The 51,534-nt window shown below is 66.3% G+C and carries 49 protein-coding genes and 1 pseudogene (1 of these 50 cut by a window edge); 27 read left to right on the forward strand and 23 right to left on the reverse strand.

Features of this window, described 5'->3' with window-relative positions; genetic code table 11:
* A protein-coding gene (gene plsY, locus ACUTAF_RS24030) for a glycerol-3-phosphate 1-O-acyltransferase PlsY (protein WP_445582326.1) crosses the window boundary here: on the reverse strand, positions 1-173 show its start. The gene continues 397 nt to the left of window position 1, outside the view; 173 of the gene's 570 nt are visible here — the first part of the coding sequence; the start codon lies at positions 171-173; the stop codon falls past the left edge of the window.
* A 75-nt stretch (positions 174-248) separates the two neighbouring features.
* Between plsY and folB the strand changes: the two genes are divergently transcribed.
* Positions 249-605 carry a dihydroneopterin aldolase gene (gene folB / locus ACUTAF_RS24035; RefSeq protein ID WP_445582327.1) on the forward strand — a complete coding sequence of 119 codons (357 nt, stop codon included), beginning with the start codon at positions 249-251 and terminating at the stop codon, positions 603-605.
* Complete coding sequence (gene folK, locus ACUTAF_RS24040; protein WP_445582328.1) at positions 596-1,132, forward strand: 2-amino-4-hydroxy-6-hydroxymethyldihydropteridine diphosphokinase; 537 nt, start codon at positions 596-598, stop codon at positions 1,130-1,132. The genes folB and folK overlap by 10 nt, the downstream gene beginning before the upstream one ends.
* A 92-nt stretch (positions 1,133-1,224) precedes the next feature.
* Here folK and ACUTAF_RS24045 read toward each other — a convergent pair whose 3' ends face one another.
* From ACUTAF_RS24045 to ACUTAF_RS24100, 12 genes are all read right to left on the reverse strand, one after another.
* Entirely contained in the window at positions 1,225-2,454 is a 1,230-nt protein-coding gene (locus ACUTAF_RS24045; RefSeq protein ID WP_445582329.1) for a multifunctional CCA addition/repair protein, read from the reverse strand.
* A gap of 97 nt (positions 2,455-2,551) precedes the next feature.
* Complete coding sequence (locus tag ACUTAF_RS24050; RefSeq protein WP_445582330.1) at positions 2,552-3,064, reverse strand: DUF4136 domain-containing protein; 513 nt, start codon at positions 3,062-3,064, stop codon at positions 2,552-2,554.
* Positions 3,065-3,125: 61 nt separating this feature from the next.
* A complete protein-coding gene (locus ACUTAF_RS24055; protein ID WP_445582331.1) occupies positions 3,126-4,691 on the reverse strand; it encodes a SpoVR family protein in 1,566 nt (521 codons plus the stop codon).
* A 10-nt stretch (positions 4,692-4,701) separates the two neighbouring features.
* Complete coding sequence (locus tag ACUTAF_RS24060; protein ID WP_445582332.1) at positions 4,702-5,973, reverse strand: YeaH/YhbH family protein; 1,272 nt, start codon at positions 5,971-5,973, stop codon at positions 4,702-4,704.
* 74 nt (positions 5,974-6,047) lie between these two features.
* Entirely contained in the window at positions 6,048-7,970 is a 1,923-nt protein-coding gene (locus tag ACUTAF_RS24065) for a PrkA family serine protein kinase (RefSeq protein WP_445582333.1), read from the reverse strand.
* Positions 7,971-8,252: 282 nt separating this feature from the next.
* The gene (glpE, locus tag ACUTAF_RS24070; RefSeq protein WP_445582334.1) at positions 8,253-8,582 is read right to left on the reverse strand and encodes a thiosulfate sulfurtransferase GlpE; all 330 of its coding nucleotides are present in this window, start codon (positions 8,580-8,582) and stop codon (positions 8,253-8,255) included.
* A 27-nt stretch (positions 8,583-8,609) separates the two neighbouring features.
* Positions 8,610-9,428, reverse strand: a complete 819-nt coding sequence (locus ACUTAF_RS24075; protein WP_445582335.1) for a symmetrical bis(5'-nucleosyl)-tetraphosphatase — start codon at positions 9,426-9,428, stop codon at positions 8,610-8,612.
* On the reverse strand, positions 9,428-9,808 hold the full coding sequence (gene apaG / locus ACUTAF_RS24080) for a Co2+/Mg2+ efflux protein ApaG (RefSeq protein ID WP_445582336.1): 381 nt from the start codon (positions 9,806-9,808) through the stop codon (positions 9,428-9,430). The genes ACUTAF_RS24075 and apaG overlap by 1 nt, the downstream gene beginning before the upstream one ends.
* Before the next feature lie 28 nt (positions 9,809-9,836).
* Positions 9,837-10,646 carry a 16S rRNA (adenine(1518)-N(6)/adenine(1519)-N(6))-dimethyltransferase RsmA gene (gene rsmA / locus ACUTAF_RS24085; protein WP_445582337.1) on the reverse strand — a complete coding sequence of 270 codons (810 nt, stop codon included), beginning with the start codon at positions 10,644-10,646 and terminating at the stop codon, positions 9,837-9,839.
* A 163-nt stretch (positions 10,647-10,809) separates the two neighbouring features.
* Positions 10,810-11,817, reverse strand: coding sequence for a 4-hydroxythreonine-4-phosphate dehydrogenase PdxA (pdxA, locus tag ACUTAF_RS24090; protein ID WP_445582338.1), 1,008 nt, complete (start codon positions 11,815-11,817; stop codon positions 10,810-10,812).
* 101 nt (positions 11,818-11,918) lie between these two features.
* The gene (locus ACUTAF_RS24095; RefSeq protein WP_445582339.1) at positions 11,919-13,211 is read right to left on the reverse strand and encodes a peptidylprolyl isomerase; all 1,293 of its coding nucleotides are present in this window, start codon (positions 13,209-13,211) and stop codon (positions 11,919-11,921) included.
* Entirely contained in the window at positions 13,192-15,957 is a 2,766-nt protein-coding gene (locus ACUTAF_RS24100; protein WP_445582340.1) for an LPS-assembly protein LptD, read from the reverse strand. The genes ACUTAF_RS24095 and ACUTAF_RS24100 overlap by 20 nt, the downstream gene beginning before the upstream one ends.
* A gap of 124 nt (positions 15,958-16,081) precedes the next feature.
* Between ACUTAF_RS24100 and ACUTAF_RS24105 the strand changes: the two genes are divergently transcribed.
* From ACUTAF_RS24105 to ACUTAF_RS24115, 3 genes are read left to right on the forward strand one after another with little or no spacing between them, the layout of a single operon-like run.
* Positions 16,082-17,107 carry an aminoglycoside phosphotransferase family protein gene (locus ACUTAF_RS24105; RefSeq protein WP_445582341.1) on the forward strand — a complete coding sequence of 342 codons (1,026 nt, stop codon included), beginning with the start codon at positions 16,082-16,084 and terminating at the stop codon, positions 17,105-17,107.
* The gene (murU, locus tag ACUTAF_RS24110; RefSeq protein ID WP_445582342.1) at positions 17,104-17,775 is read left to right on the forward strand and encodes an N-acetylmuramate alpha-1-phosphate uridylyltransferase MurU; all 672 of its coding nucleotides are present in this window, start codon (positions 17,104-17,106) and stop codon (positions 17,773-17,775) included. The genes ACUTAF_RS24105 and murU overlap by 4 nt, the downstream gene beginning before the upstream one ends.
* Before the next feature lies 1 nt (position 17,776).
* Positions 17,777-18,538: a DnaJ domain-containing protein gene (locus tag ACUTAF_RS24115; RefSeq protein ID WP_445582343.1), complete on the forward strand. Its 762-nt coding sequence runs from the start codon at positions 17,777-17,779 to the stop codon at positions 18,536-18,538.
* Positions 18,539-18,644: 106 nt separating this feature from the next.
* On the opposite strand, the gene ACUTAF_RS24120 is transcribed toward ACUTAF_RS24115, so the two are convergent.
* Positions 18,645-19,616: an alpha/beta hydrolase family protein gene (locus tag ACUTAF_RS24120; RefSeq protein WP_445582344.1), complete on the reverse strand. Its 972-nt coding sequence runs from the start codon at positions 19,614-19,616 to the stop codon at positions 18,645-18,647.
* Positions 19,617-19,746: 130 nt separating this feature from the next.
* Here ACUTAF_RS24120 and ACUTAF_RS24125 point away from each other — a divergent pair, with 130 nt between their 5' ends.
* The 15 genes and pseudogenes from ACUTAF_RS24125 (at position 19,747) to trpC (ending at position 37,311) form a co-directional block, all read left to right on the forward strand.
* On the forward strand, positions 19,747-22,146 hold the full coding sequence (locus ACUTAF_RS24125; RefSeq protein WP_445582345.1) for a PAS domain-containing sensor histidine kinase: 2,400 nt from the start codon (positions 19,747-19,749) through the stop codon (positions 22,144-22,146).
* The gene (locus ACUTAF_RS24130) at positions 22,143-22,772 is read left to right on the forward strand and encodes a response regulator (RefSeq protein WP_445582346.1); all 630 of its coding nucleotides are present in this window, start codon (positions 22,143-22,145) and stop codon (positions 22,770-22,772) included. Before ACUTAF_RS24125 ends, ACUTAF_RS24130 begins: the two co-directional genes overlap by 4 nt.
* Positions 22,773-23,048: 276 nt before the next feature.
* A complete protein-coding gene (locus ACUTAF_RS24135; protein ID WP_445582347.1) occupies positions 23,049-24,146 on the forward strand; it encodes an ABC transporter ATP-binding protein in 1,098 nt (365 codons plus the stop codon).
* 53 nt (positions 24,147-24,199) lie between these two features.
* Positions 24,200-25,231, forward strand: a complete 1,032-nt coding sequence (locus tag ACUTAF_RS24140; protein ID WP_445582348.1) for an ABC transporter substrate-binding protein — start codon at positions 24,200-24,202, stop codon at positions 25,229-25,231.
* 153 nt (positions 25,232-25,384) lie between these two features.
* Entirely contained in the window at positions 25,385-26,632 is a 1,248-nt protein-coding gene (locus ACUTAF_RS24145; protein WP_445582349.1) for an ABC transporter permease, read from the forward strand.
* A gap of 136 nt (positions 26,633-26,768) precedes the next feature.
* The gene (locus tag ACUTAF_RS24150) at positions 26,769-27,596 is read left to right on the forward strand and encodes an ABC transporter permease (protein ID WP_445582350.1); all 828 of its coding nucleotides are present in this window, start codon (positions 26,769-26,771) and stop codon (positions 27,594-27,596) included.
* Positions 27,597-27,622: 26 nt separating this feature from the next.
* Entirely contained in the window at positions 27,623-29,074 is a 1,452-nt protein-coding gene (gene gabD / locus ACUTAF_RS24155) for an NADP-dependent succinate-semialdehyde dehydrogenase (RefSeq protein WP_445582502.1), read from the forward strand.
* Positions 29,075-29,176: 102 nt separating this feature from the next.
* The gene (gene gabT, locus ACUTAF_RS24160) at positions 29,177-30,457 is read left to right on the forward strand and encodes a 4-aminobutyrate--2-oxoglutarate transaminase (protein ID WP_445582351.1); all 1,281 of its coding nucleotides are present in this window, start codon (positions 29,177-29,179) and stop codon (positions 30,455-30,457) included.
* Between the two features lie 55 nt (positions 30,458-30,512).
* The gene (locus tag ACUTAF_RS24165) at positions 30,513-31,535 is read left to right on the forward strand and encodes an ABC transporter substrate-binding protein (RefSeq protein ID WP_445582352.1); all 1,023 of its coding nucleotides are present in this window, start codon (positions 30,513-30,515) and stop codon (positions 31,533-31,535) included.
* Positions 31,536-31,709: 174 nt separating this feature from the next.
* The gene (gene rpe / locus ACUTAF_RS24170) at positions 31,710-32,384 is read left to right on the forward strand and encodes a ribulose-phosphate 3-epimerase (RefSeq protein ID WP_445582353.1); all 675 of its coding nucleotides are present in this window, start codon (positions 31,710-31,712) and stop codon (positions 32,382-32,384) included.
* Positions 32,381-33,264 (forward strand): annotated as a pseudogene (locus ACUTAF_RS24175) (phosphoglycolate phosphatase). Before rpe ends, ACUTAF_RS24175 begins: the two are co-directional and overlap by 4 nt.
* A gap of 67 nt (positions 33,265-33,331) precedes the next feature.
* The gene (gene trpE / locus ACUTAF_RS24180; protein ID WP_445582354.1) at positions 33,332-34,822 is read left to right on the forward strand and encodes an anthranilate synthase component I; all 1,491 of its coding nucleotides are present in this window, start codon (positions 33,332-33,334) and stop codon (positions 34,820-34,822) included.
* A gap of 13 nt (positions 34,823-34,835) precedes the next feature.
* Positions 34,836-35,432, forward strand: a complete 597-nt coding sequence (locus ACUTAF_RS24185) for an aminodeoxychorismate/anthranilate synthase component II (protein ID WP_445582355.1) — start codon at positions 34,836-34,838, stop codon at positions 35,430-35,432.
* Positions 35,429-36,475 (forward strand): anthranilate phosphoribosyltransferase, encoded by a 1,047-nt coding sequence (gene trpD / locus ACUTAF_RS24190; protein ID WP_445582356.1) that lies wholly within the window; start codon positions 35,429-35,431, stop codon positions 36,473-36,475. Before ACUTAF_RS24185 ends, trpD begins: the two co-directional genes overlap by 4 nt.
* The gene (gene trpC / locus ACUTAF_RS24195; protein WP_445582357.1) at positions 36,472-37,311 is read left to right on the forward strand and encodes an indole-3-glycerol phosphate synthase TrpC; all 840 of its coding nucleotides are present in this window, start codon (positions 36,472-36,474) and stop codon (positions 37,309-37,311) included. Before trpD ends, trpC begins: the two co-directional genes overlap by 4 nt.
* Positions 37,312-37,434: 123 nt before the next feature.
* On the opposite strand, the gene crp is transcribed toward trpC, so the two are convergent.
* Entirely contained in the window at positions 37,435-38,079 is a 645-nt protein-coding gene (gene crp / locus ACUTAF_RS24200) for a cAMP-activated global transcriptional regulator CRP (RefSeq protein WP_445582358.1), read from the reverse strand.
* Positions 38,080-38,313: 234 nt separating this feature from the next.
* Between crp and ACUTAF_RS24205 the strand changes: the two genes are divergently transcribed.
* On the forward strand, positions 38,314-38,736 hold the full coding sequence (locus ACUTAF_RS24205; protein WP_445582359.1) for an OsmC family protein: 423 nt from the start codon (positions 38,314-38,316) through the stop codon (positions 38,734-38,736).
* Between the two features lie 48 nt (positions 38,737-38,784).
* On the opposite strand, the gene coq7 is transcribed toward ACUTAF_RS24205, so the two are convergent.
* Both coq7 and ACUTAF_RS24215 read right to left on the reverse strand, forming a co-directional pair.
* Positions 38,785-39,432 carry a 2-polyprenyl-3-methyl-6-methoxy-1,4-benzoquinone monooxygenase gene (coq7, locus tag ACUTAF_RS24210; protein WP_445582360.1) on the reverse strand — a complete coding sequence of 216 codons (648 nt, stop codon included), beginning with the start codon at positions 39,430-39,432 and terminating at the stop codon, positions 38,785-38,787.
* A 73-nt stretch (positions 39,433-39,505) separates the two neighbouring features.
* The gene (locus ACUTAF_RS24215) at positions 39,506-39,844 is read right to left on the reverse strand and encodes a histidine triad nucleotide-binding protein (RefSeq protein ID WP_445582361.1); all 339 of its coding nucleotides are present in this window, start codon (positions 39,842-39,844) and stop codon (positions 39,506-39,508) included.
* 90 nt (positions 39,845-39,934) lie between these two features.
* Between ACUTAF_RS24215 and ACUTAF_RS24220 the strand changes: the two genes are divergently transcribed.
* On the forward strand, positions 39,935-41,416 hold the full coding sequence (locus ACUTAF_RS24220) for an AAA family ATPase (protein ID WP_445582362.1): 1,482 nt from the start codon (positions 39,935-39,937) through the stop codon (positions 41,414-41,416).
* 9 nt (positions 41,417-41,425) lie between these two features.
* Here ACUTAF_RS24220 and ACUTAF_RS24225 read toward each other — a convergent pair whose 3' ends face one another.
* The 4 genes from ACUTAF_RS24225 to hemJ all read right to left on the reverse strand — a co-directional run bounded on the left by ACUTAF_RS24225 (position 41,426) and on the right by hemJ (position 44,766).
* Positions 41,426-42,214, reverse strand: a complete 789-nt coding sequence (locus ACUTAF_RS24225) for an SDR family NAD(P)-dependent oxidoreductase (protein ID WP_445582363.1) — start codon at positions 42,212-42,214, stop codon at positions 41,426-41,428.
* Between the two features lie 9 nt (positions 42,215-42,223).
* Positions 42,224-43,201, reverse strand: coding sequence for a DUF805 domain-containing protein (locus tag ACUTAF_RS24230; protein WP_445582364.1), 978 nt, complete (start codon positions 43,199-43,201; stop codon positions 42,224-42,226).
* Between the two features lie 162 nt (positions 43,202-43,363).
* Positions 43,364-44,326, reverse strand: coding sequence for an NAD(P)H-dependent flavin oxidoreductase (locus ACUTAF_RS24235; protein WP_445582365.1), 963 nt, complete (start codon positions 44,324-44,326; stop codon positions 43,364-43,366).
* 11 nt (positions 44,327-44,337) lie between these two features.
* Positions 44,338-44,766 (reverse strand): protoporphyrinogen oxidase HemJ, encoded by a 429-nt coding sequence (hemJ, locus tag ACUTAF_RS24240; RefSeq protein WP_445582366.1) that lies wholly within the window; start codon positions 44,764-44,766, stop codon positions 44,338-44,340.
* Between the two features lie 134 nt (positions 44,767-44,900).
* On the opposite strand from hemJ, the gene argC reads away from it, so the two are divergent.
* The 4 genes from argC (at position 44,901) to erpA (ending at position 47,498) form a co-directional block, all read left to right on the forward strand.
* Positions 44,901-45,935, forward strand: a complete 1,035-nt coding sequence (gene argC / locus ACUTAF_RS24245; RefSeq protein ID WP_445582367.1) for an N-acetyl-gamma-glutamyl-phosphate reductase — start codon at positions 44,901-44,903, stop codon at positions 45,933-45,935.
* Between the two features lie 5 nt (positions 45,936-45,940).
* Positions 45,941-46,654 (forward strand): DUF6776 family protein, encoded by a 714-nt coding sequence (locus tag ACUTAF_RS24250; protein WP_445582368.1) that lies wholly within the window; start codon positions 45,941-45,943, stop codon positions 46,652-46,654.
* Positions 46,655-46,663: 9 nt separating this feature from the next.
* The gene (locus tag ACUTAF_RS24255; protein WP_445582369.1) at positions 46,664-47,074 is read left to right on the forward strand and encodes a bactofilin family protein; all 411 of its coding nucleotides are present in this window, start codon (positions 46,664-46,666) and stop codon (positions 47,072-47,074) included.
* A 73-nt stretch (positions 47,075-47,147) separates the two neighbouring features.
* The gene (erpA, locus tag ACUTAF_RS24260; protein ID WP_004373465.1) at positions 47,148-47,498 is read left to right on the forward strand and encodes an iron-sulfur cluster insertion protein ErpA; all 351 of its coding nucleotides are present in this window, start codon (positions 47,148-47,150) and stop codon (positions 47,496-47,498) included.
* A 95-nt stretch (positions 47,499-47,593) separates the two neighbouring features.
* On the opposite strand, the gene ACUTAF_RS24265 is transcribed toward erpA, so the two are convergent.
* Both ACUTAF_RS24265 and ACUTAF_RS24270 read right to left on the reverse strand, forming a co-directional pair.
* The gene (locus ACUTAF_RS24265) at positions 47,594-48,685 is read right to left on the reverse strand and encodes an anhydro-N-acetylmuramic acid kinase (protein ID WP_445582370.1); all 1,092 of its coding nucleotides are present in this window, start codon (positions 48,683-48,685) and stop codon (positions 47,594-47,596) included.
* Between the two features lie 3 nt (positions 48,686-48,688).
* The gene (locus ACUTAF_RS24270) at positions 48,689-50,116 is read right to left on the reverse strand and encodes a peptidoglycan DD-metalloendopeptidase family protein (RefSeq protein ID WP_445582371.1); all 1,428 of its coding nucleotides are present in this window, start codon (positions 50,114-50,116) and stop codon (positions 48,689-48,691) included.
* Between the two features lie 182 nt (positions 50,117-50,298).
* Here ACUTAF_RS24270 and tyrS point away from each other — a divergent pair, with 182 nt between their 5' ends.
* Positions 50,299-51,498, forward strand: coding sequence for a tyrosine--tRNA ligase (gene tyrS, locus ACUTAF_RS24275; RefSeq protein WP_445582372.1), 1,200 nt, complete (start codon positions 50,299-50,301; stop codon positions 51,496-51,498).
* Positions 51,499-51,534 lie beyond the last annotated feature (36 nt).

Here is a 51,534-nt window from a genome sequence, read left to right on the forward strand (position 1 = left end):
CCGAGCAGGGTCAGCCCGGCGAGCTTCTTGCCGGCCACGCGCAGCATGTTGGTGGCGCCGGGGTTGCCCGAGCCGCTGGCGCGCGGGTCCGGGCCGCCCGCCAGGCGGCTGAGCAGGATGGCGAAGGACAGCGAGCCGAGCAGGTAGGCGAGGATCGCCAGGAGCCAGAACATGATGGCCATTCCAGGGCATGGGGTGGCCCGATTCTAACGAGGCGCGACGCCCTTGTCGTGGCGCGGGGAGTGCAGGTGGACAGAGTATTTATCGAGGGGCTGGAGGTCGACACGGTGATCGGCGCCTACGATTGGGAGCGCGAGATTCGCCAGTGCCTGCGCCTCGACCTGCAGATGGGCTGGGACAACCGTCCGGCCGCGGCCGGCGACGACCTCGCCCAGGCGCTCGACTACGCTAGCGTCGCCGCGCGTATCCAGGCCTTTGCCGAGGAGTCGCGGTTCATCCTGGTGGAAACCTTCGCCGAGCGCCTGGTGCAGACGCTGATGGACGAGTTCCGTATCCCCGGGGTGCGGCTGAAGCTGACCAAGCCGGGCGCGGTGCCGGCGGCGCGTGGCGGGGTCGGCGTGGAGATCGAGCGCGGATGCCTGTGACGCGGGTCTACCTCGGCCTCGGCAGCAATGTTCAGCGCGAGGCGCATCTCACCGCTGGGCTCGATGCCCTGGCCGCTCTGCTTTCGAACATGCGTTGCTCGCCGGTGTTCGAGAGCCACGCCGTGGGCATCAAGAGCGGCAACTTCTTCAACCTGGTGGTGACCGGAGAGACCGAGCTGCCGTTGCTGGAGCTGGATCGCCGGCTCAAGTTCATCGAGGCCGACAACGGTCGCTACGCGCCGGAGCGCAAGGGCCTGCCGCTGGATATCGACGTGCTGCTGTACGGCGAGCAGGTCGGCAACTTCAACGGGCTGGTGCTGCCGCGCGCGGAGATCCTCAAGAACGCCTTCGTGCTCTGGCCGCTGGCGCTGCTGGCGCCGCAGCTAAGCCACCCGGTCGACGGGCGCCCGTTCGCCGAACTATGGCAGGCGGCGCGGATCGATCAGCAACTGTGGCCGGCCGCCTTCCAGTGGCGCGGCGTCGAGCTGACGCCCGCAGAGTTAATGCAGGCCAATCCCGCCCTGTAGGAGCCAGCTTGCTGGCGATGCTTTTGATCCGCTGATCGCCAGCAAGCTGGCTCCTGCCCGATCGGGGCAACACCGCTTGCCTGGGAACGGCCTTACAGGGCCTGCTGTTCTTTGTAGGCCTTGAGCGCCCGCAGTCGTTCGCGAGCCAGCGCCTCGCCCAGTTCCGCACCCTTGAAGCCCTTTTCCAGCAGCGGCTTGACCGCCACCTGGCGAGCCGCCTCGGCGGCGCCGAGCAGGTAGGCGGCCTGCGGGTACTCGCGTTGCTCCAGTCCCTGGCGGCCGCGGGCATCCATCTCGCAGGCGGCGACGAACTCGGTGAAGCGCTGCGGGCGGCGGAACACGTCGAAGCGCTGTAGCAGTTCCAGCAGGGTCGAGGGCTTGAGTTCCAGGGCGCGGTGGCCGTGGGTGTGGAACTCGCCCACCAGCAGCGCCAGCTCGGCGCAGTCGCGCGGCGCCTTGCAGCGTTGGTTGATGGCCTGGATCAGGCGCAGGCCCTTGTCCTCATGGGCGATATGCCGCGGCCACTCGGATTCGGGCGTGAGGCCCTTGCCGACGTCGTGCAGCAGGCAGGCCCAGCGCACCGTCAGCGGCTGCTCGTGTTCGGCGCACTGGCGCAGCACGCTCAGCACATGCACGCCGGTGTCGATCTCCGGGTGATGAGCGGCCGGCTGCGGCACGCCGAACAGCGCGTCGACCTCCGGCAGCAGGGCCGCCAGGGCGCCGCAGTCGCGCAGCACCTGGACGAACACGTCCGGGCGCGGCTCCATCAATGCTCGGGAGATTTCCTTCCAGCTGCGCTCCGCGGTGAGGTGGGCCAGTTCGCCGGACTCGGCCAGTTGGCGCATCAGTGCCTGGGTTTCCGCCGCCACGCTGAAGCCCAGCGGCGCATAGCGGGCAGCGAAGCGGGCGACGCGCAGCACCCGCAGCGGGTCTTCGGCGAAGGCCGGCGAAACGTGGCGCAGCACGCACGCCTGCAGGTCGCGCTGGCCGCCATAGGGGTCGATCAGCCTGCCCTGGTCGTCTTCGGCCATGGCGTTGACGGTCAGGTCGCGGCGGATCAGGTCCTGCTCCAGGGTGACCTCGGGGCTGGCGTGGAACACGAAGCCGCCGTAGCCGCGCCCGCTCTTGCGCTCGGTGCGGGCCAGGGCGTATTCCTCCCCCGTCTGCGGATGGAGGAAGACCGGGAAGTCGGCGCCCACCGGGCGATAGCCCAGTTCGAGCATCTGTTCGGCGCTGGCGCCCACCACCACCCAGTCCACTTCGCTGACGGGGCGGCCGAGCAGGCGATCGCGCACCGCGCCGCCGACTTTGTAGATCTGCATCGTTGTTCCTCCGCTGAGTGCGGAGGATAGCGGCTGGCCGGTGGCGAGGGGTAGCCCGGATGCAATCCGGGAGCGGCGTGCCCGGCCTGCATCCGGGCTACGGCGTGGCTTCAGGTATCTGCTCGGTCAGCGCCTGGGTCGCGCGCTCCAGCAGCTCGGCGCTGTCGCGCGCCGGGCTCAGGCCGGTGCTGACCACGCCCTCCCAGAGCAGCCCGTCGTCCAGATCGGTGAGGCGCAGGCGCAGCGTGCCGGTTTCGTCGCGCAGGCGATGGATCGCCTGGTAGGGGCCAAGGGCATTGGGGGGCGGGACGTCGACTTTGAAGGTCAGCGGGCCGTCCTGCACTGCCAGCCAGTAATAGACGCGCAGCTGCGGCTGCTGGCTCTCGTGGTAGCCGCGCGCCACCAGTCCCTGGCGCAGCAATTGCGGCAACTGGCGGTAACGCTCGGCAAACGGTGGCTCGCCCTGCAGGCTGTGCCGCGGCTCGATCAGCACAAAGCCGTGGCGCCCGACCAGCGAGGTGTCGGCGGAGCCCAGGACCTGCACCCGGGGCGGATGTCTGGCGCAGGCGGCCAGCGCCAGGCACAGCAGCAGGATCAGAAATACACGCATGCATGGCGCCTCGCGGAATCTGCCTGCGATGCTGAGCGCCCGATGCATCGCAGGCAACCGATCAAATGGGTGGGATGACCAGGTCGAGCCGCGGGTAGTCCCCTTCGCCCTCTGCTTCGCCGCGAGGCGGCACGTGCTGGGTGGTGATCAGTTGATCGCCCTGGCAGACCTCCAGGTGGATATCGAACCCCCACAGCCGGTGCAGGTGCTTGAGCACCTCCTCGGTGGATTCGCCCAGCGGCTTGCGGTCGTGCTGCTGGTGGCGCAGGGTCAGCGAGCGGTCGCCGCGGCGGTCGATGCTCCAGATCTGCACGTTGGGTTCGCGGTTGCCCAGGTTGTACTGCGCCGCGAGCAGCTCGCGGATGGTGCGATAGCCGGACTCGTCGTGGATCGCCGGCACCAGCAGATCGTCCTTCTGGTCGTCGTCGAGGATGCCGAACAGCTTGAAGTCGCGGATCACCTTGGGCGAGAGGAACTGCAGGATGAAACTCTCGTCCTTGAAGCTGGCCATGGCGAACTTGAGGGTGGTCAGCCAGTCGCTGCCGGCGATGTCGGGGAACCAGCGTTTGTCTTCTTCGGTGGGCTCCTCGCAGATGCGGCGGATGTCGCGGTACATGGCGAAGCCCAGGGCATAGGGGTTGATGCCGCTGTAGTAGGGGCTGTCGAACGGCGGCTGGTAGACCACGCTGGTGTGCGACTGGAGAAATTCCATCATGAAACCGTCGGTGACCAGGCCTTCGTCGTACAGGTCGTTCATCAGGGTGTAGTGCCAGAAGGTGGCCCAGCCCTCGTTCATCACCTGGGTCTGGCGCTGCGGGTAGAAGTACTGGGCGATCTTGCGCACGATGCGGATCACCTCGCGCTGCCAGGGCTCCAGCAGCGGCGCGTGCTTCTCCAGGAAGTACAGGATGTTTTCCTGGGGTTCGGCGGGAAAGCGCTTGTTGTCCTGATCGCTGTGCTTGCCGGCGATCTTGGGAATGGTTCGCCAGAGGTCGTTGATCTGCTTCTGCAGGTGCTCCTCGCGATCCTTCTGCCGCTTGCGTTCCTCCTCGGCGGAAATCGGGTAGGGGCGCTTGTAGCGATCGACGCCGTAGTTCATCAGCGCATGGCAGGAGTCGAGCAGTTCCTCGACCGCGTCGATGCCGTGGCGTTCCTCGCACTGCATGATGTACTGCTTGGCGAACACCAGGTAGTCGATGATCGAACTGGCGTCGGTCCAGGTGCGGAACAGGTAGTTGCCCTTGAAGAAGCTGTTGTGCCCATAACAGGCGTGCGCGATCACCAGCGCCTGCATGCAGATGGTGTTTTCTTCCATCAGGTAGGCGATGCACGGATCGGAGTTGATCACGATCTCATAGGCCAGGCCCATTTGCCCGCGCTTGTAGCCCTTCTCGGTGGCCAGGAAGTGCTTGCCATACGACCAGTGGTGGTAGCCCAGCGGCATGCCCACCGAGGCGTAGGCGTCCATCATCTGCTCGGCGGTGATCACCTCGATCTGGTTGGGGTAGGTATCCAGCGCGTAGCGCTCGGCCAAACGGGCGATTTCCTTGTCGTACTGGCGGATCAGCTCGAAGGTCCATTCCGAGCCGGTGGAGATGGGCTGGCGTTTCTTGGCGGGGGCATTCATGGGGCGACCCTCAGGTGACCAGGCGGCGCTGGAACAGTTCGCGGAACACCGGGTAGATGTCCGCAGCCGACACCAGTTGCTGCTGGGCGAAGGTTTCGGCGAATGCCTCGGCCACCTGCTCGTACTCGAACCACAGCGCCTGGTGTTCGCGCGGGGTGATCTCGACGTAGGTGAAGTACTGCACGAACGGCATGATCTGGTTGATCAATATATCCCTGCACACCGGCGAATCGTCGTTCCAGTTGTCACCGTCCGACGCCTGGGCGCCATAGATGTTCCATTCGTTGATCGGATAGCGCTCGGCCATGATCTCCTGCATCAACTTGAGCGCGCTGGAGACGATGGTGCCGCCAGTCTCGCGGGAGTAGAAGAACTCCTCCTCGTCCACCTCTTTCGCACTTGTATGGTGGCGGATGAACACCACCTCGATCTTGTCGTAGTTCCGCTTGAGGAACAGGTACAGCAGGATGAAGAAGCGCTTGGCGATGTCCTTGGTGGCCTGGGTCATCGAGCCTGAAACGTCCATCAGGCAGAACATCACCGCCTTGGAGCTGGGGTTGGGCTGCTTGACCAGCAGGTTGTACTTGAGGTCGAAGGTATCGAGGAAGGGCACGCGGTGGATGCGCGCGCTCAAGCGCTCGATCTCCGCCTCGATCTGCTGGATGTCGCCGAAGTTGTCCGGCTCTTCCGCCCTTAAGCGTGCCAGCTCGGCCTTCGCCTCGCGCAGCTTGGCGCGGCTGGAGCCGGACAGGGCGATGCGCCGCGCATGGGCCGAGCGCAGGGTGCGCACGATATTGATGCGTGAGGGGTTGCCTTCGTTGCTGATGCCGGCACGCACGGTCTTGAAGGTGTCGCTGCCGGTCAGGTGGCGCTTGACCAGGTTGGGCAGTTCCAGGTCCTCGAACATGAAGTCGAGAAACTCCTCCTGGGTGATCTGGAAGACGAACTCGTCCATGCCCTCGCCGGAGTTGCTCGCCTTGCCACCGCCGCGTCCGCCGCCACCGCCCTGCGGCCTGGGGATGCGTTCGCCGGCGGTGAACTCCTTATTGCCCGGGTGGACGATGGTCTGCTTGCCGCCGCGGCCGTGGTGCAGCACCGGCTCGTCGATGTCGCGGCCGGGAATGCTGATCTGCTCGCCGTGCTCCATGTCGGTGATGGAGCGTCGGCTGACGGCCTCCTCGACCGCCTTCTTGATGTGTTCGCGGTAACGCCGCAGGAAGCGCTGGCGGTTCACCGTGCTCTTGTTCTTGCCGTTCAGGCGCCGGTCGATCACGTAGCTCATGACGTCTCCCTAGCACACCCGTGGCCACGGGCGTGCGGCGGATAGCCCGGCGCGCGGCGCGCGCCGGAGGCGGATCACTGCGATTTGCGTACCCGCAGGTACCACTCCGACAGCAGGCGCACCTGCTTCTCGGTGTAACCGCGCTCGACCATGCGTTTGACGAAGTCGTTGTGCTTCTGCTGCTCCTCCTTGCTGCCCTTGGCGTTGAAGCTGATGACCGGGAGCAGGTCCTCGGTGTTGGAGAACATCTTCTTCTCGATTACCACGCGCAACTTCTCGTAGCTGAGCCAGGTGGGGTTCTTGCCGTTGTTGTTGGCGCGCGCGCGCAGCACGAAGTTAACGATCTCGTTGCGGAAGTCCTTCGGGTTGCTGATACCAGCCGGCTTCTCGATTTTCTCCAGCTCCTCGTTGAGCGCCACGCGGTTGAGGATCTCGCCGGTTTCCGGGTCGCGGTATTCCTGATCCTGAATCCAGAAGTCCGCGTACAGCACGTAACGGTCGAAGATGTTCTGCCCGTACTCGCTGTAGGACTCGAGGTAGGCGGTCTGGATCTCCTTGCCGATGAACTCGATATAGCGCGGCGCCAGGTATTCCTTGATGTAGCGCAGATAGCGCTCGCGCACTTCGGCAGGGAATTGCTCCTGCTCGATCTGCTGCTCCAGCACGTACAACAAGTGCACCGGATTCGCGGCTATTTCGTGCGGGTCGAAGTTGAACACCTTGGACAGGATCTTGAAGGCGAAGCGGGTCGACAGCCCGGTCATGCCCTCGTCGACGCCGGCGCTGTCGCGATACTCCTGGATCGACTTGGCCTTGGGGTCGGTGTCCTTGAGGTTCTCGCCGTCGTAGACGCGCATCTTCGAGTAGATGTTGGAGTTCTCCGGTTCCTTCAGGCGGCTCAGCACGCTGAACTGGGCGAGCATCTTCAGGGTGTCCGGCGCGCAATGGGCCTTGGCCAGCGAGCTGTTGGTCAGCAGCTTGTCGTAGATCTTCACCTCGTCGGTGACGCGCAGGCAGTAGGGCACCTTGACGATGTAGATGCGGTCGATGAAGGCCTCATTGTTCTTGTTGTTGCGGAAGCTGTGCCACTCCGACTCGTTGGAGTGGGCCAGCAGGATGCCGCTGTAGGGGATGGCGCCGAGCCCTTCGGTACTGTTGTAGTTGCCCTCCTGGGTGGCGGTCAGCAACGGGTGCAGCACCTTGATCGGCGCCTTGAACATCTCGACGAACTCCATCAGGCCCTGGTTGGCCCGGCACAGGGCGCCCGAATAGCTGTAGGCGTCGGCGTCGTTCTGCGGGAATTCCTCGAGCTTGCGGATATCCACCTTGCCCACCAGCGAGGAGATGTCCTGGTTGTTCTCGTCGCCCGGTTCGGTCTTGGCCACGGCGATCTGGTTGAGGATCGAGGGGTACAGTTTGACCACGCGGAACTGGCTGATGTCGCCGCCGAACTCCTGCAGGCGCTTGGTCGCCCAGGGCGACATGATGCTGTTCAGGTAGCGCCGCGGGATGCCGTAGTCCTCTTCGAGGATGGCGCCGTCCTCATCACCGTTGAACAGGCCCAGCGGCGATTCGAACACCGGCGAGCCCTTGATGGCATAGAAGGGCACCTTCTCCATCAGCTGCTTGAGCTTCTCGGCCAGCGACGACTTGCCGCCGCCCACCGGGCCCAGCAGATAGAGGATCTGCTTCTTCTCCTCCAGGCCCTGGGCGGCGTGGCGGAAGTAGGAGACGATCTGGTCGATGCACTCTTCCATGCCGTGGAAGTCGGCGAAGGCCGGGTAGCGGCGGATCACCTTGTTGGAGAAGATGCGCGACAGACGCGAGTTGGTCGAGGTGTCCAGCAGCTCCGGCTCGCCGATGGCCATCAACAGACGCTCGGCGGCCGAGGCATAGGCGCTGCGATCCTGTTTGCACAGTTCGAGGTACTCCTGCAGCGAGTACTCCTCCTGGCGGGTCGCTTCGAAACGTTGTTGGAAGTGGCTGAAAATACTCATGACTTCACCTCGCTCGATGCTGAAAGCCGGTTCGGGTTCGGTCGTGCGGGTGCTTGGTAGCCCCGGCCTGGGACTTGGCCGGGAAGAATCCCCCAGAACACCTAAAGGTCGTTACCGATGGCCCGATGCCGGTTGGCCGGCTCTACCTTGAGTTGGATGGCCTGAGCTACAGGATAGTTCTTTCTGGCGAGGGTCAAGGCGGGGACAAGGATAACTGGATGTTACCGTCCGTCGGGAATCCTCGGCAGGCCAGAGGGGGCGCGGCCTGCCGGCTGAGCAAAATTATTCTTCGGAACTTTGCGCGGTGTCGGCGGGGTAGGTGGCGCGCCACAGCTCGAAGCCGCCATCAAGGCTGTAGACCTGGCTGAAGCCCTGGCCGACCAGGTAGGCGGCGGCGCCCTGGCTGGAATTCCCGTGGTAGCAGGCGACGATCAGCGGCGCGTCGAGGTCGGCGCGGGTGATGAAGTCGTGCAGCGAGTGGTTGTCCAGGTGCCGCGAGCCGCTGATATGGCCGGCGGCGTAGCTCTGCGGGTCGCGAATGTCGACCACCACCGCGCCTTGTTGGCGCAGCGCCTGGGCCTGCTGGGGGGAGATACGCTGAAATTCGCTCATGTTCGAAACCTTTGCATGATGGGGGGGCTATGCCTTGGGGCAGGTGCAGAGATGCCGTTCGCCGCTGTCGACGTTGAGCAGGGTCATCGCCCCGCCCCACACGCAACCGGTGTCCAGGGCATGCAGGCCGGGCTCCTGGCAGTTGCCCTCCAGCGCCGCCCAGTGGCCGAATATGATCGTCTCGCCGCGCATCTTGCGCTGCGGGTGGCTGAACCAGGGCGCATAACCGGGCGGGGCACTGTCCAGGCCCTCCTTGCTCTTCAGGTCCAGGGTACCGTCGGCGGTGCAGAAACGCATGCGGGTGAAGTAGTTGGTGATCACCCGCAGACGAGTGGCGCCGTGCAGGTCCTTGTGCCACTTGGCTGGCTCGTTGCCGTACATGCCGTCGAGAAACAGCGGCAGACGGGCATCGTCGCGCAGGGCCTCTTCGACTTCCGCGGCGCGTTTGAGCGCCTTGGCCAGGCTCCATTGGGGCGGGATGCCGGCGTGCACCAGGGTGACCTTGCGCTCGGCATCGTGGTGCACCAGCTTCTGCAGGCGCAGCCAGTCGAGCAGGTCGTCGCGATCCGGCGCATCGAGGATCTCGCGCAGGGTGTCGCCCTTCTTCAGCCGCTCGATATTGTGCGCCACCGCCAGCAGGTGCAGGTCGTGGTTGCCCAGCACGCAGGTCAGCGCATGGCGGATGGAGAACAGGAAGCGCAGGGTCTCCAGCGACTGAGGGCCACGGTTGACCAGATCGCCGACCAGCCACAGCTGGTCGCGGGCCGGGTCGAACGCCACCCGTTCGAGCAGGCACTGCAACGGTTTCAGGCAGCCCTGCAGATCGCCGACTGCATACAGCGCCATCAGTGCAGCGCCCCGGGCACCGCCAGGCGGAACGGCGCTATCTCGGCATCGAAGCGTTTGCCGTCGTCGGCGAGCATCTGGTAGCTGCCCTGCATGGTGCCGACCGGCGTGGTCATCACCGTGCCGCTGCTGTACGTATGGCTGGCGCCCGGGGCGAGGTGCGGCTGCTGGCCGACCACGCCGGCGCCGCGCACTTGCTGCACGCGGCCGTCGCCGTCGGTGATGATCCAGTGACGCGACAACAGCTTGGCCGGCTGCTGGCCCTGGTTGCGGATGGTCACCGTATAGGAGAAGGCGTAGCGGCCCAGCTCCGGCTGCGACTGCGCGGCCAGGTAGCGGGTGGTGACGCTGACGTCGATCTGATAACGAGGGTCGGACATGCGAGTAACCCGTGTGGCGTGAGGCAGTTTAGCCCTGGCTGGCGGCCAGGTGCGTCGCCAGTTGGTCGGCCAGGCGGACGAAGGCGGCCAGATCCAGTTGCTCGGGGCGCAGGCTGCCGTCCACGCCGGCAGCCTCGATGGCCTCGGCCGGCAGCAGCTGCTTGAGGGTGTTGCGCAGGGTCTTGCGACGCTGGTTGAAGGCTTCGCGCACCACCCGCTCGAGCAGGCGATGGTCCTTGGCCGGGTGCGGCAGCACCTCGTGCGGGACCAGGCGGACGATGGCCGAGTCGACCTTGGGCGGCGGGTTGAAGGCCCCGGGGCCGACATTGAACAGGTGTTCGACCCGGCAGTGGTACTGCACCATGATCGACAACCGCCCCCAATCGCCGCCGCCGGGGCCTGCGGCCAGGCGCTCGACGACCTCTTTCTGCAGCATGAAATGCATGTCGCGGATCAGCGCCGCGTTGTCCAGCAGGTGGAAGATCAGCGGGGTGGAGATGTTGTACGGCAGGTTGCCGACCACCCGCAGGCTGCCGGGGGCGGCTTCGAGACGGGCGAAGTCGAACTTCAGCGCGTCGCCCTGGTTCAGGCAAAAGCGCGGGTTGTCGCCGAACCTGGCCTGCAGGATGGGAATCAGGTCGAGATCCAGTTCGATCACGTCGAGCTGTGCGCCGCTAGCGAGCAGCCCCTCGGTCAGCGCGCCCTGGCCCGGACCGATCTCCAGCAGGCGTTCGCCCTCCCTGGCGCGGATGGCGCGCAGGATGCGGTCGATGACGCCGGCATCGTGCAGGAAGTTCTGGCCGAAGCGCTTGCGCGCGCGGTGTTGGTATTCGGACATGGCAGGGCAGCTCCAGGCTTCAAGCTGCAAGCGTCAAGCAAGAGCGCAAAGCGAAAAAACGAAGTCGGGTAGTTTAAGGTAAAAAGCAGCAACACCCGTAGCCCGGATGCAATCCGGGAACATCATGTTGCCCATGGCCCCGGATGGCATCCGGGCCACGCGCCTATGGCTGTTGCCTGCGGCTTGCCGCTTCTGCCATCTGGTAGGCGGTTTCCAGGGCCACCTGCAGGCTGCCGGTGTCGATATTGCCGCTGCCGGCCAGATCCAGCGCGGTGCCGTGATCCACCGAGGTGCGGATGATCGGCAGGCCCAGGGTGACGTTGAGCGCCGCGCCGAAACCCTTGAACTTGAGTACCGGCAGGCCCTGGTCGTGGTACATGGCCAGTACCGCATCGGCCTGCTCCAGGTACTTGGGGGTGAACAGCGTATCGGCTGGCAGCGGGCCGATCAGGTTCAGGCCCTCGCTGCGCAGGCGCTCCAGCGTCGGCTCGATGATCTCGATTTCCTCGCGGCCGAGGTGGCCGCCTTCGCCGGCATGGGGGTTGAGCCCGCAGACCAGGATCCGCGGCGCGGCAATGCCGAACTTGCTCTGCAGGTCGGCGTGCAGGATGCGCGCGACCCGCTCCAGGCGCTCGGCGGTGATGGCGGCGGCGACGTCCTTGAGCGGCAGGTGGGTGGTGACCAGGGCCACGCGCAGGCCGCGGGTGGCCAGCATCATCACCACTTGCTCGGTACTCGTCAGCTCGGCGAGAAACTCGGTGTGGCCGGAGAAGGCGATGCCGGCTTCGTTGATCACGCCCTTGTGCACCGGTGCTGTGATCATCGCAGCGAAGCTGCCGTCCAGGCAGCCCTGACCGGCACGCGTGAGCGTTTCCAGCACGTAGCCGGCATTGAGCGGATCGAGCCGGCCGGCTTGGCCCGGGGCGGCCAGCGGGGTGTCCCAGACATACAGGCTACCGGCCGGAGCAGGGGCGCTTGGCCAGCGACCCGGGGCGACGTCCAGCAGCGCGATGTGCAGGCCGAGTTGGGCTGCGCGCTCGCTCAGCAGCTGGCGGCTGGCGATGGCCACCAGCGCCTCGGGCTGCGCCTGGCGGGCCAGCAGCAGGCAGAGGTCGGGGCCGATGCCGGCGGGCTCGCCGGGGGTCAGGGCGAAGAGTCGGGATGCACTCATGGAAGGTTCTCGGTTGCGCCGCGGGGACGCCAGTTTACGCTGCCTGCGCCGATAACGAAAAAGCCCGGCACTGGGCCGGGCTCTTGGCGGTGAAACTGCCGTTACAGCTTGGTCTCGACGTAGGCTTCGTCGCGGATCTGGCGCAGCCAGGCCTGCAGTTCCTCGTCGTACTTGCGGTTGCGCAGCAGGTTGGCCGCCTGCTGCTCGCGGAACTGCGCGCTGCTGTCGGTGGCGCGGCGCCCCATGACCTGCAGCACGTGCCAGCCGAACTGGGTCTGGAACGGCTTGGACAGCTCGCCGCTGGCGGTCTCGCTCATCACCTGGCGGAACTCGGGGACCAGGGCGTTGGGGTCGATCCAGTTGAGGTCGCCACCGTTGAGTGCCGAGCCCGGGTCTTCCGAGTAGCTCTTGGCCAGCTCGGCGAAATCCTCGCCGGCGACGATGCGCTGGTGCAGGCGCTCGACCAGGCGACGGGTTTCCTCGGGGCTGCGGATCTCGCTGGGCTTGATCAGGATATGACGCACATGCACTTCGTCACGCACCTGGGTATCGCCGCCGCGCTTTTCGATCAGCTTGAGAATGATGAAGCCGCCCGGCGTGCGCACCGGCTCGGTCACTTCGCCCGGGCTCAGTGCGCTGACCATCGAGTCGAACGGCGGTGGCAGCTGGCCAGCCTTGCGCCAGCCCATCTCGCCGCCTTCCAGTGCGGTTTCGCTAGCCGAGCGGGAAATGGCCAGCTGGGCGAAGTCGGCGCCCTGCTGCAGCTGCTCGTACAGCTCGCGGGCCTGGCGGGCGGCGGCCTGGATCTCGCTGGAGGAGGCGCCTTCGGAGACCGGGATGAGGATATTGGCCAGGCGGAACTCTTCCGACAGCTGCATCTTGCCCAGGTCGGAGGCGAGGAAGTTCTGCACCTCCTGATCGGTGACCTGGATACGCTCGGCCACCCGGCGCTGACGCACGCGGCTGATGATCATCTCGCGACGCACCTGGTCGCGGGCGTCGGCGTAGGACAGGCCGTCGCGGGCCAGCGCCTGGCGGAACTGCTCGAGGCTCAGGCCGTTGCGCTGGGCGATGGTGCCCATGGCCTGATTCAGTTCCTCGTCGGTGATGCGGATGCCGGAGCGCTCGCCGATCTGCAGCTGGATGTTCTCGATGATCAAGCGCTCGAGCACCTGCTGGCTGAGCACGTGTTCGGGCGGCAGGGCGCCGCCGCGTTTGCCGATGGTCTGCTGCACTTCCTGCAGGCGGGCGTCGAGCTGGCTCTGCATGACCACGTCGTTGTCGACGATGGCCACCACGCGGTCCAGCGGACGGACGTCGGCCTGGGCCGTCGCCGCGAGCAGCGCTGCGCCCAACAGCAGGGGGCGCAGGCAATCAGAAAGCTTGGTCTTCACGTTCACGGTAACCTTGAATGCCTTGGTCGAGGAAAGATTCCACCTTGTTGCCCACTACGCCGCCGAGGCCCTTGAGGACGATCTGCAGGAAGATGCCGCGGTCGGCTTCGTCGTTGAGCGACGGGTTGAGGCTGACTTCGTCGTAGTCGATCCAGTAGCGGTTGATCAGGCGCAGCTTCCAGCAGCAGCTGTCGTACTCGAAGCCACCGAAGGCTTCCAGGGTACGGTTGCGGCCGTAGTCGTACTGCCAGCGCGAGATCAGGCTCCACTGTGGAACCAGCGGCCAGATGACGGAGAAGTCGTGCTGGTCGATCTTGTAGTAGTTCTTGATGTAGTTCGGGCTGCCCGGGGTGCCGTAGTCCGGATTGGTGGTCCAGGTGCCGCTGTCGCGGTCGTAGCGTACGCTGTCGTTGCGGTAGCGATAGCCGAGGTTGACCACCTTGTTCGGGTTGTCTTCCGGCTGGTAGTGGAACATCGCGCTGCCCGAACGGGTGCGGTGGCTGTCCGGATCCCAGTTGAAGGTCGAGTTCAGGCGCCAGTCGCGGTTGAAGCGGTACAGGTACTCCAGCGCGTAAGGCGAGACGTCGGCGGTGGCGTCCGGGCGGGTGCGGTAGTCGATGCCGGCCAGCTGCACCTTGCGGTCTTCGAAGTAGAAGGCCTGGCCGATGCTGAAGCGCTGGCGCTCGAAGCCGTTGGGCTCGATCCAGCGGCTGGTCACGCCCAGCGACAGCTTGTTCTCGTCGCCGATGCGGTCCTTGCCGGAGAAGCGGTTCTCACGCCACAGCGAGGCGTAGCTGAAGGCGGGCTCGCCAGTATCGAAAATCGGGATGTCGGTCTGCTCTTCTTCCGGCACGTAGAGGTAGAAGGCGCGAGGCTCCAGGGTCTGGCGGAAGTCCTTGCCGAACAGCTGGGTGTTGCGGTCGAAGTACAGGCCGCTGTCGACGCTGAACAGGCCGACGCCACGATTCTGCGTGCTGTCGAACTCCTGCTCGGGCAGCAGGCTGTTCTTGCCCTGCTGGTCCAGGCTGATGTCGTAGTGGGTCTGGCGGTACTTGACCTGCGGCTTGAGGAAGCCCCAGGTCCAGTCCAGCGGCAGGGCGACGCCCGGCTCCAGGTGCAGGCGCTCGCCATTGGCGCGGGCAAGGCCGCGGATGCGGGTGTCGTACCAGCTCTGCTCGGCGACGCCGTCTTCGTTGATGAAGAAGCCCGAACGCAGATCGCGATCGAAGCGCACGTACTCGCTGCCGTAGGTGAAGTCGAGACCGCCCGGGTTGAACGGCAGCTTGCCGTCCAGGGTGATCTGCGGCAGGCGGTCGTAGGGGGTGACGTCGGTGATATTGGCCAGTTCGTAGGCGTGCAGGTTCAGCCGCGCCCGGTAGCTGTCGCCGCGCCAGGTCAGGCTGCCGCGCTGGTTGACGTAGGTGGTGGTCTCGATACCCAGGTCGGTATCCAGATCCTGGAAGTAGTAGGGGTCGCTGATGTCGGTGTAGTCGACCTCGGCCAGCAGACGCGAATTCAGGCCCTGCTTGTGCTGCCAGCTGTACATCCAGCGCTGGTCCTCGTACTCGGACTGCAGCTCGCGCTCGTCTTCGCTGTCGTCGAGGTAGGCGCCACCGACCTGGCCTTCGCTGCTCTCGGTCAGGTAGCGGAACTCGCCTTCCATCAGCAGGCCGCGGTTGGCCATGTAGGTCGGGTACAGCGTGGCGTCGTAGTTCGGCGCCAGGTTGAAGTAGTAGGGCGTCTGCAACGAGAAGCCGTTGTCGCTCGACGTGCCCATGCTCGGCGGCAGGAAGCCGGACTGGCGACGGTCGTCGATCGGGAAATAGATGTAGGGGGTGTAGAACACCGGGATGTCCTTGACCCGCAGCGTCACGTTGGTCGCGGTACCGAAGCCGGTCGCCGGGTTCAGGGTGACGTTGTTGCCCTTCAGGTGCCAGGCGTTGTCGCCCGGTTCGCAGCGGGTGTAGGTACCATCCTTGAGGCGGATGATCGCGGTCTCTTCGCGCTTGGCGTAGAGCGCGCTGCCGCGTACGTGAGCCTGGTGCATCACGTACTCGGCGTTGTCGATCTTGGCTTCGCCGTTGTCCAGTTGAAGCTCGGCGCGGTCGCCGACCACCAGCATGCCCTTGTCGCGCAGGCGTACGTTGCCGGTCAGCTCGCCGCGGTTCTCGGTCTGGTGCAGGCTGGCCTCGTCGGCCTCCACCTGCATGCCCGACTGACGCAGGATCACGTCGCCGGCGAGGGTTGCCACCTGCTTCTCCTGCTCGTAACGCGAGGCCTTGGCAGAGACGAACATTGGCGCCTCGTCCAACGGCGTGTCGTCGTCCATGCCCGGACGCAGCGGCTCGACGTAGGCGCCGGCGCAGTAGGGGCCGGCCTCCGCCAGCTGGGCGGCGGTCAGCTTCTCGCGCGGCACCCAGTCCAGGTGGCTGTAATCGGCGCTGCGCGAGGCCAGGGCGCGGCCCTTGCTCTCGGTGACCAGGGTGGTGCCGGCCTGCTGGGGCGCGGCCTTGGTGGGCGCGGCGGCACCGCTCACGCTGACGGCGCTGCCGCTATGCTGCGGGCGCGGCGGCAGCTGGGCGGTGCTGGATTGGGGCGCGCAGGCCCAGCCGCCGGAAGGCGCCACCTTGCAGTCGAACTGCTCGGCGGCGAATGCCTGTAGGCTGACAATGGGTTGTAGGGCCAGGAAACTGCCGGTGACCAGCAGCGGGAACTTCTTGCGGAACGCGGGGTGTTTTACTGCCATCTTGTTAGTCCGGGCTTCCTGCGCGCTATCGACCCAGGGGCCGCACGCCTCTCGATGGGCTGAAAAAGATGCTGGATAATAAAGCATGACCCGCGCAACGGCTAGCGCCGTCGGAGACCCCCTGATGCCCGATCACGATGTACGTCTGCAACAGCTGCAAACCTGGCTCGATCAACAATTACCCGCTCTGTTCGCCGCGCGCGGCTGGGGGCAGGTGCCGCCTGCTGAGCTGGCTCCCGCCAGCAGCGATGCGAGCTTTCGCCGCTATTTCCGTTGGCAGGCCGGCACCCGCAGCCTGATCCTGATGGACGCGCCGCCGCCCCAGGAGAACTGCGCGCCCTTCGTACGCATCGCCGAGTTGCTGGCCGGCGCCGGCGTGCATGTGCCGCAGGTGCTGGCCGGCGATCTGCAGCAGGGCTTTCTGATTCTCGATGACCTGGGCCGGCAGACCTACCTCGAGGTGATCGACGAGGCCAATGCCGATGCGCTGTTCGCCGACGCCGTCGATGCACTGCTGGCCCAGCAGCTTTTGCCGATGGACGCCGACCTGCCGCATTACGACGAGGCGCTGCTGCGCCGCGAACTGCAGTTGTTCGCCGAGTGGTACGTGCAGCGCCATCTGGGCCGCGAGTTCGACGCCGGGCAGCAGGCGGCCTGGCAGCGCATCTGCGCCCTGCTGATCGACAGCGCCCTGGCCCAACCCAGGGTGCTGGTGCATCGCGACTTCATGCCACGCAACCTGATGTTCAGCACGCCCAATCCGGGTGTGCTGGATTTCCAGGACGCGGTCTACGGCCCGGTGACCTACGACATCACCTGCCTGTTCAAGGACGCCTTCCTCAGCTGGCCCGAGGCGCGCGTGCGGGGTTGGCTGCAGGGCTACTGGGAACGGGCCAGGGCGGCCGGCATCCCGGTGCAGGCGTCGCTCGAGGAGTTCCTGCGCGCCAGCGACCTGATGGGCGTGCAGCGTCACCTCAAGGTGATCGGCATCTTCGCCCGCATCTGCCACCGCGACGGCAAGCCGCGTTACCTGGACGACGTGCCGCGCTTCTTCGCCTACATCGAGGCAGTGCTGGCGCGCCGGCCGGAGCTGGCCGAGCTGGGCGAGTTGCTCGCCAGCCTGACGCAGGCCGAGGTCGCACCGGCATGAAGGCCATGATCCTCGCCGCGGGCAAGGGCGAGCGCCTGCGCCCGCTGACCCTGCATACGCCCAAGCCGCTGGTGCGCGCCGCCGGCGTGCCGTTGATCGAGTACCATCTGCGCGCCCTGGCCGGCGCCGGCTTCGACGAGCTGGTGATCAACCACGCCTGGCTCGGTCAGCAGATCGAAGACCACCTCGGCGACGGCGCGCGCTTCGGCCTGCGCATCGCCTATTCCGCCGAGGGCGAGCCGCTGGAGACCGGCGGCGGCATCTTCAAGGCGCTGCCGCTGCTGGGGGACGAGCCCTTTTTGGTGGTCAACGGCGACATCTTCACCGATTACCCCTTCGCCGAGCTGCGCCGCCCGCTCGTCGGCCTGGCCCATCTGGTGCTGGTGGACAATCCGCCGCACCACGCCGCGGGCGACTTCCGGCTCGCGGACGGGCGGGTGAGCGACCTCGACGGCGTTGCCCCCAGTCTGACCTACAGCGGCCTGGCGGTGCTGTCGCCCGCGCTGTTCGCCGGCTGCCAGCCGGGCGCCTTCAAGCTGGCGCCGCTGCTGCGTCGGGCGATGGGCCAGGGCCGGGTGAGCGGCGAGCGTTATGCCGGACGCTGGGTCGACGTCGGCACCCACGAGCGCCTGGCCGAAGTCGAGCGCCTGCTCGCCCGGGAGTGCTGAGATGCTCTGGCCGGTGACCCTGCTCGGCGCCGCGGCCGGCCTGGCCGTGGCCAGCATTCCCGGCGCGCTGCTCGGCGGGTTGCTCGGTCAGGTGCTGGACCGCCGCCTGCGTCTGCATGACTGGGCCAACCTGCGCGAGCGCCTCGGCGGCCGCCCGGCGCCGGAGGATGAAGACCTGCTGTTTCTGATGCTCGGGCGCCTGGCCAAGAGTGACGGGCGGGTGCTGCCGAGCCATATCCAGCAGGCGCGTTCGGAGATGCGCCGCCTGGGCCTGGACGAGCCCGCCCGGCGCCGCGCCATCGAAGCCTTTTCCCGCGGCAAGACCGGGCGCGACAACCTGCGCGGCCCGCTGCAGCGCCAGGCCGAGCGCGGCGAGGCCCTGTTGCGCGCCTGCTGGCGCATGGCCTGGGTCGACGGCCGGGTTGGCGTGGTGGAGCGCGAGCTGATGCTGCTGTGGGGCAAATGGCTGGGCTGCGACAGCGTGCGGGTCGAGGCGCTGGGCGAGGAGTACGCGCCGCGCCGCAGCCAGCAGCCGGTGGCCAGCGGCGACAGCTACCGGGAGGCGCTGAAGCTGCTCGGGGTGGCGGCCGACAGCGAGCCGGAGCAGATCAAGCGCGCCTACCGCCGGCTGCTCAGTCGCCACCACCCGGACAAGCTGGCCGGCGCCGGGGCGTCGCCTGCGCGCATTCGCGAGGCCACCGAGACCACCCGCCAGCTGCACCAGGCCTATGGGCTGATTCGCGAGCGCCGCGGCTGGCGCTAGCTGGCTGCCGACAGCGGCGGGCCTGTAGGGTGTCGCGGGGCCTAGGCCGTGTGCATCACTTGCCGAGCGCCGGGCCCGGGCGTCCGCTACCTATGATCGACCAACGCTAGCCGCCGCTCGCCGTGGCGCGCAGGTTGAGCTTCAGCCAGCCGCGCAGGCGACGATAGAGCTGTTCCTGCTCGACGGCCGGGTTGCCCGGCAGCGCCTTCATCGCCACCTGGACGTAGGTGGGGTGCTGGATCCGCTTGCTGGCCTGCAGGCGCCTGAGTGCGGCCTGGCGGTCGTCCGCCCGATCCTTGTAGTAGAGGTCGCCGGTGGCCAGCTTTAGCTGCGGTACGAGCTCGTCCAGCGCTGGCGTGAAGCCGGCCGGCACCTCGGCGGCCACCAGCAGCAGGTTGTGAATCTCGCCCGGCTGGCGCTCGGCCAGGTAACGCGCGGCCCAGTAGGCGCCGCTGCCATGGCCGAGGAGGACGATGGTCGCGGCCTGGCGTTCGCGGGCGAAGTCGATGCCGGCCTCGATCCGTGTCAGTACCCGTTGGGCATGGGCGTCGCGCTGCGCGGCGTCGTCCGCCGCCGGGGCGGGTGCTGCATCAGCCGTCGTCTCGGCGTTTTGCGCGTCCTCGGCGGCGTCCGCTGCCGGCGGCTCCTCGCTCGCCGGCTGCTGCGCCTGACGCAACGGCGGCGCATCGCTTGCGGGATCGGGCAGGCTCAGGCTCAGACTGTGCCAGCCGGCGTCGGGCAGCTTGCGCCGCAGCGGGCCGATGGCCTGGGCGCCGTCGGCGTTCTCCACGTCGCCTGGCACCAGGATCACCGCGCCGCTGGGCTCGCCGACATTGGCCGGTAGCCACAGGGCCAGGAAGCTTTCCTCGCCCGCCTGCAGTTGCTGTTGCTCGCGCTTGTCCAGGCGCTGCTCCAGTGCCTGGGCCTCGCCGACGCTGCGTTCGGGCAGGGCAGGGCGCGCCTCGGTCGGCGCCGGGGCGGTTTCTTCCGGGGCGGGTGCGCTGGCTTCGTCTTCGGCCTGCAGCAGCCCCGGCAGCAGCAGGAGCGAGGCGAGCAGGGCGCGGCGGACGTGAATCATTGAGGGCTTCTCCATGGCGAGGACGCTGCCTCGGAGCCTACTGCCTGCACGCGCGTTTGTCAGGCGCGCCCTCTGCTCAGGCGGACGGATACTGGAGTAAGGTAGGGGATCGTCGTCGAGTGCCCGCTGGATGAAAGCCCTACTGTCCGTTGTCTTCCTTGTCCTGCTGTGCGGCGTCGCGCGAGCCGATGGCGAGCGTCTGCCGCTGCGTCCGAATTTCGATGCCGAGCAGCGCGCCTGGCTGGCGGCGCATCCCCGGCTGCGCGTCGGCCTTTTGCTGCAGGCGCCCTGGGCGCAGCTGGAGCGCGGCGGGCAGCCGCGCGGGGCCAATGTCGAACTGATACAGCGCCTGCTCGGCGGCATGGGAGTGACGGCCGACTGGCGTCTGTACCCGACCCTCGAGGCACTGCAGGCGGCGGCGCGGCGCGGCGAGGTGGATCTGGCCCCTGGCCTGCAGCAGACCCCGGCCGGGCTGCGCCAGTGGCGCTACTCCTTGCCCTATCTGCGCGTGCCGCATCTGGTGGTGGGCGAGCGCGGTGGCGGCGGCGCGGTCGACCTCGAGCAGGTCGAGCTGGAGCAGCAGGTCGCCCTGCGCATGCCGAGCCAGGCCGCGGACTACCTGAGCAAGAGCCACGGCAATCTGCGCCTGCTCGCGGTCGACTCGGAGCGGGCCGCGCTGCAGCGGGTGCTCGATCGGCAGGCGCAGTTCGCCGTGGTGGACGAGGCGAACCTCAGCCTGCTGCTGCGCGAGCCGCGCTTCGCCAGCCTGAGCATCGTCGGCGATATCGGTCTGCCGCAACTGCTGCGCCTGGCCACGCCCCGCGACCAGCCGCTGCTGGCGGCGATAGTCGACCGCACCCTGCAGGCCCTGCCGGCCCGAGAACTGGAGGCGTTGCGCGAGCGCTGGCTGCCGCTGCGCTACCCGCAGGCGAGCGATTCGCCGGCGTTCTGGAAGACCCTCGCGTTGCTGCTGTTCCTGCTGCTGCTGATCGGTGCCAGCGCGCTGTATCGCCAGCGCCAGCAGACGCGCCTGGCCGAGCGCGGCCTGCTCGCCGCGCGCGCCGAGCTCAAGCAGCACCAGCAGGCTGCCGAGGCCCTGCGCCTGAGTCAGTTCTCCATCGATCACAGCACCGTCGGCATTCTCTGGGTCAACTGGGACAGCCACCTGCGTTACGCCAACCAGGCCGCCGAGCGCATGCTCGGCTACGCCGCCGGCGAACTGGTGGACCAGCCGCTGAGCCGGCTCGAGCCGGGCCTGGACATGGACCGCTGGCTGCAGCTGTGGAAGCAGGTGCGCGAGCGCGACGGCGGCAGCTTCGCCTTCGAGGTCGACTGCCTGCGCGCGGACGGCACGCGCATGCCGGCGGAGGTGTCGCTGAGCTTCCTGCGCTACGGCCAGGCCGAGTACCTGGTGATGTTCCTCAGCGATATCACCGAGCGTCGCCGCGCGCGCGCCGCATTGGAGGAGAGCGAGGCGCGGCTCAAGGGCATCGCCGGCAACGTCCCGGGCCTGGTGTTCCGCCTGGAGCGCACCGCAGCGGGGCAGCCGGTGGACTTCGCCTATATCAGTGAGGCCAGCCTGGAACTGGTCGGCTGGCCGGCGGCCGAGCTGCAGCGGCGCGAGCGCGGCATCCGCAGCCTGGTGCATGCCGACGATCTGCCCGGCTACCTGAACAGCCAGAGCCTGGCGCTGGCGGCGGAAAGCGATTGGTACTGGCAGGGGCGCATCCAGACCCGCGACGGCCAGTTGCGCTGGGCCGACATCCGCAGCACCGCGCGACCGCTGGGCGGCGGGCGCGTGGTGTGGGACGGCATCGTCTGGGACATCACCGAGAGCAAGCAGGTGGAGCTGGAACTGGCCGACTCGCGGGCGCGTCTGCGCGAGCTGTCGGCGCACCTGGAGACGGTGCGCGAGGAGGAGAAGGCGCGCATCGCCCGCGAGGTGCACGACGAACTGGGCCAGGTGCTCACCGTGCTCAAGCTGGAGACCGCCATGTGCGAGCTGGCCTGCGCCGGGCAGATCCCCGCGCTGGACGAGCGCCTGGGCAACATGAAGCGGCTGATCGCCCAGCTGTTCCAATTGGTGCGCGACGTGGCCACCGCGCTGCGCCCGCCGATCCTCGACGCCGGCATCGCCTCGGCCATCGAATGGCAGGTGCGCCGCTTCGAGGAGCGCACCCAGATTCCCTGCCTGGTGGAAGTGCCGGAGCAGCTGCCGCGGCTGGCCGACGCCAAGGCCATCGGCCTGTTTCGCATCCTCCAGGAGGCGCTGACCAACGTCATGCGCCACGCTGGCGCGCACAGCGTGCAGGTACGCTTGTGGCAGGAGGGCGGCGAGCTGTGCCTGGCGGTCAGCGACGACGGCAAGGGCTTCGCCCAGACGGTGCGCCGCCCGGGGCAGTCGTTCGGCCTGGTCGGCATGCAGGAGCGCGTGCTGATGCTCGGCGGCCGGCTGCAGATTGACAGCCAGCCCGGGGAGGGCACTACGCTGTGCGCTCGAGTGGCGCTGGACGAGGAGGAGGCGGCGTGATCCGGGTACTGGTAGCCGAAGACCACACCATAGTGCGCGAAGGCATCAAGCAACTGATCGGCATGGCGCGCGATCTCGAAGTGGCGGGCGAGGCGAGCAACGGCGAGCAGCTGCTCGAGGTGCTGCGCAAGACGCCCTGCGAGGTGGTGCTGCTGGATATCTCCATGCCCGGGGTCAACGGCCTCGAGGCGATCCCGCGGATCCGCGCGCTGAGCGAGGCGCCGGCGATCCTGGTGCTGTCGATGCACGACGAGGCGCAGATGGCCGCCCGTGCGCTGAAGGTCGGCGCCGCCGGCTACGCCACCAAGGACAGCGATCCGGCGCTGTTGATCGCGGCGATTCGCAAGGTGGCCGGCGGCGGGCGCTACATCGACCCGGCACTGGCCGACCGCATGGTCTTCGAGGTCGGCCTGACCGATTCGCGTCCGCCCCATGCGCAGCTGTCCGAACGCGAATTTTCGGTGTTCGAGCGCCTGGTGCGCGGCGAGGGGGTCAACGACATCGCCCTGCACCTGGCGATCAGCAACAAGACCGTGAGCACGCACAAGGCGCGCCTGATGCAGAAGCTCGGCGCTCACTCGGTGGCCGATCTGGTGCGCTACGCCATGGAGCACCGGCTGGTCTGAAGGGCTTCAGCCGATGCGCCTCTGCGCAACCTTAGGAGCCCGCTTGCGGGCGATCCTTGCGCCCATCGATCGCCGGCAAGCCGGCTCCTACCGGTTCAGCGCGCGTCCGACCACCTAGGTCGAAAGGCTGACGGCGGTGCTGGGAGTTTGTAGGGCTATCCCTACACGAGATTCTCTCCGCGCCTGATAGCAGCTTGTCATCCCGCCCGATTTTTCCGCCCCGTGCCGCGCCCTAACCTGTGCCCAACAGCCTGCTAGAACAACAAGGGTGCGGTGATGGCAAACGATGTATTGGTGAGCTTCCGTGGCGTGCAGAAGAGCTATGACGGCGAAACGCTGATCGTGAAAGACCTCAACCTGGATATCCGCAAGGGTGAGTTTCTGACCCTGCTCGGCCCGTCCGGTTCCGGCAAGACCACCAGCCTGATGATGCTGGCCGGTTTCGAGACGCCGACCGCCGGCGAGATCCTCCTCGATGGCCGCTCGCTGAACAAACTGCCGCCGCACAAGCGCGACATCGGCATGGTGTTCCAGAACTACGCGCTGTTCCCGCACATGACGGTAGCCGAGAACCTGGCCTTCCCGCTTAGCGTGCGCGGCATGTCGCGCACCGATATCAGTGAGCGGGTCAAGCGCGCGCTATCGATGGTGCAGCTCGACAGCTTCCGCAACCGCTACCCCGGCCAGCTCTCCGGCGGCCAGCAGCAGCGCGTGGCGCTGGCCCGCGCGCTGGTGTTCGAGCCGCAGCTGGTGCTGATGGACGAACCCCTCGGCGCACTGGACAAGCAGCTGCGCGAACACATGCAGATGGAGATCAAGCACCTGCACCAGCGCCTGGGCGTGACCGTGGTCTACGTCACCCACGATCAGGGCGAGGCGCTGACCATGTCCGACCGCGTGGCGGTGTTCCACCAGGGCGAGATTCAGCAGATCGCCCCGCCGCGCGAACTGTACGAGGCGCCGAGCAACACCTTCGTCGCCCAGTTCATCGGCGAGAACAATCGTCTGGCTGGCGAGCTGGTCAGCCGCGATGGCGAGCAGTGCGTGGTGCGCCTGACGCGAGGTGAAGAAGTGCGCGCCACAGCGGTCAACGTCGGTGCCGTTGGTGAGGCGGTGAGCCTGTCGATCCGTCCCGAGCGCATCCGCCTCAACGGCCACAGCGAAGCCTGCCCGAACCGATTCTCCGGGCGCATCGCCGAGTTCATCTACCTGGGAGACCACGTTCGTATCCGCATGGAGGTCTGCGGCAAGTCCGATTTCTACGTCAAGCAGCCGGTGGCTGAGCTCGATCCCGCGCTCGGCGTCGGCGACCTGGTTCCGCTCGGCTGGCATGTCGAGCATGTTCGCGCGCTGGATCCGCTCCAACCGGACTGAATCGTTCGCGCAGTGCTTCACCTTACCCATGTGACACAGAGGAGATTACAAGAATGACGAAATCCCTGAAGCTGGCGGCGCTGGCCCTGGGCGTGAGTTGTGCCATGCCGGCACTGGCGGCGGATCTGACCGCGGTGTCCTTCGGCGGGGCGAACAAGGCGGCGCAGGTCAAGGCGTTCTACGAACCCTTCGAGAAGGAAACCGGCAACAAGGTGCTGGGCGGCGAATACAACGGTGAAATGGCCAAGGTCAAAGCCATGGTCGACACCCGCAGCGTGAGCTGGGACCTGGTGGAGGTGGAGTCGCCGGAGCTGGCCCGCGGTTGCGACGAAGGTCTGTTCGAGGAGCTTGATCCGGCCCAGTTCGGTGATGAGGCCAACTTCATCGACGGCGCCATCCAGCCTTGCGGCGTGGGCTTCTTCGTCTGGTCCACGGTGCTGGCCTACAACGCCGACAAACTCAGCGCGGCGCCGACCAGCTGGGCCGATTTCTGGGACGTCGCGAAATTCCCGGGCAAGCGCGGCCTGCGCAAGGGCGCCAAGTACACCCTGGAATTCGCCCTGATGGCCGACGGCGTGGCGGTCAAGGACGTGTACAAGGTGCTGGCTACCAAGGAAGGCCAGGATCGCGCGTTCAAGAAACTCGATGAGCTCAAACCCAACATCCAGTGGTGGGAAGCCGGCGCCCAGCCGCCGCAGTACCTCGCCTCCGGCGACGTGGTGATGAGCTCGGCCTACAACGGTCGTATCGCGGCGGTGCAGGGCGAGAGCAATCTGCAGGTGGTGTGGAGCGGCGGCATCTACGACTTCGACTCCTGGGCCATTCCGCGTGGCGCCAAGAATGTCGAGCTGGCCAAGCAGTTCATCGCGTACTCGGTCAAGCCCGAAGCGCAGAAGACCTACTCGGAGAACATCGCCTACGGTCCGGCCAACAAGCAGGCCATCGAGCTGCTGGCGCCGGAGCGTCTGAACCTGATGCCGACCACGCCGGAAAACATCGCCAACCAGGTGGCCATCGACGTGACCTTCTGGGCTGACTACGGCGAGCAGCTGGAGCAACGCTTCAACGCCTGGGCCGCCCGTTAACCAGTGCGTCGCGCAGCGACGCCTTCCTCGTCCCCTTCTCCTGCGGGAGAAGGTGGCGCGTAGCGCCGGATGAGGGTCGGAGCTGCCCAATCGATGTTTGTCGTATCCCCGAATTTCTGCCGCCTGGTGCGGCCTTAGCTTGCGGAGTTGTCCATGGCCGCCGTACTGCCTGCCAACGATTTGCCCGGGCCGAGCCTGAAACTGCGACTGGCTCGTGCCGAGCGTTTCAATCGCCTGAAGTCCAAGGCGCTGATCCTGCCGCTGTTGCTGTTCCTTCTGCTGACCTTCCTGCTGCCGATAGGCGCCCTGCTGCTGCGCAGCGTCGACAACCCCGAGGTGGTCGGCAGCCTGCCGCGCACCGTCGAGGCGATCGCTGGCTGGGATGGTCGTGGTCTGCCCGGCGAGGCTGCTTATCGCGCGATCGCCCAGGACCTCGCCGAGGCGCGGCGCAATCAGAGCCTGGGCGACCTGTCCAAGCGCCTGAACATGGAGCTGGCGGGCTTTCGCAGCCTGGTCAGCAGCACCGCACGCAAGCTGCCGCTGCGCGAGGAGCCGGCGTCCTACCAGGAGGCGTTCCTCGAACTGGACGAGCGCTGGGGCGACCCCGCCTACTGGCAGGTGATCCGCCGCAACGACGCCGCGGTCACCCCCTACTACCTGCTGGCCGCACTCGACCATCGCATCGACGACCTCGGCGAACTGGCCAAGGCCACGCCGGATCAGGCCATCTACCTGGACATCTTCGCCCGCACCTTCTGGATGAGCCTGGTGATCACCGCCATCTGCCTGGTGCTGGCCTATCCGCTGGCCTACCTCCTGGCCAACCTGCCGACCCGCTCGGGCAACCTGCTGATGATCCTGGTGCTGCTGCCGTTCTGGACCTCGATCCTGGTGCGGGTGGCGGCGTGGATCGTGCTGTTGCAGTCGGGCGGCCTGATCAACGGCGCGCTGATCTCGCTGGGCATCATCGATGAGCCGCTGCAACTGGTGTTCAACCGCAGCGGTGTGTACGTGGCGATGGTGCACATCATGCTGCCGTTCATGATCCTGCCGATCTACAGCGTGATGAAGGGCATCTCGCCCAGCTACATGCGCGCCGCGGTGTCGCTCGGCTGCCATCCGTTCGCCAGCTTCTGGCGGGTGTACTTCCCGCAGACCCTGGCCGGTGTGGGCGCCGGCTGCCTGCTGGTGTTCATCCTGTCGATCGGCTACTACATCACCCCGGCGCTGCTGGGCAGCCCGAACGACCAGATGATCAGCTACTTCGTCGCCTTCTACACCAACACCACCATCAACTGGGGTATGGCCACGGCCCTCGGCGGCCTGCTGCTCGCCGCCACCCTGGTGCTCTACGTGGTGTACAGCTGGCTGGTCGGCGCGAGCAAGCTGAGGCTTGGCTAAAAAACGGCCTGCGCAGCAGGCCATCCGATGACCCTCCCCCGCTTGCGGGAGAGGGTGGTCGTTCCCAACGCCCTCTCCCCCAGTCCCTCTCCCACAAGCGGAAGAGGGGAGCTAAAAGCTAAATGGAGTCGCACCCATGCTCAGCCCCTATATGTCCCCCATCGAGCGCGCCTGGTACTACGGCCTGCGCCTGCTCTGCGCCCTGGTGCTGCTGTTTTTGATCCTGCCGGTGCTGGTCATCGTGCCGCTGTCGTTCAACTCCGGCACCTTCCTGGTCTACCCGCTGCAGGGCTTCTCGCTGCGCTGGTACGAGGACTTCTTCATGTCCGCCGACTGGATGCGCTCGCTGAAGAACAGCCTGATCATCGCCCCGGCCGCCACCCTGCTGGCCATGGGCTTCGGCACCCTGGCGGCGATCGGCCTGACCCGCGGCGAATTCCGCGGCAAGGCGCTGGTGATGAGCCTGCTGATTTCGCCGATGATCGTGCCGGTGGTGATCATCGGCGTGGCCAGCTACCTGTTCTTCGCCCCGCTGGGCCTGGGCAACAGCTACCTGTCGCTGATCCTGGTGCATGCCGTGCTGGGCGTGCCTTTCGTCATCATCACGGTATCCGCGACGTTGCAGGGCTTCAACCACAACCTGGTGCGCGCCGCCGCCAGCCTCGGCGCCTCGCCGCTGACCGCGTTCCGCCGGGTGACCCTGCCGCTGATCGCCCCGGGCGTGATCAGCGGTGCGCTGTTCGCCTTCGCCACCTCCTTCGACGAGGTGGTGGTGACCCTGTTCCTCGCCGGTCCCGAGCAGGCCACCCTGCCGCGGCAGATGTTCAGCGGCATCCGCGAGAACCTCTCGCCGACCATCGCCGCCGCCGCGACCCTGCTGATCGGCTTCTCCGTCCTGCTGCTGCTGACCCTGGAATGGCTGCGCGGGCGCAGCGAGAAACTGCGCACCCAGCAGCCCACCTGATTCCCTGCATGAGAGAGTCCATGAGCCTGCAATTGAACGACCCCGGCCTGCTGCGTCAGCAGGCCTACGTGAACGGCCAGTGGTGCGAGGCCGACAGCGGCGCGCGCACGGAGATCCGCAATCCCGCCACCGACGAGCCGATCGGCAGCGTGCCCAATATGGGCCGCACCGAGACCCGCCGCGCCATCGAGGCGGCGCGTCTGGCCCAGCCGGCCTGGCGCGCGCTGACTGCCAAGGAGCGCGCGCAGACGCTGCGCCGCTGGTACGAGCTGATCCTGGCCAACCAGGAAGACCTGGCGCGGATCATGACCGCCGAGCAGGGCAAGCCGCTGGCCGAGGCGCGCGGCGAGATCGCCTACGCCGCCTCATTTATCGAGTGGTTCGCCGAGGAGGCCAAGCGCGCCTATGGCGATGTGATTCCGGCGCACGCGGCGGACAAGCGCATCCTGGTGCAAAAGGAGCCGGTAGGCGTCGCCGCCGCCATCACCCCCTGGAATTTCCCCAGCGCGATGATCACCCGCAAGGCCGGTCCGGCCTTCGCGGCGGGTTGCGCCATGGTGCTCAAGCCGGCGCCGCAGACGCCGTTCTCGGCGCTGGCGCTGGCGCACCTGGCCGAGCGCGCGGGCATCCCGGCGGGGCTGCTTAGCGTGATCCCGGCCGACGTCGAGGCCAGCCGCGAAGTGGGCGGCGAGCTGTGCGACAACCCCATCGTGCGCAAGCTGAGCTTTACCGGCTCCACCGGCGTCGGCATCAAGCTGATGCAGCAATGCGCGCCGAGTCTGAAAAAGCTGTCGTTGGAGCTGGGCGGCAACGCGCCCTTTATCGTCTTCGACGACGCCGACCTGGATGCGGCGGTGGAAGGGGCGATCATCTCCAAATACCGCAACGCCGGGCAGACCTGCGTGTGCGCCAACCGTCTTTATGTGCAGGACGGCGTGTATGACGCCTTCGCCGAGAAACTGCAGGCAGCCGTGGCCAAGCTCAAGGTCGGCAACGGCATGCACGAGGGCATCACCACCGGTCCGCTGATCAATGCCGAGGCGGTGGCCAAGGTGCAGCGCCATCTGCATGACGCCCTGGAAAAGGGCGCGACCCTGCTCGCCGGCGGCGAGGCGTTGGGTGGCAATTTCTTCGCGCCGACCATCGTCAGCGGCGTCACCGCGGAGATGGCGGTGGCCCGCGAGGAGACCTTCGGTCCGCTGGCGCCGCTGTTCCGCTTCAAGGATGAGGCCGAGGTGATCCGCCAGGCCAACGACACCGAGTTCGGCCTGGCCGCCTACTTCTACGCCCGCGACCTGGGCCGCGTGTTCCGCGTGGCCGAGGCCCTGGAATACGGCATGGTCGGCATCAACACCGGGGTGATCTCCACCGAGGTGGCGCCCTTCGGCGGCATGAAGGCCTCCGGCCTGGGCCGCGAAGGCTCCAAGTACGGGTTGGATGAGTATCTGGAGATCAAATACCTCTGTATGGCCCTGTAGTCGCCGTCCCGCTCGACTCCGTAGGGTGCGCGGGGCCGCCTAGGTCGCGCGCACCATGAACTTTGACCCGGTGCGCATGGCGCACCCTGCCCGAGGCAAATCATGAGCAAGACCAACGAATCTTTGATGCAACGCCGCACCGCCGCCGTTCCGCGTGGCGTGGGCCAGATCCACCCGATCTTCGCCGCCAAGGCGGAAAACGCCACCGTCACCGACGTCGAGGGCCGCGAGTTCATCGACTTCGCCGGCGGCATCGCCGTGCTCAACACCGGCCACCTGCACCCCAAGATCATCGCCGCGGTGCAGGAGCAGCTGACCAAGCTGACCCACACCTGCTTCCAGGTGCTGGCCTACGAGCCCTACGTGGAAGTGGCGGAGAAGGTCGCCGCGCGCGTGCCGGGCGACTTCGCCAAGAAGACCCTGCTGGTCACCACTGGCTCCGAAGCCGTGGAGAACGCGGTGAAAATCGCCCGCGCCGCCACCGGCCGCGCCGGGGTGATCGCCTTTACCGGCGGCTACCACGGCCGCACCATGATGACCCTGAGCCTGACCGGCAAGGTTGTGCCGTACTCGGCCGGTATGGGCCTGATGCCCGGTGGCGTGTACCGCGCCCAGTACCCCTGTGAACTGCACGGCGTGAGCGTGGATGACGCCATGGCCAGCATCGAGCGCGTGTTCAAGAACGACGCCGAGCCCCGCGATATCGCCGCCATCATCATCGAGCCGGTACAGGGCGAGGGCGGCTTCTATGTCGCGCCGAAGGCCTTTATGCAGCGCCTGCGCGCCCTGTGTGACCAGCACGGCATCCTGCTGATCGCCGACGAAGTGCAGACCGGCGCCGGCCGTACCGGCACCTTCTTCGCCATGGAGCAGATGGGCGTTGCTGCTGATTTGACCACCTTCGCCAAATCCATCGCTGGCGGTTTCCCGGTGGCCGGCGTGTGCGGCAAGGCCGAGTATATGGACGCCATCGCCCCCGGCGGTCTGGGCGGCACCTACGCCGGCAGCCCGATCGCCTGCGCCGCGGCCCTGGCGGTGATGGAGGTATTCGAGGAAGAGAAACTGCTGGATCGCTGCAAGGCCGTTGGCGAGCGTCTGGTCACTGGCCTCAAGGCCATTCAGGCCAAGCACAAGGCCATCGGTGACGTGCGCGCGCTGGGCTCGATGATCGCAGTGGAACTGTTCGAGAATGGCGACCTGCACAAGCCCAACGCTGCCCTGACCAGCCAGATCGTCGCCAAGGCGCGCGACAAGGGCCTGATCCTGCTGTCCTGCGGCACCTACGGCAACGTGTTGCGCGTACTGGTGCCGCTGACCGCCGAAGACGCCCTGCTGGACAAGGGGCTTGCGATCCTCGCCGAGTGTTTCGACGAGCTGGCGTAAGCCTGGAAAACTGACGGTAGCCAAGTGTTGCCGTCGTCGCATTGCGGAGGTGGTCATGTCGCGCTGGAGTCTTGCCCTGTTGTGCCTGTTCATCGCCTTACCGGGCGCCGCCGCCCAGCTCACCGTGATCTCGTTCGGTGGCTCGGTCCGTGACGCCCAGCGCCAAGCCTTCTACACCCCCTACCGCGAGGCCAGTGGCGTGCTGGTTATCAACGGTTCCTACAATGGCGACCTCGCCAAGCTGCGGCGCATGCAGACCATGCAGCATGTCACCTGGGATGTGGTCGAGGTGGAGGCGCCGGAGCTGGCGCGCGGTTGCGAGTCGGGTGTATTCCAGCCCCTCGACGAATCCCAGGCGCTCGAGGGGCTGACGCCCGGCGCCCTGCGCCCCTGCGGTGTGGGCAGCTTCGTCTGGTCCATGGTGCTGGCCTATAACCCGGCCCATCTGCGCGAAGCCCCTCGTAGCTGGGCGGACTTCTGGGACCTGGAACGTTTCCCGGGGGGCAGGGGGCTGCGCTTGGGGGCCAAGTACAACCTGGAGTTTGCCCTGCTGGCCGATGGCGTGCCGGCGGATCGGGTTTACGCCACGCTGGCCACGGCGGCCGGAGTTGAGCGGGCGTTCCGCAAGCTGGAGCAGATCAAGCCGCATATCCGCTGGTGGAAAGCCGGCGAGGAACCGGTGCGTGGCCTGCGCGACGGCAGCCTGGTCATGAGCGCCGCCTACAGCGGTCGCATCGGCGCGACTCAGGATCAGGGCGACGGCCTGGACCTGGTGTGGGCCGGTAGCATCTATGACTTCGATTACTGGGCGATCCCCAAGGGGAGCTTGAATGGCCCCGAAGCGCGCCGCTTCATCCAGTTCGTCAGCCAGCCGGGGCCGCAGCGCGCCTTTGCCGAGTCGATCCCTTATGGCCCGGTCAACCCCGAGGCGCTGGCCGCGCTAACGCCCGAACGCGTGGCGCGCCTGCCGACGGCGCCGGCCAATTTGCGGTACGCGCTTGCCATGGACGTGGACTTCTGGAGCGAGCACGGCGCGCTTCTCGACCAGCGTTTCGAGGCGTGGCGTGCTCGTCCCTGAGCCTTCGCCGCAAGCGCTGTACTCCTGCGCCGCGCGTGGGCGCTCTAAATCTGTGGGGGCGGTTCCGCCTGCAAAGTCCCGGTGTCGGCCACCCCTGTAGTCGAGACCGCTCCCACAGCTCTACCCAGCCTCGGGTACAATGCGCGCCTTTCGTGACTGTCACCGAGGTGCGCCATGCAACCCTTCGCCATCGCCCCGTCGATCCTCTCCGCCGACTTCGCCCGTCTGGGCGAGGAAGTGGACAACGTACTCGCCGCCGGCGCGGACATCGTCCACTTCGACGTGATGGACAACCACTACGTGCCCAACCTGACCATCGGCCCGATGGTCTGCGCGGCGCTGCGCAAGTACGGCATCACCGCGCCGATCGACGCGCACCTGATGGTCAAGCCGGTCGATCGCATCATCGGCGACTTTATCGAGGCGGGGGCTACTTACATTACCTTCCACCCGGAAGCGTCCGAGCATATCGATCGCTCGCTGCAGCTGATCAAGGCCGGCGGCGCCAAGGCCGGTCTGGTGTTCAACCCGGCCACCCCGCTGGACGTGCTCAAGCACGTGATGGACAAGGTCGACATGATCCTGCTGATGAGCGTCAACCCCGGCTTCGGCGGGCAGAAGTTCATCCCAGGCACCCTCGACAAGCTGCGTGAGGCGCGTGCGCTGATCGATGCCAGCGGCCGCGAGATCCGTCTGGAGATCGACGGTGGGGTCAATGTGCAGAACATCCGCGAGATCGCCGCGGCCGGCGCCGACACCTTCGTCGCCGGCTCGGCGATCTTCAACCAGCCGGACTACAAGGCCGTGATCGACGCCATGCGCACCGAGCTGGCCCAGGTGCGTGGATGAAACCGCTGCACCGCCTGTGTGGCGGCGACCTGCCGCGTCTGGTGATGTTCGACCTGGACGGCACCCTGATCGACTCGGTGCCGGATCTGGCGGCCGCGGTCGATCGCATGCTGGTGGAACTGGGCCGCGAGCCTGCCGGCGTCGACCGCGTGCGCGACTGGGTCGGCAACGGCGCACGGGTGCTGGTACGCCGCGCCCTGGCCGGCGGCCTGGATCACTCCGCAGTAGGCGAGGCCGAGGCGGAAGCGGCGCTGGCGCGCTTTCTCGAGATCTACGCCGACTGCCATGAGCTGACGGCACTCTACCCGGGCGTGCACGAGCTGCTCGAGGCGCTGAGCACCGCGGCGGTGGAGCTGGCGGTGGTGACCAACAAGCCGGAGCGCTTCGTCGCCCCGCTGCTGGATCAGGTCGGCCTCGGCGGCTACTTTCGCTGGATCATCGGTGGCGACACCCTGCCGCAGCAGAAGCCGGACCCGGCCGCGCTGCTGCAGGTGATGCACCTGGCCGGCGTCGATGCGGCCCACGCACTGTTCGTCGGCGACTCGCGCAACGATGTGCTGGCCGCCCGCGCCGCCGGCGTGCCCAGCGTGGCGGTGAGCTATGGCTACAACCATGGCCGGCCGATCGCCGAGGAAGAGCCGGGTCTGGTGGTCGATAGCCTGGCCGAGCTGTTGTAGCCCCATCTGTGCGTAGCAGCCCGCTTGCGGCGATCACCGAATCGCCCGCAAGCGGGCTGCTACGGGTTGCTTAGCCCGAGCGGCTGCGCTACCGTGGCCGCTCCTGTTATTCCCCCGCCTGTCGAGATCGCACCGTGGTGGTTAGCTGCAAACTCTGGATGAAGGTCATCAAGGCCCTGGCCCGCTGGCGCTGGCGCGCCTGACTTCGTCCTGCCGCCGCCGCGCGGCCCGTTTGCACCCGACCGTTTTCCCCGAGCCATGAGGCCGATCATGACCCATGAAGAATTCCTGCGTTTAGCCGCCGAAGGCTACAACCGCATTCCGCTGGCCTGCGAAACCCTGGTGGATTTCGACACGCCGCTGTCCATCTACCTGAAGCTGGCCGACGCGCCCAACTCCTACCTGCTGGAATCCGTGCAGGGCGGCGAGAAATGGGGGCGCTACTCGATCATCGGCCTGCCGGCGCGCACCGTGCTGCGCGTGCACGGCCATGACGTCGTGGTCAGCACCGACGGTGTCGAGGTCGAGCGCCAGCAGAGCGCCGACCCGCTGGATTTCGTCGAGCAGTTCAAGGCGCGCTACCAGGTGCCGAGCATCGCCGGCCTGCCGCGTTTCAACGGCGGCCTGGTTGGCTACTTCGGCTACGACAGCGTGCGTTACGTCGAGCAGAAGCTGGCCACCTGCCCCAATCCCGATCCGCTGGGTACCCCGGACATCCTGCTGATGGTCTCCGACGCCGTGGTGGTGTTCGACAACCTGGCGGGCAAGATGCACGCCATCGTCCTCGCCGACCCGGCCGAGGCGGACGCCTTCGAGCGGGGCCAGGCGCGCCTGCGCGAGATATTGCACAAGCTGCGCCAGCCGATCACCCCGCGCCTGGGCGTGGACCTGTCCGCGCCGCTGGGCGAGGAGCCGGCGTTCCGCTCCAGCTACAGCCGGGGCGACTACGAGGCGGCGGTCAGCGCGATCAAGGAGTACATCCTCGCCGGCGACTGCATGCAGGTGGTGATCTCCCAGCGCATGAGCATCGACTTCAAGGCCGCGCCCATCGACCTGTACCGCGCGCTGCGCTGCATCAACCCGACGCCCTACATGTACTTCTTCAACTTCGGCGACTTCCATGTGGTCGGCTCCTCGCCCGAGGTGCTGGTGCGCGTCGAGGACGGCCTGGTCACCGTGCGCCCGATCGCCGGCACCCGCCCGCGCGGCGCCAGCGAAGAGGCGGACAAGGCGCTGGAGGTGGACCTCTTGTCCGACGCCAAGGAAGTCGCCGAGCACCTGATGCTGATCGACCTGGGCCGTAACGACACCGGCCGCGTGTCGCAGATCGGCTCGGTCAAGCTCACCGAGAAGATGGTCATCGAGCGCTATTCCAACGTCATGCACATCGTCTCCAACGTCACCGGTCAGCTCAAACCCGAGCTGTCGGCGATGGACGCGCTGCGCGCCATCCTGCCGGCCGGCACCCTGTCCGGCGCGCCGAAGATCCGCGCCATGCAGATCATCGACGAGCTCGAACCGGTCAAGCGCGGCGTCTATGGCGGCGCGGTCGGCTACTACGCCTGGAACGGCAACATGGACACCGCGATCGCGATCCGTACCGCAGTGATCAAGGACGGCGAGCTGCACGTGCAGGCCGGCGCCGGCATCGTCGCCGACTCGGTGCCCGCCCTGGAGTGGGAAGAAACCCTGAACAAGCGCCGCGCCATGTTCCGCGCCGTCGCGCTCGCCGAACAGACCGCCGTCCTGGCCCAGGAATAAGAGGAGCCGTACCGTGCTTTTGATGATCGACAACTACGACTCCTTCACCTACAACGTGGTGCAGTACCTCGGCGAGCTGGGCGCCGACGTGCATGTGATCCGCAACGATGAACTGACCATCGGCCAGATCGAGGCTCTGCAACCCGAGCGCATCGTCGTCTCGCCCGGCCCCTGCACGCCGAGCGAGGCCGGGGTATCCATCGAGGCCATCCTGCATTTCGCCGGCAAGCTGCCGATCCTCGGCGTCTGTCTCGGCCACCAGAGCATCGGCCAGGCCTACGGCGGCGACGTGGTGCGCGCGCGCCAGGTGATGCATGGCAAGACCAGCCCGGTGTTCCACCAGGACAAGGGCGTGTTCGCCGGCTTGAACAACCCGCTCACCGTGACCCGCTATCATTCCCTGGTGGTCAAGCGCGAGACTTTACCGGATTGCCTGGAGATCACCGCCTGGACCCAGCATGAAGACGGTTCGGTCGACGAGATCATGGGCCTGCGCCACAAGACCCTGAATATCGAGGGCGTGCAGTTCCACCCCGAGTCCATCCTCACCGAGCAGGGCCACGAACTGTTCGCCAACTTCCTCAAGCAGACCGGAGGCGTACGCGCATGAATATCAAGGAAGCCTTGGGCCGGATCGTCGCTCAGCTCGATCTGACCACCGAGGAAATGCAGGCGGTGATGCGCGAGATCATGACCGGGCAGTGCACCGACGCGCAGATCGGCGCCTTTCTCATGGGCATGCGCATGAAGAGTGAGACCATCGACGAAATCGTCGGCGCCGCCAGCGTGATGCGCGAGCTGGCCTCGCCGGTGGTGATCGACGCCGAGCGACTGGTCGATACCTGCGGCACCGGCGGCGACGGCATGAACATCTTCAATGTTTCCACCGCGGCGGCCTTCGTCGTCGCCGCGGCCGGCGGCAAGGTGGCCAAGCACGGCAACCGCGCGGTCTCGGGCAAGAGCGGCAGCGCCGATCTGCTGGAAGCTGCCGGGGTCTACTTGGGACTCAAGCCCGAGCAGGTGGCGCGCTGCGTGGAGAGCGTCGGCGTCGGCTTCATGTTCGCCCCGTCCCATCACGGGGCGATGAAGTACGCCATCGGCCCGCGCCGCGAGCTGGGCCTGCGCACCATCTTCAATATGCTCGGTCCAATGACCAACCCGGCCGGTGCCAGGCATCAGGTCATCGGCGTATTCAGCCAGGCGCTGTGCCGACCCATGGCCGAGGTGTTGCAGCGCCTGGGCAGCGAACACGTGCTGGTGGTGCACGCGCAGGATGGCCTGGACGAGATCAGCCTGGCCGCGCCGACCTTCGTCGCCGAGCTCAAGGGCGGCGCGGTCAGCGAGTACCGCATCCAGCCCGAGGATTTCGGCATCAAGAGCCAGAGCCTGATCGGCCTGACCGTCGACAACGCCGAGCAGTCGCTGGAACTGATCCGCGATGCTCTCGGCCGGCGCAAGACCGACAACGGTCAGAAGGCCGCCGACATGATCGTGCTCAACGCCGGCGCCGCGCTGTACGCCGCCGACCACGCCAGCAGCCTGCGCGAAGGCATGCAGCTGGCGCACGACGCCCTGCATACCGGGCTGGCACGGGAGAAGCTGGAAGAGCTGGTGTCCTTTACCGCGGTATTCAAACAGGAGAACGAAGGGTGAGCGTGCCAACCGTACTGGAGAAGATCGTCGCCCGTAAGTTCGAGGAAGTGGCGGCACGTCGCGCCCGGGTCGGCCTCACCGAACTCGAGGCCACGGCACGCGCTGCCGACGCGCCGCGCGGCTTTGCCCGCGCGCTGCTGGAGCAGGCGGCGCGCAAACAGCCGGCGGTGATCGCTGAGATCAAGAAGGCCTCGCCGAGCAAGGGCGTGCTGCGCGCCGACTTCGTCCCGGCCGACATCGCGCGCAGCTACGAAGCGGGTGGCGCCACCTGCCTGTCGGTGCTGACCGATATCGATTTCTTCCAGGGCGCCGACGAATACCTGCAGCAGGCCCGCGCCGCCTGCGCGCTGCCGGTGATCCGCAAGGACTTCATGGTCGACCCCTACCAGATCGTCGAGGCCCGTGCCCTCGGTGCCGACTGCGTGCTGCTGATCGTCTCCTGCCTGGACGACGTGCGCATGGCCGAGCTGGCGGCGGCGGCCAAGGAGGTCGGTCTAGACGTGCTGGTCGAGGTGCACGACGGCGACGAACTGGAGCGTGCGCTGACGACTCTGGACACGCCGCTGGTGGGCATCAACAACCGCAACCTGCACAGCTTCGAGGTGTCGCTGGAAACCACTCTGGACCTGCTGCCGCGCATCCCGCGCGATCGCCTGGTGGTGACCGAGAGCGGCATCCTCAACCGCGCGGATGTCGAGCTGATGGAAATCAACCGGGTCTACGCCTTCCTGGTCGGCGAAGCCTTTATGCGGGCCGAGAACCCGGGCGGCGAACTGCAGCGGCTGTTCTTTCCCGAACGCGGACGGCCAGCTGTGGTCGGCAACGATCCCGATTGAAACTGGCGCGCAGAAAAAAGCCGGCATTCCTGCCGGCTTTTTTATGTTCAGCACATCCATGTGCTTCACCCCTTCGGGGCTTGCGCACAAAAATGCTCCCGGCATTTTTGTGCACGCTGTTTGTCAGCGAGTGCCGAATACCACCATGGTCTTGCCCTTGACGTGTACCAGGCCCTGTTCTTCCAGTGCCTTGAGCACGCGGCCGACCATTTCCCGCGAGCAGCCGACGATCCGGCCGATTTCCTGGCGGGTGATCTTGATCTGCATGCCGTCCGGGTGGGTCATGGCGTCGGGCTGCTTGCACAGGTCGAGCAGGGTGCGGGCGACGCGGCCGGTGACGTCGAGGAAGGCCAGGTCGCCGACCTTGCGCGTGGTGTTGCGCAGGCGCTCGGCCATCTGGCTGCCAAGGGCGTAGAGGATGTCCGGGTCCTGCTGGGTCAGTTCGCGGAACTTGGCGTAGCTCAGCTCCGCCACCTCGCATTCGGTCTTGGCGCGCACCCAGGCGCTGCGTTCCTTTTCCGTGCCGTCCTTCTCGAACAGGCCCATCTCGCCGAAGAAATCGCCGGCATTGAGGTAGGCGATGATCATCTCGCGGCCATCGTCATCCTCGATCAGGATGGTGACCGAGCCCTTGACGATGAAGAACAAGGTTTCGCAGCGATCGCCCGCATAGATGATGGTGCTCTTCGCCGTATAGCGGCGGCGATGACAGTGCGCGAGGAGTTTGTCGAGGTGCTTGACTTTAGGTGTAAGGGTAATAGCGACCATGCCCGAGTCCCGAATATAAAAATGAAGGCCCTTGTCCAACAGGCAATTTCTTATTGGTTATCCTTACCAGTGTGCCAGCAAACCGGCGCCAGCTTAACAGACATGCTACGACCGGGGCGCGTTTTGCGATCTGGCTAACAATACCCCACGGAACTTTGCCGAGCAGGCCCCACAGCGGAATGGCAAATGGCTGTGCTAACCTGCGCGTCTTTGCAATCTAGGAAGGCCGAATCGATGAAAGCGCGCGTGCAGTGGGCCGGCGAAGCCCTGTTCCTCGGTGAGTCTGGCAGCGGTCATGCCGTGGTGATGGATGGCCCGCCGGAAGCCGGTGGGCGCAACCTGGGCATTCGCCCGATGGAGATGCTGCTGATCGGCCTCGGTGGCTGCAGCAACTTCGACGTCGTCAGCATCCTGCGCAAGTCGCGGCAGCCGGTGGAGAGCTGCGAGGTGTTCCTCGATGCCGAGCGCGCCGGCGAGGAGCCCAAGGTGTTCACCAAGATCCACCTGCACTTCGTGGTCAAGGGCCGCGGGCTGAAAGAGGCCCAGGTCAAGCGGGCGGTGGAGCTGTCGGCGGACAAATACTGCTCGGCCTCGATCATGCTCGGGCGCGCCGGAGTGGCTATCAGTCATGATTACGAAATCATCGAGCTGGGCTAAATAGCTCCGCTGCAAACGACAAGGGCGCCAATCGGCGCCCTTGTTCGTTCAGATGCGATACGTGCTTTTGGTCATCACCTTCGACAGCAGCGTCATGCCCAGCTTGAGCGGCGCGGGAAAGCGCAGGCCGCCGGCATCCAGGGCGCTGTCGGCGTGCTGCTGCTCGTCGATGCGCATCTGCTGGAGAATCGCCCGCGACTTGGCGTCGTGCTCGGGAATCTGCTCCAGATGCTCGTCCAGGTGCTTGCACACCTGATCCTCGGTGGCGGCGACGAAGCCCAGGCTGACGCGATCGCTGACCAGCCCGGCCACCGCGCCGACACCGAACGACAGACCATAGAACAACGGATTGAGCAGGCTGGGCTGGCTGCCCAGTTCGCGGATGCGCTGCTCGCACCAGGCCAGGTGGTCGATCTCCTCGTCGGCGGCCTGTTCCATGGCGCCGCGCACCTCGGGCAGCCTGGCGGTCAGCGCCTGGCCCTGATAAAGCGCCTGGGCGCAGACCTCGCCGGTGTGGTTGATGCGCATCAGACCGGCGATATGGCGGGTTTCCTCGGCGGACAGCTCCGCCTCGTTCTGCACGATGGCCGGCGAGGGGCGGCTGGAATGGCCGCTGAACGGCAGCAGCGTGCGCAGGGCGGCATCGGCCTGCAGCAGCAGGCGGTCGGCGGGGGAATACTGGCGTTCGCTGGCCATGGAGCACCTCCGGAAAGTCAAGGGCGTCAGTGTACTGCAAAGCGCGGAGCCGGGCCTGAGGCGGCTGGCCGCATCAGCCCGGCGGCCAGTGCAGCTGGCGCTGGCCGAGTACGTGCATATGGATATGGCCGACGGTCTGGCCGCCGAGCTCGTTGCAGTTCATCACCAGGCGAAAACCTTCGTCGCAGCCCTGCTCGCTGGCCAGGCGCTGGGCGCTGTAGAGCAGGTGGCCGGCCAGCGCCTTGTCGGCTTCGCTGAGGTCGGTCAGGCTGGCGATATGGCGCTTGGGGATCACCAGAAAGTGCACCGGCGCCTGCGGGCCTATGTCGTGGAAGGCGATGAGCTGATCGTCTTCGTAGAGCTTGCGCGCCGGAATCTCACCGGCGACGATCTTGCAGAACAGGCAGTCCATGGGCAGGTTCCCGGGTCATTGCTGGAAGTCCTGAGTCTAACGTCGTGCGCCAGGGCCGGCCAACCGGCGGCGCGCTCACAAGGAGTGGCGGTGAAGAACGATATCCATGATCTCGGCCTGGTGCTGGATTCCAAGGTCAAGCTGATCGTCATCGAGTCCTGGGACGAGTTGCGCGTGCTGGAGACCCTGACCGGCCTGGCGATCAAGCGCGGTCTCGGCCTGCATACCTGGTCGGTGACCGAGGGCCTGCAGCGGCTGGGCTTCGGCGGCGCTCCGCTGGACGAGGAGGCCGGTCTGGAGCCCGAGGCCGCGTTGCGGCTGATCAAGGCCGATCTCCAGCCGAACCTCTACGTGATGTGCGACCTGCATCCCTTCCTCGACGAAAACCCACGCCTGGTGCGCCTGCTCAAGGAGATCGCCATGAACGAGGCGGCGCACAAGCCGAGCCTGGTGCTGGTGTCGCACTCGCTCAGGCTGCCTCCCGAGGTCCAGCGCTACGCCGCGCGCTTCAGCCTGGCGCTGCCGTCGGAGGACGAGCTGCTGAGCATCGTCCGCGCCGAGGCCGCTCAATGGAGCGAGCGCAACCGCGGCGCGCGGGTACGCACCGACAACCGCACCCTGCAGCAGGTGGTGAAGAACCTGCGCGGTCTGAGCCACGCCGAGGCGCGGGCACTGGCGCGCAACGTGATCTGCGACGACGGCGCGATCACCCAGGAAGATATCCCGGAACTGAACAAGACCAAGTTCCAGCTGCTTGACCTGGAAGGCGTGCTCAGTTTCGAGTACGACACCGCGCGCTTCGCCGACGTCGGCGGCCTGCTCAACCTCAAGCGCTGGCTGGCCGAGCGCCAGGTCGGTTTCCTCGAGGGCAGGGGCGTCGACGCGCCCCGGGGCGTGCTGCTGGTTGGCGTGCAGGGCGGCGGCAAGAGCCTGGCGGCCAAGGCGGTGGCCGGGCTCTGGGGCCTGCCACTGCTGCGCCTGGATTTCGCCTGCCTGTACAACAAGTTCTTCGGCGAGACCGAGCGCAACCTGCGCGAGGCGCTGCGCCTGGCGGAGCAGATGGCGCCCTGCGTGCTGTGGATGGACGAGGTGGAGAAGGGCCTGGCCAGCGGCGATCACGACGGCGGCGTCAGCCAGCGCGTGCTCGGCACCCTGCTGACCTGGATGGCCGAGCGCAAGGCGCCGGTGTTTGTGGTGGCCACTGCCAACGCCATCGATCGCCTGCCGCCGGAGCTGGTGCGCAAGGGCCGCTTCGATGAGCTGTTCTTCGTCGACCTGCCCAGTGCCGAGGTGCGCGCGGAAATCTTCCGCATCCACCTGCAGCGCCGCGAGCTGGAGCCGGCGGACTTCGATCTGGCGCAGCTGGCCGCGGCCAGCGAGGGCTTTTCCGGGGCGGAGATCGAGCAGGCGGTGGTCAGCGCCCTGTACGCCGGCCAGGCGCAGCAGCAGGCGGTGGATCAGGGCTTGTTGCTGCGTGCGCTAGAGGGCACGGCGCCGCTGTCGGTGGTGATGGCCGAGCAGCTCGCGGAGTTGCGCGGCTGGGCCGAGGGGCGCACGGTCGGTGCCGGTTGAGTCGGCTGCTCAGGCGCGGGTATAGGGACGTATCAGGCGGCCGCACAGCTTGCGCAGCAGCCAGCGCGGCGCCAGGCGGGGGGCCATTGCCAGCAGGCGATTACGCCAGCCGGGCAGGATGATGGCGTGGTTCTTCGCCAGTGCGCGTACGGTGATCAGAGCGACCTCTTCGGCGCTCATCATCCACTTGCCACCGTCCAGCCGGGCGGCGTCCATCTGCGCGGTGCGGAAGAAGGCGCTGCGCGTTGGCCCTGGGCAGAGCACCGAGACGCGTACGCCATGCTCGCGCAGTTCCTCGCGCAGGCCCTCGGAAAAATGCAGCACATAGGCCTTGCTGGCGTAGTAGCTGCTCATCCATGGGCCGGGCTGGAAGGCGGCGAGCGAGGCCACGTTGAGGATCTGGCCGCCGCCTTGTTCGGCCATGCGCTGGCCGATGTCCTGGCACAGACGGGTCAGGGCCAGGACGTTGACCTCCAGCTGTTCCCGCTCGCGGCCCCAGTCCTGCTCCAGGAAGGGGCCGGCGCAACCGAGGCCGGCGCTGTTCACCAGCAGCTCGATATGCAGCTGGCTCTGCTCCAGCTCGTGCAGCAGGCCGGACAGCTGCAGCGGCTCGCTGAGGTCGCAGAGGCGGAACAGCACCTCGACGCCGAAGCGCTGCGCCAGCTCGCAGGCGATGCTTTCCAGGGCGTCGCGCCGGCGAGCAACCAGAATCAGGTTGCGCCCACGGCGCGCCAGGGCCTCGGCCAGGGCCAGGCCAATACCGCTGGACGCGCCGGTGATCAATGCATAGCTGGGCATGGTGCTGGGTTATTGCCCCTGGTATTCGGCGGCGCGCTCGACATAGCCCTGATACTGCGGGATGGTGATGGCTGCGATGATGCCGGTGATCGGCACCAGCAGGAACAGCCAGGCCAGCAGCTTGACCGCGCCGCTGTTGGGCGGTGGCGGCGGGCCGAAGCGGTTGACGCCCTGGCTGCCGGGGATGATCAGCATCAGCAGGGCGAACACGCCGCCGACCACCGGGATGAAGTTGACCAGCCAGAGCCAGCCGGACCAGCCGATATCGTGCAGGCGCTGTACGCCGAAGCAGACGCTGACCACCATCATCGTCACGAGCGCGGCCGCGAGCAGGAGCATCCCCAGCATATCGGAGAGTGCCGCGGCGCCCATGCCCAGCAGCAATACCGGCAGCGTGCAGAGGAACATGGCCATGCTCCAGCCCAGGTAGCGCACGCGGCCAATCCGGCCGCTGACGCCGAATACCTTGAGTTCGCTGAACTCCGGCAACTGTTCGGCGACGTTTGCCCGCGGCGGCGCATAAGGCGAGGCGCTGCTCGGCGCCGCCGCCGGTGCGCCCTGAGTCATCGCGGCCTGCTGGGCCTGGCGAGCCAGATATTTCTCGATGATGATGCCGCAGGCCGAGCATTCGTCGGCCTGCGGCTGCTCGTGAGCGCACCTGGGGCAGGTCACTGTCGGGGTGTCGGGCTGCGCTGCGCTCGGTTTCTCGACGGGGTGGTCGTCGGTGGCCAGCAGGCTCAAACCGCCGCTGGCATGATCCAGTTCCTTGCGCACCTTGGCGCCGGCCTTTTGCAAGGCATTGAGGTACTGATCGGCCTCGCTTTCCCCGAGACCGCGCTTGAGGGCCACCTGGGCGCCGCTGAACAGGCCGTTGATGCGCGCCATGTCGCTCTTGAACAGGCGGGCGAGGTTGTCCTTCACCGAGTCCAGCGTCATTTCGGGCATCAGTTCGCCGTCGAACACGATCTTGTAGCGAGGGGAGTTCATGCGAGCTTCCTTGTCTGCAGCGGGTGGCGGGATGGATAAAGCCTAGAGTGCCGGCAGGGCACTGCACAAGCGGCAGGCGCTACAGTTCGCGACGATATTTCGGCCGTCTGACGGTGGCGCAGGAAACGCTGGCGCATGGATCAGCCCGGCCTCGATAGCGCTTCAGCGCGGCCAGCGCTGCGCCAGGCTTCCGGCATGCTGCAGCGCGGCGCGATACTCGCTGTCCAGACGCGCCACCAGTTCGCCGACGCTGGGTAGATCGTCGATGCCGCCGACGCCCTGGCCGGCCGACCATACGGTCTTCCAGGCCTTGGCCTCGTCATTCACGGGTTTGAGTTTCTCGCCGTAGTTGATGTCGGCCTTGTTCTGCAGCTGCTTGAGGTCGTAGCCGGCCTGCTCCAGGCTCTGGCGCATGAAGCTGGCCGGCACGCCGGAAACCGCCGGAGTGTGGATGATGTCGGCGGCGTGAGCCGCGAGGATCATGTCCTTGTAGGCTTGCGGCGCATCGTTCTCGCCGGTGGCGATAAAGCGCGTGCCCATATAGCCCAGGTCGGCGCCGAGCAACTGCGCGGCGAGCAGCTCGTGGCCGTGGTTGAGGCAACCGGACAGTAGCAGGGTCTTGTCGAAGAACTGGCGGATCTCGGCGAGCAGGGCGAACGGGCTCCAGGTGCCGGCATGCCCGCCGGCCCCGGCGGCGACCGCGATCAGGCCATCCACACCGGCTTCGGCGGCTTTCTCGGCGTGGCGGCGGGTGGTCACGTCGTGGAATACCAGGCCGCCGTAACTATGGACCGCGTCGACCACTTCCTTCACCGCGCCAAGGCTGGTGATGACGATGGGCACGCGGTGCTCGACGCAGATCGCCAGATCCGCCTGCAGCCGTGGATTGCTCTGATGGACGATCAGGTTGACCGCGAAGGGTGCGGCGTCGGTGCTCAGGCTGGCCTCGATCTCCTCGAGCCAGGCGCGAAAGCCGGCGCTTTCCCGCTGATTGAGCGCGGGAAAACTGCCGACTATGCCGGCATCGCAGCAGGCACTGACCAGCGTCGGGTTGGACACCAGAAACATCGGTGCGGCCACCAGCGGCAGACGCAGGCGTTGTTCGAGCAGGGCGGGCAGGGACATGACGGCTTTCCTCAAAAGGGGCGGACGACGACCAGAATGACGATGCCGAGCAGCGCCAGCACCGGCGCCTCGTTGAACCAGCGGTAGAACACGTGGCTGCGGGTGTTCTCGCCGCGGGCGAAACGCTTGAGCTGGGCGCCGCACAGATGCTGATAGATCACCAGGGCGATCACCAGGGTCAGCTTGGCGTGCATCCAGCCCTGGGCGAAGTAGTAGCCGGGGTTGAGGCTCAGCAACCAGATGCCGAGGCCCAGGGTAGCCAGCGTCGAGGGGATCATGATGCCACGGTAGAGCTTGCGCTCCATGGTGCAGAAGCGCTCGTGGCTGGCGTCGTCGCCGCTCATCGCGTGGTAGACGAACAGCCGTGGCAGGTAGAACAGGCCGGCGAACCAGCAGACCATGGCGACGATGTGCAGGGCCTTGAGCCAGAGATAGAGCATGGTCGATCCTTGCGCGAGTAGATGGCCTCGATAGTAGAGGCTGGCGACGGTTTGCGTCACCTGCGCGGTTGGAGCTTGGCCGATGCGGCTTTATCATCGGCATCTTTCCAATGGCTTTTGCAAAGGGGCATGTGATGATCAAGGTCGGAATCGTCGGCGGCACGGGTTACACCGGGGTCGAACTGCTGCGCCTGCTGGCGCAACACCCGCAGGCGGAGGTGGCCGTCATCACCTCGCGCTCAGAGGCCGGCCTGCGCGTCGACGAGCTCTATCCCAACCTGCGCGGCCACTATCCGGACCTGGCCTTCAGCGTACCTGACGCAACCACCCTGGGAGCCTGCGACGTGGTGTTCTTCGCCACTCCGCATGGCGTCGCCCATGCCCTGGCCGGCGAGTTGCTGGCCGCCGGCACGCGGGTGATCGACCTGTCCGCCGACTTCCGTCTGCAGGACGCCGAGGAATGGGCCAAGTGGTACGGCCAGCCGCACGGCGCCCCCGGTCTGCTACCCGAAGCGGTCTATGGCCTGCCCGAGGTCAACCGTGAGGCGATCAAGGGGGCGCGCCTGATCGCCGTGCCCGGCTGCTATCCGACCGCCGCTCAGCTCGGCCTGATCCCGCTGCTCGAAGCCGGCCTGGCCGACCCCGCCAGCCTGATCGCCGATTGCAAGAGCGGCGTCAGCGGCGCCGGTCGCGGCGCCAGCGTCGGCTCGCTGTTCTGCGAGGCCGGCGAGAGCATGAAGGCCTATTCGGTCAAGGGCCACCGCCACTTGCCGGAGATTCGCCAGGGCCTGCGCCAGGCTGCCGGCGGCGAGGTCGGGCTGACCTTCGTGCCGCACCTGACCCCGATGATCCGCGGCATCCATGCCACCCTGTACGCGCGTGTGGCCGACACCTCGGTCGACCTGCAGGCGCTGTTCGAACGTCGCTATGCCAATGAGCCCTTCGTCGACGTGATGCCGGCCGGCAGCCATCCGGAGACACGCAGTGTACGCGGCGGCAACGTCTGCCGTATCGCCGTGCACCGTCCGCAGGGTGGCGAACTGGTGGTGGTGCTGTCGGTGATCGACAACCTGGTCAAGGGCGCCTCCGGGCAGGCCGTGCAGAACATGAACATCCTCTTCGGTCTCGACGAGCGCCTCGGCCTGTCTCACGCAGCCCTGCTGCCGTGACCCCCATGTGGGAGGTTCGCGTCAGCGATCCACGCGGCGAGCGGCGCCGTCACGCGTTGCTGATCCTGCTGCTGCTGGCTGTGCCGTTGGCGTTCTGGCTCGGCATGGTGTGGGCCGAGCGCCAGGCGCAGCGGGAGCAGGGCGACACCCATGCGCTGCTGACCCGCCTGGCGGAGCAGGAACAGGAGCTGGAGCTGTTACGCCAGCGTCTGGTGGTAGTGGGCAGCAGCGAGAAGGTCAGTCAGCAGGCCATCGAGCAGAACCGCCGTACCATCAAGCTGCTCGAGGAGCAGATCTTCAAGCAACAACAGGACCTGGCCTTCTACAAGGGCGTGCTGGCGCCCGCCAGTCGTCGCGAAGGCCTGCGTATTCGCGCCTTTGAGTTGCAGGCCACGGACAACCCCAGGCGTTTCCGCTACAAATTGCTGATGAGCCGGGTCGGCACCGGTGACCAGCCGCTGCAGGGGCAGTTGCGTATCACGGTCGAGGGTCGACAGGGCGGCAAGGATGCCAGTCTGGAACTGTCGGCGCTGTCCGATGAAGTGAGCGCGGCATCGATACCCTTCTCCTTCAAACACTTCCAGTCCTTCCCCGAAGCCGGACGCTTCGGCGAGCTGCAACTGCCGGAAGGCTTCGAGCCCCGCCAGGTCAAGGTTCGCGCCGAGGTCAAGGGCGACAAGCCGCTGGACCGTACATTCGAATGGATAGACGAGGAGTGACATCCGCCAATGTGGAATAAGAACAAGGCCAAACCCGATTTGCAGCGTTTCAGTGGCAAGACCAGTCTGATCGCCGCCGGCGCCGAACTGCTCGGCGATATGCGCTTTCAGGGGGCGCTGCAGGTGGACGGTCGGGTGACCGGCAACCTGCTGGCGAGCGAGGGGATGGTGCGGGTGAGTGTCGGTGGCCTGGTTGAAGGCGAGGTGCGCGCACCCCATATAGTGATAGACGGCGAGGTGATGGGCGATGTCTTCGCCAGCGGTCATCTGGAATTGGGCGCGCGTTCGCGCGTGCGCGGCAATTTGCACTATGGCCTGATGGAAATGGCCATGGGCGCGCAGATCGAAGGACGGCTCTGTCATATGAAGGAGAGCGTGCGGCCGCTGGAGTTGCCCGAGACGCTGGATGTCGAGCAATAGTTGACCAATTTTCTGGGGCAAGCGGATAATGCACGCCCAACGCAGTATGGCGCATGGCGCCGGGAGTCATAGCATGAGCGTCGAAACCTTCACCCCTGCCCCCTTGCACTTCACCCAGGGTGCGGCCAGCAAGGTGAAGACCCTGGTCGATGAGGAGGGCAATCCGCGCCTGAAACTGCGCGTGTTCGTCACCGGTGGTGGCTGCTCGGGCTTCCAGTACGGCTTCACCTTCGATGAGGATGTGGCCGAGGACGACACCATAGTCGAGCGCGAAGGCGTCAGCCTGGTGGTCGATGCCATGAGCTTCCAGTATCTGGTGGGCTCCGAGGTCGATTATCAGGAAGGCCTAGAAGGCTCGCGCTTCGTAATCAAGAACCCCAACGCCACCACTACCTGCGGTTGCGGCTCGTCGTTCTCGATCTGAGTCTGCGCTTAATGGGAAACGCCGCGCTTGATGCGCGGCGTTTTCGTTTATTCGCTGCGCTCAGTCTGCGGCCGTTACTGTGCCTCGCCAGGTTGCTACGCCGGGTAGATGGCGCCTAGTACCCGCGGTCCCCGTGCGCCGGTCACGCTGGGACGATTGCCGGCGATACCTTCCAGGGCGCAATGAGCCAGCCAGGCGAAGGCCATCGCTTCGACCCAGTCCGGATCTATGCCCTGAGCGTCCGTGCTGGTGACAAGGGTGTCCGCCAGCAGCTCGGCGAGCCGGCGCATCAGCAAGGCGTTATGCGCCCCGCCGCCGCATACCAGTAGTGCGTCGGTGCTAGGTTGGGCCTGGCGCAGAGCGCTGACGATGCTGCTGGCCGTCAGCTCGACCAGGGTCGCCTGCACATCCTCGGCGGCCATGGCCGGCAGCGCCTGCACCTGGCCCAACAGCCAGCCCAGATTGAACAGCTCGCGCCCGGTGCTCTTCGGTCCTTGCGTGGCGAAGAACGGATCGGCAAGCAGGCGGGCAAGCAAGGCCGGCTGCACCTGGCCGCTGGCTGCCCAGGCACCGTCGCGGTCGTAGCTCTGGCCTTTGCAGTGCTGAATCCAGGCGTCCAGCAGGACATTGCCCGGGCCGCTGTCGAAGCCCAGCACGTCCTGTCCGGGCGAGAGCAGGCTGAGGTTGCTGAAACCACCGACGTTGAGCACCGCGATATGTCGTTCGCTATAGCCGAACAGCGCCTGGTGGAAGGCCGGCACCAGGGGGGCGCCCTGGCCGCCGGCGGCGACATCGCGGCGGCGGAAGTCGGCGACCACGCCGATATCGGTCAGCTCGGCGAGCAGGGCGGGATTGCCGATCTGGATGGTGAAACCACGCGCGGGTTCATGACGCACGGTCTGGCCGTGGCTGCCAATGGCGCGAATCTGCTGCGCACTCAGTCCTTGCTGCCGCAGCAACTCGTTTATGCCCGCGGCGGCCAGTTCGACCCAGCGCTGTTCGGCGATCGCCGCGCGTGCCAACTCATCCGCACCCGAGGCGCACAGCGCCAGCAGTTCGTCGCGTAACTGCGGCGGCATGGGGCGATACTGGGTGGCGAGCAGGCGAGTATGCTGGTCCTGCTCGATCAGCGCGATGTCTATTCCGTCCAGGCTGGTGCCGGACATCACGCCGAGATAGAGGGGCATGGCTTAACGCTTGTTGGCTGCGAGCATGGTGGCCTTTTCCTGATCCATGCGCGCCATCAGTGGCTTGCTCAACTGCATGAATCGCTGCTTCTCGCTGGCGGCGATCGGGTCGGCCATTGGCAGTTTCTGGCTCAGTGGGTCGACGTGCACGCCGTTGACCTGGAACTCGTAATGCAGGTGCGGTCCGGTGGACAGGCCGGTGGTGCCGATATAGCCGATGATCTGCCCCTGCTTGACGGAGCTGCCGTTGCGGATGCCCTTGGCGAAGCCCTGCATGTGCGCATAAAGGGTGCGGTAGCGCTGGCCGTGCTGGATGATCACTGTGTTGCCGTAGCCGCCATGACGACCGGCCAGGCTGACGCGACCGTCGCCGGCGGCCTTGATCGGCGTGCCGCGTGGCGCCGCGTAGTCCACGCCCTTGTGTGCGCGGATCTTGTTCAGGATCGGATGCTTGCGGCCCGTGGAGAAGCGCGAGCTGATACGGGCGAAGTCCACGGGAGTGCGGATAAAGGCCTTGCGCATGCTCTCGCCGTTGGCGTTGTAGTAGCTGGTTGTGCCCTGCTTGCTGGTGTAGCGCACCGCGGTATAGGTTTTGCCGCGATTGGTGAAACGCGCCGAAAGAATGTCGCCGGTGCCGACACGCTTGCCGTTCACCACCTTCTCTTCGTAGACCAACTCGAACTCGTCGCCTTCGCGAATATCCATGGCGAAATCGATGTCGTAGCCGAACACGTTGGCCAGTTCCATGGTCAGGTTGTGCGAGAGGCCGGCGCGTTTGGCGGATAGAAACAGCGAGCTGTCGATCACGCCGCGACTGTAGGCGGTGACCACCTCCGGCTTGACCAGATCGCGCTGGAAGTCGAAGCCCTTGTCGTCGCGGCTCAGGCGGATGCTTTCCAGGTCGCTCAGCTTGCTCTGCAGGGACTTGAGCTTGCCGCTCTCGTCCAGTTCGAACTCCAGCACCTGGCCGACTTTCAGGCGGCCGAACTGCTTGGCCTCCTTGCTGCTGTTGAGAGCCTCGTGCAGATCGTTGGCGTTGAGGCCAACCTTGGCGAAGACGGTGGACAGGGTATCGCCGTTGCGGACAGTGATGTTCTGCTGGCGAGGATCGGAAGGGGTGGAGGCGGTTGTTGCTGGATTCTTGTCATCAGCGTCGTGTCCGGCGCTGTGTTCGGTACCTTCCTCGCTCTGCTCGATCATGGCGAAAGGCGAGGCGGCGCCATCGGCGGGCTGTCCCGCTCGGAGGTCGTCTTTCTCTTGCAGCACCAGTTCGGCATCGTTGCCGAGATCCAGGTCGAGGAAGGTCTTCTGCGCTTCGACTTCGCGCGAAGGAAACACCAGCAGAGCCAGGCTCAGCAGCGCAGCTACACCGCTAGCAGCCAGGATGTGGCTCTTCGGGTAGGGCGGGGCTTTGGGAGTATGTTGCGTCATGGCGTGAGGCGTTTTCTTGGAATATGCATTAACTGTATAAAATATAACCAAATCCGCTGAGGGGCAACCCTTGACATGTCGAGCGGAGGTGTTCTGCGGCTTTGCTGGAGCAAAACTTGTAATTAGTTTGCGATCTTGTATGGTTGGTTCCCTTTCAATTTCCAGTGGTTGCGGGTTCTGTCATGAAGTCGGTCGAAGAGCAGCTGGCGCTGATCAAGCGCGGTGCGGAAGAGGTTCTGGTTGAGGCTGAGCTGGTCGAAAAGCTGAAGCGTGGTCAGCCGCTACGCATCAAGGCGGGATTCGACCCGACCGCGCCGGATCTGCACCTCGGTCATACCGTGCTTATTAATAAGCTGCGTCAGTTCCAGGAGCTGGGGCATCAGGTGATCTTCCTGATCGGGGACTTCACCGGGATGATCGGCGATCCGAGTGGCAAGAGCGCAACTCGTCCGCCGCTGACCCGCGAGCAGGTTCTGGACAACGCCGAGACCTATAAGCAGCAGGTGTTCAAGATTCTTGATCCGGCCAAGACCGAGGTGGCATTCAACTCTACCTGGATGGATCAGCTCAAGCCAGCCGACTTCATTCGCCTGGCGTCGCAATACACCGTGGCGCGCATGCTCGAGCGCGACGATTTCGACAAGCGCTACACCAGCAACCAGCCGATCGCTATTCATGAATTCCTCTACCCGCTGGTGCAGGGCTATGACTCCGTGGCGCTCAAGGCCGACGTCGAGCTGGGTGGTACCGATCAGAAGTTCAACCTACTGATGGGGCGCGAGCTGCAGCGTGCCTATGGTCAGGAATCGCAGTGCATCGTCACCATGCCATTGCTGGAAGGCTTGGATGGTGTGAAGAAAATGTCCAAGTCCCTGGGTAACTACGTAGGTATCCAGGAGGCTCCGGGTGTGATGTACAACAAGCTCGTTTCCATGCCTGATGCACTGATGTGGCGCTATTTCGAACTGCTCAGCTTCCGTTCCATGGATGAGATCGAGCAGTTCAAGCGTGATATTGAGCAGGGCGCGAATCCGCGTGACATCAAGATCAAGCTGGCTGAAGAGCTCGTTGCGCGCTTCCATGGCGAAGAGGCAGCTGCCAATGCGCATCGCTCCGCTGGTAATCGCATGAAGGATGGTGAGTTGCCGGAAGACCTGCCGGAAGTCGAGCTGACCTCGGCTGAGGACATGCCGATCTCTTCTGTCCTCAATAAGGCGGGTCTGGTGAAGAACGCCGCCGGTGCTCGCGACCTGCTGGGGTCGGGTGGGGTGCGTGTTGATGGGGAAGTGGTTGATCGCACCTTCCTATTCAAGGTGGGCTCGACTCACGTCTGTCAGGCCGGCAAGAAGGCCTTTGCGCGGGTCACCCTCAAGGTCGAGTAATAAAACTGCAATTTATGCTTGACGCGTCGTTCTCAG

Source organism: Pseudomonas sp. SP16.1 (assembly GCF_052682975.1).

Excerpts from the sequence above, each read along its gene's own strand:
- ACUTAF_RS24120 (WP_445582344.1), bottom strand. The coding sequence starts at position 19,616 with ATGATTCACGTCCGCCGCGCCCTGCTCGCCTCGCTCCTGCTGCTGCCG.
- ACUTAF_RS24150 (WP_445582350.1), top strand. The coding sequence starts at position 26,769 with ATGCTCAGCCCCTATATGTCCCCCATCGAGCGCGCCTGGTACTACGGC.
- ACUTAF_RS24145 (WP_445582349.1), top strand. The coding sequence starts at position 25,385 with ATGGCCGCCGTACTGCCTGCCAACGATTTGCCCGGGCCGAGCCTGAAA.
- tyrS (WP_445582372.1), top strand. The coding sequence starts at position 50,299 with ATGAAGTCGGTCGAAGAGCAGCTGGCGCTGATCAAGCGCGGTGCGGAA.
- hemJ (WP_445582366.1), bottom strand. The coding sequence starts at position 44,766 with ATGCTCTATCTCTGGCTCAAGGCCCTGCACATCGTCGCCATGGTCTGC.
- erpA (WP_004373465.1), top strand. The coding sequence starts at position 47,148 with ATGAGCGTCGAAACCTTCACCCCTGCCCCCTTGCACTTCACCCAGGGT.
- argC (WP_445582367.1), top strand. The coding sequence starts at position 44,901 with ATGATCAAGGTCGGAATCGTCGGCGGCACGGGTTACACCGGGGTCGAA.
- trpD (WP_445582356.1), top strand. The coding sequence starts at position 35,429 with ATGAATATCAAGGAAGCCTTGGGCCGGATCGTCGCTCAGCTCGATCTG.
- gabT (WP_445582351.1), top strand. The coding sequence starts at position 29,177 with ATGAGCAAGACCAACGAATCTTTGATGCAACGCCGCACCGCCGCCGTT.
- ACUTAF_RS24055 (WP_445582331.1), bottom strand. The coding sequence starts at position 4,691 with ATGAATGCCCCCGCCAAGAAACGCCAGCCCATCTCCACCGGCTCGGAA.
- crp (WP_445582358.1), bottom strand. The coding sequence starts at position 38,079 with ATGGTCGCTATTACCCTTACACCTAAAGTCAAGCACCTCGACAAACTC.
- ACUTAF_RS24075 (WP_445582335.1), bottom strand. The coding sequence starts at position 9,428 with ATGGCGCTGTATGCAGTCGGCGATCTGCAGGGCTGCCTGAAACCGTTG.
- ACUTAF_RS24140 (WP_445582348.1), top strand. The coding sequence starts at position 24,200 with ATGACGAAATCCCTGAAGCTGGCGGCGCTGGCCCTGGGCGTGAGTTGT.
- ACUTAF_RS24235 (WP_445582365.1), bottom strand. The coding sequence starts at position 44,326 with ATGTCCCTGCCCGCCCTGCTCGAACAACGCCTGCGTCTGCCGCTGGTG.
- ACUTAF_RS24270 (WP_445582371.1), bottom strand. The coding sequence starts at position 50,116 with ATGACGCAACATACTCCCAAAGCCCCGCCCTACCCGAAGAGCCACATC.
- glpE (WP_445582334.1), bottom strand. The coding sequence starts at position 8,582 with ATGAGCGAATTTCAGCGTATCTCCCCCCAGCAGGCCCAGGCGCTGCGC.
- ACUTAF_RS24065 (WP_445582333.1), bottom strand. The coding sequence starts at position 7,970 with ATGAGTATTTTCAGCCACTTCCAACAACGTTTCGAAGCGACCCGCCAG.
- folK (WP_445582328.1), top strand. The coding sequence starts at position 596 with ATGCCTGTGACGCGGGTCTACCTCGGCCTCGGCAGCAATGTTCAGCGC.
- trpE (WP_445582354.1), top strand. The coding sequence starts at position 33,332 with ATGACCCATGAAGAATTCCTGCGTTTAGCCGCCGAAGGCTACAACCGC.
- ACUTAF_RS24050 (WP_445582330.1), bottom strand. The coding sequence starts at position 3,064 with ATGCGTGTATTTCTGATCCTGCTGCTGTGCCTGGCGCTGGCCGCCTGC.
- ACUTAF_RS24135 (WP_445582347.1), top strand. The coding sequence starts at position 23,049 with ATGGCAAACGATGTATTGGTGAGCTTCCGTGGCGTGCAGAAGAGCTAT.
- ACUTAF_RS24100 (WP_445582340.1), bottom strand. The coding sequence starts at position 15,957 with ATGGCAGTAAAACACCCCGCGTTCCGCAAGAAGTTCCCGCTGCTGGTC.
- ACUTAF_RS24105 (WP_445582341.1), top strand. The coding sequence starts at position 16,082 with ATGCCCGATCACGATGTACGTCTGCAACAGCTGCAAACCTGGCTCGAT.
- ACUTAF_RS24115 (WP_445582343.1), top strand. The coding sequence starts at position 17,777 with ATGCTCTGGCCGGTGACCCTGCTCGGCGCCGCGGCCGGCCTGGCCGTG.
- rpe (WP_445582353.1), top strand. The coding sequence starts at position 31,710 with ATGCAACCCTTCGCCATCGCCCCGTCGATCCTCTCCGCCGACTTCGCC.
- ACUTAF_RS24205 (WP_445582359.1), top strand. The coding sequence starts at position 38,314 with ATGAAAGCGCGCGTGCAGTGGGCCGGCGAAGCCCTGTTCCTCGGTGAG.
- coq7 (WP_445582360.1), bottom strand. The coding sequence starts at position 39,432 with ATGGCCAGCGAACGCCAGTATTCCCCCGCCGACCGCCTGCTGCTGCAG.
- ACUTAF_RS24265 (WP_445582370.1), bottom strand. The coding sequence starts at position 48,685 with ATGCCCCTCTATCTCGGCGTGATGTCCGGCACCAGCCTGGACGGAATA.
- ACUTAF_RS24215 (WP_445582361.1), bottom strand. The coding sequence starts at position 39,844 with ATGGACTGCCTGTTCTGCAAGATCGTCGCCGGTGAGATTCCGGCGCGC.
- ACUTAF_RS24255 (WP_445582369.1), top strand. The coding sequence starts at position 46,664 with ATGTGGAATAAGAACAAGGCCAAACCCGATTTGCAGCGTTTCAGTGGC.
- ACUTAF_RS24230 (WP_445582364.1), bottom strand. The coding sequence starts at position 43,201 with ATGAACTCCCCTCGCTACAAGATCGTGTTCGACGGCGAACTGATGCCC.
- ACUTAF_RS24060 (WP_445582332.1), bottom strand. The coding sequence starts at position 5,973 with ATGAGCTACGTGATCGACCGGCGCCTGAACGGCAAGAACAAGAGCACG.
- apaG (WP_445582336.1), bottom strand. The coding sequence starts at position 9,808 with ATGTCCGACCCTCGTTATCAGATCGACGTCAGCGTCACCACCCGCTAC.
- ACUTAF_RS24250 (WP_445582368.1), top strand. The coding sequence starts at position 45,941 with ATGTGGGAGGTTCGCGTCAGCGATCCACGCGGCGAGCGGCGCCGTCAC.
- murU (WP_445582342.1), top strand. The coding sequence starts at position 17,104 with ATGAAGGCCATGATCCTCGCCGCGGGCAAGGGCGAGCGCCTGCGCCCG.
- ACUTAF_RS24045 (WP_445582329.1), bottom strand. The coding sequence starts at position 2,454 with ATGCAGATCTACAAAGTCGGCGGCGCGGTGCGCGATCGCCTGCTCGGC.
- rsmA (WP_445582337.1), bottom strand. The coding sequence starts at position 10,646 with ATGTCCGAATACCAACACCGCGCGCGCAAGCGCTTCGGCCAGAACTTC.
- ACUTAF_RS24225 (WP_445582363.1), bottom strand. The coding sequence starts at position 42,214 with ATGCCCAGCTATGCATTGATCACCGGCGCGTCCAGCGGTATTGGCCTG.
- ACUTAF_RS24125 (WP_445582345.1), top strand. The coding sequence starts at position 19,747 with ATGAAAGCCCTACTGTCCGTTGTCTTCCTTGTCCTGCTGTGCGGCGTC.
- pdxA (WP_445582338.1), bottom strand. The coding sequence starts at position 11,817 with ATGAGTGCATCCCGACTCTTCGCCCTGACCCCCGGCGAGCCCGCCGGC.
- ACUTAF_RS24165 (WP_445582352.1), top strand. The coding sequence starts at position 30,513 with ATGTCGCGCTGGAGTCTTGCCCTGTTGTGCCTGTTCATCGCCTTACCG.